Annotated in this window: 58 protein-coding genes and 1 other RNA gene (2 of these 59 only partly in view); 32 read left to right on the forward strand and 27 right to left on the reverse strand. The window is 37.7% G+C overall.

The window, feature by feature from the left end; all coding sequences use genetic code 11:
• The 3 genes from SJY37_RS00525 to SJY37_RS00535 form a co-directional block, all read right to left on the reverse strand.
• On the reverse strand, positions 1 to 181 hold the 5' portion of the coding sequence (locus SJY37_RS00525; RefSeq protein WP_298328322.1) for an ABC transporter ATP-binding protein. The gene continues 758 nt to the left of window position 1, outside the view; the window shows 181 of its 939 coding nt (coding positions 1-181); its start codon is at positions 179 to 181; its stop codon lies off the left edge, out of view.
• A 326-nt stretch (positions 182 to 507) separates the two neighbouring features.
• Complete coding sequence (gene dnaJ, locus SJY37_RS00530) at positions 508 to 1,638, reverse strand: molecular chaperone DnaJ (protein ID WP_298328325.1); 1,131 nt, start codon at positions 1,636 to 1,638, stop codon at positions 508 to 510.
• Positions 1,639 to 1,727: 89 nt separating this feature from the next.
• Positions 1,728 to 2,294 carry a nucleotide exchange factor GrpE gene (locus SJY37_RS00535; RefSeq protein WP_298328328.1) on the reverse strand — a complete coding sequence of 189 codons (567 nt, stop codon included), beginning with the start codon at positions 2,292 to 2,294 and terminating at the stop codon, positions 1,728 to 1,730.
• 426 nt (positions 2,295 to 2,720) lie between these two features.
• On the opposite strand from SJY37_RS00535, the gene SJY37_RS00540 reads away from it, so the two are divergent.
• The gene (locus SJY37_RS00540) at positions 2,721 to 3,386 is read left to right on the forward strand and encodes a YceI family protein (protein ID WP_298328331.1); all 666 of its coding nucleotides are present in this window, start codon (positions 2,721 to 2,723) and stop codon (positions 3,384 to 3,386) included.
• A gap of 60 nt (positions 3,387 to 3,446) precedes the next feature.
• Here the strand turns inward: SJY37_RS00540 and SJY37_RS00545 are convergent, their stop codons facing one another.
• Entirely contained in the window at positions 3,447 to 4,367 is a 921-nt protein-coding gene (locus SJY37_RS00545; RefSeq protein ID WP_298328333.1) for a TIGR01777 family oxidoreductase, read from the reverse strand.
• 84 nt (positions 4,368 to 4,451) lie between these two features.
• Positions 4,452 to 5,657 carry an NAD(P)-dependent oxidoreductase gene (locus SJY37_RS00550; protein ID WP_298328336.1) on the reverse strand — a complete coding sequence of 402 codons (1,206 nt, stop codon included), beginning with the start codon at positions 5,655 to 5,657 and terminating at the stop codon, positions 4,452 to 4,454.
• Between the two features lie 126 nt (positions 5,658 to 5,783).
• Here SJY37_RS00550 and ssrA point away from each other — a divergent pair.
• Positions 5,784 to 6,182: a transfer-messenger RNA gene (gene ssrA, locus SJY37_RS00555) on the forward strand.
• 168 nt (positions 6,183 to 6,350) lie between these two features.
• Here ssrA and SJY37_RS00560 read toward each other — a convergent pair.
• The 3 genes from SJY37_RS00560 to SJY37_RS00570 all read right to left on the reverse strand — a co-directional run bounded on the left by SJY37_RS00560 (position 6,351) and on the right by SJY37_RS00570 (position 8,899).
• Complete coding sequence (locus SJY37_RS00560) at positions 6,351 to 6,569, reverse strand: hypothetical protein (protein ID WP_298328440.1); 219 nt, start codon at positions 6,567 to 6,569, stop codon at positions 6,351 to 6,353.
• A gap of 365 nt (positions 6,570 to 6,934) precedes the next feature.
• Positions 6,935 to 7,594: an HAD family phosphatase gene (locus SJY37_RS00565; RefSeq protein WP_298328442.1), complete on the reverse strand. Its 660-nt coding sequence runs from the start codon at positions 7,592 to 7,594 to the stop codon at positions 6,935 to 6,937.
• A gap of 3 nt (positions 7,595 to 7,597) precedes the next feature.
• Positions 7,598 to 8,899, reverse strand: a complete 1,302-nt coding sequence (locus SJY37_RS00570; RefSeq protein WP_298328445.1) for a D-arabinono-1,4-lactone oxidase — start codon at positions 8,897 to 8,899, stop codon at positions 7,598 to 7,600.
• A 415-nt stretch (positions 8,900 to 9,314) separates the two neighbouring features.
• On the opposite strand from SJY37_RS00570, the gene SJY37_RS00575 reads away from it, so the two are divergent.
• From SJY37_RS00575 to SJY37_RS00585, 3 genes are all read left to right on the forward strand, one after another.
• On the forward strand, positions 9,315 to 10,955 hold the full coding sequence (locus tag SJY37_RS00575) for a hypothetical protein (protein WP_298328447.1): 1,641 nt from the start codon (positions 9,315 to 9,317) through the stop codon (positions 10,953 to 10,955).
• On the forward strand, positions 10,955 to 11,620 hold the full coding sequence (locus tag SJY37_RS00580) for a response regulator (protein ID WP_298328450.1): 666 nt from the start codon (positions 10,955 to 10,957) through the stop codon (positions 11,618 to 11,620). Before SJY37_RS00575 ends, SJY37_RS00580 begins: the two co-directional genes overlap by 1 nt.
• 947 nt (positions 11,621 to 12,567) lie before the next feature.
• Entirely contained in the window at positions 12,568 to 12,930 is a 363-nt protein-coding gene (locus SJY37_RS00585; protein ID WP_013751496.1) for a DUF6567 family protein, read from the forward strand.
• A 925-nt stretch (positions 12,931 to 13,855) separates the two neighbouring features.
• Here SJY37_RS00585 and SJY37_RS00590 read toward each other — a convergent pair.
• The 10 genes from SJY37_RS00590 to SJY37_RS00635 all read right to left on the reverse strand — a co-directional run bounded on the left by SJY37_RS00590 (position 13,856) and on the right by SJY37_RS00635 (position 26,914).
• Positions 13,856 to 14,260 (reverse strand): hypothetical protein, encoded by a 405-nt coding sequence (locus SJY37_RS00590; protein WP_298328455.1) that lies wholly within the window; start codon positions 14,258 to 14,260, stop codon positions 13,856 to 13,858.
• A gap of 54 nt (positions 14,261 to 14,314) precedes the next feature.
• Entirely contained in the window at positions 14,315 to 16,066 is a 1,752-nt protein-coding gene (locus SJY37_RS00595) for a hypothetical protein (RefSeq protein WP_298328458.1), read from the reverse strand.
• Positions 16,056 to 18,275, reverse strand: coding sequence for a DUF4175 family protein (locus SJY37_RS00600; protein ID WP_298328460.1), 2,220 nt, complete (start codon positions 18,273 to 18,275; stop codon positions 16,056 to 16,058). Before SJY37_RS00600 ends, SJY37_RS00595 begins: the two co-directional genes overlap by 11 nt.
• Positions 18,275 to 19,561: a BatA domain-containing protein gene (locus tag SJY37_RS00605; RefSeq protein ID WP_298328463.1), complete on the reverse strand. Its 1,287-nt coding sequence runs from the start codon at positions 19,559 to 19,561 to the stop codon at positions 18,275 to 18,277. The genes SJY37_RS00600 and SJY37_RS00605 overlap by 1 nt, the downstream gene beginning before the upstream one ends.
• Before the next feature lies 1 nt (position 19,562).
• A complete protein-coding gene (locus SJY37_RS00610; protein ID WP_298328466.1) occupies positions 19,563 to 20,459 on the reverse strand; it encodes a DUF58 domain-containing protein in 897 nt (298 codons plus the stop codon).
• A gap of 26 nt (positions 20,460 to 20,485) precedes the next feature.
• A complete protein-coding gene (locus SJY37_RS00615) occupies positions 20,486 to 21,484 on the reverse strand; it encodes a MoxR family ATPase (protein ID WP_298328469.1) in 999 nt (332 codons plus the stop codon).
• 956 nt (positions 21,485 to 22,440) lie between these two features.
• Positions 22,441 to 23,061, reverse strand: coding sequence for a DUF4159 domain-containing protein (locus SJY37_RS00620; RefSeq protein ID WP_298328472.1), 621 nt, complete (start codon positions 23,059 to 23,061; stop codon positions 22,441 to 22,443).
• 39 nt (positions 23,062 to 23,100) lie between these two features.
• Complete coding sequence (locus SJY37_RS00625; RefSeq protein WP_298328473.1) at positions 23,101 to 23,835, reverse strand: DUF7003 family protein; 735 nt, start codon at positions 23,833 to 23,835, stop codon at positions 23,101 to 23,103.
• 101 nt (positions 23,836 to 23,936) lie between these two features.
• Positions 23,937 to 25,253, reverse strand: coding sequence for a TldD/PmbA family protein (locus tag SJY37_RS00630; protein ID WP_298328475.1), 1,317 nt, complete (start codon positions 25,251 to 25,253; stop codon positions 23,937 to 23,939).
• A 26-nt stretch (positions 25,254 to 25,279) separates the two neighbouring features.
• Entirely contained in the window at positions 25,280 to 26,914 is a 1,635-nt protein-coding gene (locus SJY37_RS00635) for a TldD/PmbA family protein (RefSeq protein WP_013751485.1), read from the reverse strand.
• A gap of 749 nt (positions 26,915 to 27,663) precedes the next feature.
• Here SJY37_RS00635 and SJY37_RS00640 point away from each other — a divergent pair.
• The 6 genes from SJY37_RS00640 to SJY37_RS00665 all read left to right on the forward strand — a co-directional run bounded on the left by SJY37_RS00640 (position 27,664) and on the right by SJY37_RS00665 (position 32,745).
• Positions 27,664 to 28,545: an aldose 1-epimerase family protein gene (locus SJY37_RS00640; RefSeq protein ID WP_298328479.1), complete on the forward strand. Its 882-nt coding sequence runs from the start codon at positions 27,664 to 27,666 to the stop codon at positions 28,543 to 28,545.
• 161 nt (positions 28,546 to 28,706) lie between these two features.
• Positions 28,707 to 29,219, forward strand: a complete 513-nt coding sequence (locus tag SJY37_RS00645; RefSeq protein WP_379952679.1) for a hypothetical protein — start codon at positions 28,707 to 28,709, stop codon at positions 29,217 to 29,219.
• Positions 29,220 to 29,223: 4 nt separating this feature from the next.
• Positions 29,224 to 30,489, forward strand: a complete 1,266-nt coding sequence (locus tag SJY37_RS00650; RefSeq protein ID WP_298328484.1) for a sodium:proton antiporter — start codon at positions 29,224 to 29,226, stop codon at positions 30,487 to 30,489.
• A 66-nt stretch (positions 30,490 to 30,555) separates the two neighbouring features.
• On the forward strand, positions 30,556 to 31,257 hold the full coding sequence (locus tag SJY37_RS00655; RefSeq protein WP_298328486.1) for a ZIP family metal transporter: 702 nt from the start codon (positions 30,556 to 30,558) through the stop codon (positions 31,255 to 31,257).
• Positions 31,258 to 31,336: 79 nt separating this feature from the next.
• Complete coding sequence (locus SJY37_RS00660; protein WP_298328488.1) at positions 31,337 to 32,110, forward strand: TrkA C-terminal domain-containing protein; 774 nt, start codon at positions 31,337 to 31,339, stop codon at positions 32,108 to 32,110.
• Positions 32,111 to 32,229: 119 nt separating this feature from the next.
• Positions 32,230 to 32,745 carry a PepSY domain-containing protein gene (locus tag SJY37_RS00665; protein WP_298328491.1) on the forward strand — a complete coding sequence of 172 codons (516 nt, stop codon included), beginning with the start codon at positions 32,230 to 32,232 and terminating at the stop codon, positions 32,743 to 32,745.
• A gap of 12 nt (positions 32,746 to 32,757) precedes the next feature.
• Here SJY37_RS00665 and SJY37_RS00670 read toward each other — a convergent pair whose 3' ends face one another.
• Positions 32,758 to 33,216 (reverse strand): Na(+)-translocating NADH-quinone reductase subunit F, encoded by a 459-nt coding sequence (locus tag SJY37_RS00670; RefSeq protein WP_298328493.1) that lies wholly within the window; start codon positions 33,214 to 33,216, stop codon positions 32,758 to 32,760.
• A 353-nt stretch (positions 33,217 to 33,569) separates the two neighbouring features.
• Here SJY37_RS00670 and SJY37_RS00675 point away from each other — a divergent pair, with 353 nt between their 5' ends.
• Positions 33,570 to 35,141: a hypothetical protein gene (locus SJY37_RS00675; RefSeq protein WP_298328495.1), complete on the forward strand. Its 1,572-nt coding sequence runs from the start codon at positions 33,570 to 33,572 to the stop codon at positions 35,139 to 35,141.
• Between the two features lie 73 nt (positions 35,142 to 35,214).
• Positions 35,215 to 37,044, forward strand: coding sequence for a cytochrome-c peroxidase (locus SJY37_RS00680; RefSeq protein WP_379952680.1), 1,830 nt, complete (start codon positions 35,215 to 35,217; stop codon positions 37,042 to 37,044).
• A gap of 81 nt (positions 37,045 to 37,125) precedes the next feature.
• On the opposite strand, the gene SJY37_RS00685 is transcribed toward SJY37_RS00680, so the two are convergent.
• From SJY37_RS00685 to SJY37_RS00705, 5 genes are all read right to left on the reverse strand, one after another.
• The gene (locus SJY37_RS00685) at positions 37,126 to 37,566 is read right to left on the reverse strand and encodes a rhodanese-like domain-containing protein (protein WP_298328502.1); all 441 of its coding nucleotides are present in this window, start codon (positions 37,564 to 37,566) and stop codon (positions 37,126 to 37,128) included.
• Positions 37,553 to 37,858, reverse strand: coding sequence for a rhodanese-like domain-containing protein (locus SJY37_RS00690; protein WP_013751473.1), 306 nt, complete (start codon positions 37,856 to 37,858; stop codon positions 37,553 to 37,555). Before SJY37_RS00690 ends, SJY37_RS00685 begins: the two co-directional genes overlap by 14 nt.
• Positions 37,859 to 37,930: 72 nt before the next feature.
• Complete coding sequence (locus SJY37_RS00695; RefSeq protein WP_298328510.1) at positions 37,931 to 39,319, reverse strand: rhodanese-like domain-containing protein; 1,389 nt, start codon at positions 39,317 to 39,319, stop codon at positions 37,931 to 37,933.
• A gap of 102 nt (positions 39,320 to 39,421) precedes the next feature.
• Positions 39,422 to 40,045, reverse strand: coding sequence for a thioredoxin family protein (locus tag SJY37_RS00700; protein ID WP_298328513.1), 624 nt, complete (start codon positions 40,043 to 40,045; stop codon positions 39,422 to 39,424).
• A 2-nt stretch (positions 40,046 to 40,047) separates the two neighbouring features.
• Entirely contained in the window at positions 40,048 to 40,551 is a 504-nt protein-coding gene (locus tag SJY37_RS00705; protein ID WP_298328515.1) for a TlpA family protein disulfide reductase, read from the reverse strand.
• A 165-nt stretch (positions 40,552 to 40,716) separates the two neighbouring features.
• Between SJY37_RS00705 and SJY37_RS00710 the strand changes: the two genes are divergently transcribed.
• The 12 genes from SJY37_RS00710 to SJY37_RS00765 all read left to right on the forward strand — a co-directional run bounded on the left by SJY37_RS00710 (position 40,717) and on the right by SJY37_RS00765 (position 49,623).
• Entirely contained in the window at positions 40,717 to 41,178 is a 462-nt protein-coding gene (locus SJY37_RS00710) for a MarR family winged helix-turn-helix transcriptional regulator (RefSeq protein ID WP_298328517.1), read from the forward strand.
• Positions 41,179 to 41,184: 6 nt separating this feature from the next.
• The gene (locus SJY37_RS00715; protein WP_298328518.1) at positions 41,185 to 41,757 is read left to right on the forward strand and encodes a YceI family protein; all 573 of its coding nucleotides are present in this window, start codon (positions 41,185 to 41,187) and stop codon (positions 41,755 to 41,757) included.
• A gap of 247 nt (positions 41,758 to 42,004) precedes the next feature.
• Positions 42,005 to 43,402: an anthranilate synthase component I family protein gene (locus SJY37_RS00720; RefSeq protein WP_298328521.1), complete on the forward strand. Its 1,398-nt coding sequence runs from the start codon at positions 42,005 to 42,007 to the stop codon at positions 43,400 to 43,402.
• Between the two features lie 3 nt (positions 43,403 to 43,405).
• On the forward strand, positions 43,406 to 43,975 hold the full coding sequence (locus tag SJY37_RS00725; RefSeq protein ID WP_298328524.1) for an aminodeoxychorismate/anthranilate synthase component II: 570 nt from the start codon (positions 43,406 to 43,408) through the stop codon (positions 43,973 to 43,975).
• A gap of 10 nt (positions 43,976 to 43,985) precedes the next feature.
• The gene (locus tag SJY37_RS00730; RefSeq protein ID WP_298328527.1) at positions 43,986 to 44,507 is read left to right on the forward strand and encodes a hypothetical protein; all 522 of its coding nucleotides are present in this window, start codon (positions 43,986 to 43,988) and stop codon (positions 44,505 to 44,507) included.
• Positions 44,504 to 45,496: an anthranilate phosphoribosyltransferase gene (gene trpD / locus SJY37_RS00735; RefSeq protein WP_298328529.1), complete on the forward strand. Its 993-nt coding sequence runs from the start codon at positions 44,504 to 44,506 to the stop codon at positions 45,494 to 45,496. Before SJY37_RS00730 ends, trpD begins: the two co-directional genes overlap by 4 nt.
• A gap of 1 nt (position 45,497) precedes the next feature.
• The gene (gene trpC / locus SJY37_RS00740) at positions 45,498 to 46,274 is read left to right on the forward strand and encodes an indole-3-glycerol phosphate synthase TrpC (RefSeq protein WP_379952681.1); all 777 of its coding nucleotides are present in this window, start codon (positions 45,498 to 45,500) and stop codon (positions 46,272 to 46,274) included.
• Positions 46,271 to 46,669 carry a hypothetical protein gene (locus SJY37_RS00745; protein WP_379952682.1) on the forward strand — a complete coding sequence of 133 codons (399 nt, stop codon included), beginning with the start codon at positions 46,271 to 46,273 and terminating at the stop codon, positions 46,667 to 46,669. The genes trpC and SJY37_RS00745 overlap by 4 nt, the downstream gene beginning before the upstream one ends.
• 56 nt (positions 46,670 to 46,725) lie before the next feature.
• The gene (locus SJY37_RS00750; protein WP_379952683.1) at positions 46,726 to 47,352 is read left to right on the forward strand and encodes a phosphoribosylanthranilate isomerase; all 627 of its coding nucleotides are present in this window, start codon (positions 46,726 to 46,728) and stop codon (positions 47,350 to 47,352) included.
• A 10-nt stretch (positions 47,353 to 47,362) separates the two neighbouring features.
• Positions 47,363 to 48,565, forward strand: coding sequence for a tryptophan synthase subunit beta (gene trpB, locus SJY37_RS00755; RefSeq protein WP_379952684.1), 1,203 nt, complete (start codon positions 47,363 to 47,365; stop codon positions 48,563 to 48,565).
• Positions 48,566 to 48,642: 77 nt separating this feature from the next.
• Positions 48,643 to 49,404 carry a tryptophan synthase subunit alpha gene (gene trpA / locus SJY37_RS00760; protein WP_379952685.1) on the forward strand — a complete coding sequence of 254 codons (762 nt, stop codon included), beginning with the start codon at positions 48,643 to 48,645 and terminating at the stop codon, positions 49,402 to 49,404.
• A 78-nt stretch (positions 49,405 to 49,482) separates the two neighbouring features.
• Complete coding sequence (locus SJY37_RS00765; RefSeq protein WP_158307006.1) at positions 49,483 to 49,623, forward strand: hypothetical protein; 141 nt, start codon at positions 49,483 to 49,485, stop codon at positions 49,621 to 49,623.
• 77 nt (positions 49,624 to 49,700) lie between these two features.
• Here SJY37_RS00765 and coaD read toward each other — a convergent pair whose 3' ends face one another.
• Positions 49,701 to 50,192, reverse strand: a complete 492-nt coding sequence (coaD, locus tag SJY37_RS00770; protein ID WP_108876769.1) for a pantetheine-phosphate adenylyltransferase — start codon at positions 50,190 to 50,192, stop codon at positions 49,701 to 49,703.
• Between the two features lie 49 nt (positions 50,193 to 50,241).
• Positions 50,242 to 51,240, reverse strand: coding sequence for a D-alanine--D-alanine ligase (locus SJY37_RS00775; RefSeq protein ID WP_379952686.1), 999 nt, complete (start codon positions 51,238 to 51,240; stop codon positions 50,242 to 50,244).
• A 129-nt stretch (positions 51,241 to 51,369) separates the two neighbouring features.
• On the opposite strand from SJY37_RS00775, the gene SJY37_RS00780 reads away from it, so the two are divergent.
• The 4 genes from SJY37_RS00780 (at position 51,370) to yaaA (ending at position 54,813) form a co-directional block, all read left to right on the forward strand.
• A complete protein-coding gene (locus SJY37_RS00780; protein WP_108876770.1) occupies positions 51,370 to 51,963 on the forward strand; it encodes a PASTA domain-containing protein in 594 nt (197 codons plus the stop codon).
• Between the two features lie 3 nt (positions 51,964 to 51,966).
• On the forward strand, positions 51,967 to 53,010 hold the full coding sequence (locus SJY37_RS00785; protein ID WP_298328553.1) for an RluA family pseudouridine synthase: 1,044 nt from the start codon (positions 51,967 to 51,969) through the stop codon (positions 53,008 to 53,010).
• Between the two features lie 161 nt (positions 53,011 to 53,171).
• On the forward strand, positions 53,172 to 53,813 hold the full coding sequence (locus tag SJY37_RS00790) for a hypothetical protein (RefSeq protein ID WP_379952687.1): 642 nt from the start codon (positions 53,172 to 53,174) through the stop codon (positions 53,811 to 53,813).
• A gap of 235 nt (positions 53,814 to 54,048) precedes the next feature.
• Complete coding sequence (gene yaaA / locus SJY37_RS00795) at positions 54,049 to 54,813, forward strand: peroxide stress protein YaaA (RefSeq protein WP_379952688.1); 765 nt, start codon at positions 54,049 to 54,051, stop codon at positions 54,811 to 54,813.
• An 86-nt stretch (positions 54,814 to 54,899) separates the two neighbouring features.
• On the opposite strand, the gene SJY37_RS00800 is transcribed toward yaaA, so the two are convergent.
• Complete coding sequence (locus tag SJY37_RS00800; protein WP_379952689.1) at positions 54,900 to 55,061, reverse strand: 30S ribosomal protein THX; 162 nt, start codon at positions 55,059 to 55,061, stop codon at positions 54,900 to 54,902.
• A 67-nt stretch (positions 55,062 to 55,128) separates the two neighbouring features.
• On the opposite strand from SJY37_RS00800, the gene SJY37_RS00805 reads away from it, so the two are divergent.
• From SJY37_RS00805 to SJY37_RS00815, 3 genes are all read left to right on the forward strand, one after another.
• Positions 55,129 to 55,857 (forward strand): hypothetical protein, encoded by a 729-nt coding sequence (locus SJY37_RS00805; protein ID WP_379952690.1) that lies wholly within the window; start codon positions 55,129 to 55,131, stop codon positions 55,855 to 55,857.
• A complete protein-coding gene (locus SJY37_RS00810) occupies positions 55,857 to 56,516 on the forward strand; it encodes a uracil-DNA glycosylase family protein (protein WP_379952691.1) in 660 nt (219 codons plus the stop codon). The genes SJY37_RS00805 and SJY37_RS00810 overlap by 1 nt, the downstream gene beginning before the upstream one ends.
• Before the next feature lie 106 nt (positions 56,517 to 56,622).
• Positions 56,623 to 57,671: the 5' portion of a M14 family metallopeptidase gene (locus SJY37_RS00815; RefSeq protein WP_379952692.1), read on the forward strand. The gene runs 700 nt beyond the window's last position; only the first 1,049 of its 1,749 coding nucleotides appear in the window; its start codon is at positions 56,623 to 56,625; its stop codon lies off the right edge, out of view.

The following is a 57,671-nucleotide window of genomic DNA, read 5'->3' on the forward strand; positions in this document are numbered from 1 at the left end:
CACTACCAGTATCTGGCATTGTAATCTGGTTGATAATACGAATGAGTGTTGTCTTGCCAGCGCCATTAGGGCCTAGTAGCCCAAAAATGCTTCCTTCTGGTACAGCAATGGAGACGTTATTAAGTGCGGTAAAGTCACCAAACTTCTTTGAGACTGTATCTGCAACGAGTAATGAATTCATAGATAGTGGTTAATCAAGCTAAGATAGGAATATGACTTGACGGAGGCATAACTGTTAGCTATAATTTAGGAGTTTTATTAAAACGTACTGAGACCTTTATAGTTGTAAATCATTTATCATAACGAGAAAACTAGGCAAACAGTATTATAGTACAAGATTTACAAAACGTCCTAAAAGCAAAACCCACCCTAGACGTAAGTTCAGGATGGGAAAAAAAATTGCTATGAAAAAGAAAAATAACGTCAAACATTGTTTAACGTTATTCAAATATAAGTTTTTTTTATGAACCCTATAATTTTGGTTTCACAAAATTTGAAAGTTTCACATTATGAGAACATATCTTTAACTTTTTCAAAGAATGACTTATCTCCAGTTTCTGGATTAGGCATAAAATTATCATCTGTTGCCATCTTCTCAAAAAACTGCTTTTGCTCTTTATTAAGTGTTTTAGGCGTCCATACATTTACGTGCACCAATAAATCTCCCTTACCGTAACCGTTTATAGATGGAATACCTTTACCACGCAAGCGTAGTATTTTACCGCTTTGCACACCTTCTTCTATCTTGATACGTACTTTACCAGTAACAGTATCAATCTCTTTTGAAGTACCTAGCACTGCTTCACTAATACTAATGTAAAGATCTAAGTGAAGGTTATCACCTTCTCTTTGTAAGAACTCGTGATCTTTTTCTTCTATTGCTACAAGTAAATCTCCTGCGATACCATTTCCTGGCGCTTCGTTACCTTTTCCAGTAACCTTAAGCTGCATTCCATCTACTACTCCTGCAGGAATCTTGATGCTTACTGTCTCCTCGTCTACAATAAGACCTTGCGCATCTGCACCATCTGGACGTTTATCAATCATTTGCCCAGCTCCACCACAAGTAGTACAAGGAGCACTCGTTTGCATGCGGCCTAAAATAGTGTTCTGAATTTTTGTTACTTGTCCAGCACCATTACAGGTAGTACATGTTTTATATGAAACTCCAGCGGCTTGCTTTTTACGTTTAACCTTGATTTTTTTCTCAACGCCGTTTGCAATTTCTTCAATAGTAAGTTTTACACGAATACGTAAGTTACTTCCTTTTACTCGACGCTGACCTCCGCCACCACCAAATCCAGAAAAACCACCTCCGCCGCCACCAAAAGCACCGCCGAAAATATCTCCAAACTGACTGAAGATATCATCCATGTTCATACCTCCACCACCGAAGCCGCCACCGCCACCTCCGCCTTCAAAGGCTTGGTGACCGTACTGATCATAACGAGCACGCTTGTTGTCATCACTAAGCACCTCGTATGCCTCTGCAGCTTTTTTAAAGTTTGCTTCTGCAGTATCATCACCAGGGTTTTTATCTGGGTGATATTGCACCGCTTTCTTTCGGTATGCTTTTTTAATTTCGGCTGCTGTGGCTCCTTTTGAGATACCTAATATGTCGTAAAAATCTTCTTTCATAATCAAAGCTCAGCGTTACTGAGCACTCTTAATCTATTGCAATCGCAGTATAAGTTTAAACAAATACTGCGATGTAAATCATTTTAAAATTATTGTCCCGTAACTACTTTAGGAAACCGGATGATTTTATCTCCCAGCTTGTATCCCTTTTCTATCACGTCTACAATTTTACCTTTCAATTTCTTGTTAGGTGCTGGTATTTGAGTTATTGCCTCATGTTGATCTGCATTAAAATCATCCCCAGCTCTCACACTCATTTCCTCAAGTCCTTTAGACTTAAGCGTCTCTTTGAATTTATTGCTTATAAGCGTCATTCCTTTTACGTGAACGTCGTCTTTATCGCCTTTGAATTCATTAAGAGCACGATCAAAATCATCTGCAACTGGAAGCATAGCTTGTATGACTTCTTGTCCTGCAGTTTTGTATAACTCTATACGCTCCTTAGTAGTACGTCTCTTATAATTCTCAAATTCGGCAAAAAGGCGTAAAAATTTATCCTTCTCCTCTGCAAGTTGATCTTGAACGATTTCTAGCTCGCTTCTTTCATCTTTTACCTCTTCAGTTGCCTCTACCGTTGCATCTTCTGCCTCGTGTACAAACTGCTCTTGAGCAGCTTCGTCTACTGTATTGTCTGGTGTTTTATCTTCTGTTGCCATAATGGTCTTAAATTCAATTTTTATTGAGGTGGCAAAAGTACTGCCAATTGTATCAAAATGTCAAAATGTCACTGGCTTTTTAAAACTTAGGGTATCGTGATTTATCAATACATTTAATCAAACCACTTCACAAAAGTAATCCTTACTTATATGTACAACTTTGACGTGCCTAGCAGTTATTTGTTTCCATCTAAGAAGAGAATACTATGCTAATTGTTACTAGAATCATTTTTTAGATAGTCATCTAAATACATCCACAACCAGAGACCACGCTCAAAGCCATACTCCTTCTTGCGTCATGTAATAAAAAAGCTATTTCTAAGCTTTGTTACGCTTTCGCGAAAGCGTACTACTATTTAAGATAACATTATGATAAGGGCTATGGATAAATGTTAATTTTGCAGTTCACTAAATAATTTTATCAAGATGAAAAAACAAATTTTAAATACACTTGCTGCTGTAGCTCTTGTTGCAGGAGTAGTTTCTTGTAAAGGAGAGAAGAACGAGACAGAAGCAAAAGATGCTCAGGAAGTAGCTGTAGTAGAAGATGCTGCAAAATTTAAGGTAGATGCTTCAAGCTCTACAATTGCATGGGTAGGAAGCAAGCCTACAGGAAAGCACAACGGAACTATCAACATAGAAAACGGTGTTGTAAATGTTGCTGGAGATGCTATTACTGGAACATTTCTTATTGACATGACTTCTATTACTGTAACTGACCTTGAGGCTGGTGACGGAAAAGAAAGTCTTGAAGGACACTTAAAAGGAATGGCAGAAGGAAAAGAAGATCACTTCTTTAACGTTGCAAAATATCCTACTGCTGCATTTGAAGTAACTGGAGTTACAGAAAAAGATGGTAAAAAAATGATGCAAGGTAACCTTACTATAAGAGACCAGAAGAAGAACATTGAGTTCCCAGTTTCTTATGCTGTAGAAGGTGAAAACATGACACTTACAAGTGAGCCATTTACAATTGATCGTACTGATTGGGGAGTAAACTACGGATCACAATCTGTATTTGACGATTTAGGAGATAAATTTATCTCTGACGATATCGAGCTTACTGTAAATCTTAAGGCTACTAAAGCTTAAGACTTCCTTTTTATAGAGCATAAAAAAAGCCACTCTCACGAGTGGCTTTTCTTTTTTTGGTTAGTCCAATAAGCTTTCTATAGCCTTGTCAATTTTTGGATATTTAAATTCATATCCATCTGTCTTAATTTTAAGAGCACTTACTTTCTGGCTTTCTAAAACTATTACTGCCATGTCGCCTAGCATGAGTTTAAGTGCAAACTTAGGGACTCTAGAGATGATAAGTGGCTTGCCCATAGTGTCTGCCACAACTTCTGTCAGCTTTTTATTTGTAACTGGGTGTGGTGCTACCCCATTATATATGCCAGCCAATTTATTTTTTAATATATGGAAGTAAATCCCTGCCATATCATCCACATGAATCCATGATTGCCATTGTTTTCCTGATCCTAGTGGTGCACCTGCTCCATATTTTACAGGTTGCATAATTTTAGGTAACGCTCCACTGTCTTTGTCAAGAATAATCCCCGTTCTCACACGGCTAGTAATGATATCAAGTTTTTGGAATTCTAAAGCAGCTTTTTCCCACTCTTCGACAACTTGTCCTAAAAATCCTTTAGCATATTCTGGATATGACTCATCATACATTTTTGTAAATGAAGATGGATATCCACCTACTGCACTAGCAGATATGTAATGCTTTATAGAAATGGGTTGGTTTTTAGACCGCTTTCGCGAAAGCGCACTATACAACAATCTCGCTGTTGTAGCTCTACTTTCAAAAATTGCTTTTTTATTTTCTGGTGTCCAGCGCTGCGCAATGGATGCTCCAGCAAGGTGGATGATAGTTTCTACTCCTTCAAAACAAGCTTCGTCTAGCTCATCTGTCTTTGTATTCCAGTAAAAACCTTTATAATTAGGTGTATCCTCAATTTTATCTTTTGAGGTAGTTAGATAATGTACACTTATGCCGTCTTTATGACATAAGTCTGTGAGTGCGCGCCCTACTAATCCCGTTGCGCCTGTAATAAGAACTTTCATTATTAATTGATTGATGAACGATAAAGGTACAAAGTAGTGTTATTTATCTTTTAACACTTGTAGGAATTTAGTGTAACTTTAACGTTACTCCTTACCGTCTACATAGTCTTGAAGGTAGCTGTAACGCTCAGTGAGCTTTCCATCTTGCGTCATTCTCGCTCGATTAAGAAGTCCTGTTTTATCTCCATTAAAAAATGCTGGAATCACATGCTTCAAGAACATCTCACCAAAACCTTCACTAGCATCCTTAGGTAATTCGCACGGGAGATTATCTACAGCCATCATAGCAATCACACCATCCTTATTATAATCATCTTCTTGTTCTGTAGCAGGATTGTACCCATAAAATGGATCTGCAATAGTAGAAGGATGAATGGTACTCGCCACTGGACCGTCTATATCGCAAGATACATCTGCAACAAGATTAATCTTAAACTCTGGATGTTTTGCATCTTCTCTAGTAAATAGATAAGGAGCACCATCACCGTAAAAATGTCCAGCAATAAAGTAATCTGTCACCTTTGCATACTTCATAAAGTCGCTCTCATATCCAGAAGGGTCTTTATAAAACTCTGATCGAGAACCTTCTGTACCATCTATACGTTTATTATACTCTAGTACGTCAATAGTACAATATACTGGCTCACTAAATTCTTCATTTAAATAAGCCTGATCTGTCACCTCCTTAATCTTGAGATGGTCTAGAATCTCTTGTGCTCCGCGGGCAACCTTTCCACTACCTGAGAGACAAATTTTAATAGCAGGAAGCTTGATTTTATCTAGTTGGCTTCTTACAGCCTCAAGATCTAATAGCGTTTCTACCTTAGGAAGTTCAAAAAGTCCATCACGTAATCCTAATAATCTAAAACCATTATATGCTCCAACAAGTCCTGCATAACGACCAAAACCAATAAGTCGTGCTCCGTTAGCCTTTGTAATCACTTCGTGATCATACATCTCTATATTCTTATCAAGTATAGCCTTGAGCAACTCTCGGTTGTATGGTTGCTTCTTAATGGTATGGCTAAAAAAGAAATACTTTTTATTAGGTACAAGCGCCTCCATAGGCACCTCCTTCACTCCAATCATCACATCTGCATCAGAGACATCTTCCTCTACATCAAAGCCATTAATGGTGTAAGCCATATCTGGAAACACTCTTATATCAGATGCTTCGACTACAAAGCTTGCATCTTCAAATTGCTCTCTTGCTTCTGCCAGTTTTTCTGGAGAAAAAACAACTCTTCTATCTGGTGGATTTTTACGTTCCTTGATAATTGCAAATTTCATAGTGTGTGAAGTTTTGGCAGTGTCTGTAGTTGGTACAGCTTTTGCATAATATTAATAGCAAATATAAGCTTTAGTAGTATATTTGTAGTTCCGCTTTCGCGAAAGCAAGGTGGAAATTTTAATACTGGGGTCGACTGGTTTTGACAGCGAGACCAATAGTATTGTAAGCGTGTCGAGCGCTGGAAAACAGCTCGTAAATCTCATTTTTCATCTTTTTAAACGGCGAGAACAACTACGCCCTAGCTGCATAATCTGAATTATAGTAAGATTACGCCTCGGTCTACAAGGTAGACAAGCAGGAAGTCACTCGAGAGCCTTGGTTTACGGCAATCGATATAGTGACTTCGTAAAAGTAAACCTATCCCTCGTAGGGCTTTGATGCGAGAGAGACACCTAATTGAAGATAAGGGGTGCGTTGGTAGTTTCTAACCGGCAATCTCACGAAAATTTAAACAGAAACTACACACGTAGAAAGCAGTAATATTGCTTGTTTGGACGAGGGTTCGAATCCCTCCGACTCCACTAATTGAGTATCAAAACTCAATAAAAAATCCCGTAAACATCTAGTTTACGGGATTTTTCACTTCTATAAATGTCTGTTAACATCACCGAAATGAAATCCTACATCATATTGTACAGCGTTGATTAAAAGTTTTTACTGTAGTATTTTGAAATAATTGCAAATCAATTATCTTATTGTTTTGATTTTTGCTTTGCGTCCTTATGAGCATTGTCTTGCACTGCATTTTCTTTATTAGAAAGTGTATTGCCTCCAGCTTTATTAGTCTCTCCAGCGTCCCTTTTAGGTTGGGATGAATCCTTGTTTTGATCTCCGTATTGATTTATGTGCTTATCCTTGTGCACACCGTGCTCTTTATTGTCAAGATCTGCTGCTCTTTTAGTATTGTCCATAGTGCTTATTATATTAGTTTTCTTTTTATTTTCTTCAAATTTGGAACAAACTCTTTTTTAAAAGATCGTTTGTTCTTTATCCAGTCATAGGTATAATAACCTAGTTGAGCGACTGTCACTATTCTGAATATTTTTCCTACTATTTTCATGTGATCCGTTTTAGTTTCACATAAATTTAATCGGACACTAATATAATTTAAGCTAGATTATGACATTTTAACTAGCAACCGTTAAAGACCTCTAAATGATTGGCCTACAGCGCTATCAATTTAAGTTTTATTAAAGAAAAATGATACAGTATTAAAAATGACCTAGCTCAAAGACAATCACAATTTTCAAATTCTCATGATGAGAGCTTCTACTAACTAAGGAGCTATAAGCTTATCAATAGTTCCCATCGCATCAAACAGCGAATTAAATTGATAATTAGTTTGACTAATGATATTTTCGGAAACTACACAATGTGATTGTATGTAAACAGATTTCATACCTGAATTTAAAGCTGCTTGTAAGCCTAGCTCACTATCCTCAAAGATGTAAACATCTTTAAAGTCAGCGGGTTTTATATTTAAACTATTTGCCAACTTTAAATAAGGTTCTGGATTAGGTTTTGGATTTACATAATCTTCATAGCCGTACATCACAGGTACTTCAAACTTCCAGAATTTTATACAGTCTTTTACAAAGTTACTGCTTGCATTACTGGCTATACCATAGGGTATATTGCGCTTTTTCAGATATTCAAAGAGCTTTCCTACACCATTATAATGTTCTACTTCATCAATATGCTCAGTTAGGTAATTGTTTTTAACTGTTAGTAGCTCCTCGGCTTGAGAGTGACTTCCAAATTTTTCACACAATATCTCTGATATGATTATTGGTGATGCGCCAGATTTAATATCACCAGAAGTTATTACCACAGTAGCATCCAGCACCTCCTTTACAGCAAACTTCCAAGAGGCAAAATGTATGTGCTTACTATAAGCTATCACTCCATCAAAATCAAATAATACTCCTTTAACCATCAATTATAATTTTTCTGAGAAAATAGAAGCTAAATACTTGTTTAAAAACTTGTTTGTAGGATCCATAGACTTACGTAAATCTTTAAAAGCATTCCACTTTGGGTAGAGTTTAGTTAGCTCTGGATCTTTAGCGGCAAAGCGCTTTCCCCAATGTGGTCTTCCTCCATATTTAAGAAAAATGTCTTCTACCGTTTTAAATGCTTCATAACTATCTGCACTAGATGCATCTCTTGAAACGCAACCCATGGTAACCGTTTTTCTCTTGTAAGCATTACTCAACCAGCTATCATCACTATCTACAAAACGCACATCCATAGGTATGTGGATGAATGATTTATTTTTAAAACTATTTATTGTTTCAGATAGTTCTTTGAGCAAAGAAGGGAATTTATCAAAATCAACTGTCCACTCCGCAAGTTCAAGCGTTGATCCTCTAGATTTTGTAACAGTAGCCTGATATAAATTCCCTTTGTGTTCTTTTCTACTTTTAAAAAATCGCTGGTAAAGAATTTTATTTGCAAAATATATAGTCCAAGGAGCTGTCTTAGTCAGCTGATATAAAAATTTTGAAGCCTTTCTTCTATTTTTCAAATATGCAGGTCCTAGATCTTCTTCGACATGTTGATCTTTTGGAATCTTCTTCCCCTTTATCACATAACCCATCCCTGTATGAGGAAGCCATAATATTCTTAAGAAATCATGGTTAGATAAATAGTCACCTAGGTTTTTCGTCCATGTAGCATCACTCTCAGGTTCTTCAACCAGATGTAGTGTGTATGATTCCTCACATTGCAGTGTAATTGTAGAGAAAGCACCTAGAACTCCCAGAGATACTCTCACAGCATCCATGAGCATATCATCTTCATTAATCACCTGGATTGTACCATCTGCTTGGATGAGTCTACAACTCGTCATATATGACGAGATAAGTCCTCCATTAGTACCATGTGTTCCAGTTGCTAAGGCTCCACCTAATGTAATAGTGTTGATGTCTGGCAGACAAGGAATACACCAATCTAAACTCTCTATTTTTTCTAGAAGGTCTTTAAGCTCAATTCCAGATTGGACAGTTATTTTTTTAGATGCTTTATCAACATCAATTATCTGATTATAATTCTTGATATTAATAAGTGAGTCAGTCCCAGCAGCAATATCTGATGAGGATTGTTTAGAACCGTAGAACCTGACATTGTCAGAGTTCTTAATGGCATCTGCAAATTCTTCTTCTGTAGTGATATCATAGCTATTTATAAATGAATGTTTTACATTTTCATTCCAGCTAATCCAAGTATTTTCTTTCTTCAATTTTTTTATTGCAAAGTTATATTGAATTTTAACAAATTACTATCGTAATTGAACCTTTAATTAACTCTAACAAATCATTAAAGATAATTTTACATTAAGGTTATGCAACTATGTCTGTGGAGTTACTTTATGTAATATTAATCAAGAACTTTTATGATATTTCTATTTATTTACTGTGCACAGTGTACACTATTGAGTCGTATTTTTCTTGAAAATATAAAACGACACCTCCGCAATGAACTCCATAACTCCTAAAACCTCTTACCAGCCTGAGGCGGAATCTTTACATTAAACTAAACTATCATTGTTAGATAGACTATAGCATACGCTTTCGCGAAAGCGTAACTATCCACATCAATATTTTTTACTTACAAACCCGTTATTTCCCACTTACAAAATATAATATCTTTGAGGGATGCAGAAATCGATTTTCAGATCGCTCATTTTATTGATTGTGCTCACTGTGAGTACCTTTTGGCTAGTTCCATTACAGGCGCAAGAGGCAGTAGACAGTACGCAATATTATTTTAGGATTATTGCATATCCACAAAACACTCAGGATATTGCTGAGGGAATTAATTACTTTAAACGCCAACTTGAAAATCCTAATAACGATAAAGCCCGCAATAACTATTACTCTGAGCTTATATCCTTAGGATATTTTAATAATGGTGACATTTTTGAGAGCGAAAAAGCCACCATTAATCTTTTAAAAAATATTCCTGTAACAGATACACAAACCATCGTTCGTCTCAGAAATAGACTGGGTAGGTTGCACAGAAGTCTTAACAATCTGCCACTAGCTCTAGAAAACTACCAGCAAGCACTGGCGATGGCTACAAAAAAGGAAGATAGTATTACCATTTCAAATAACATCGCCACCATTTATATGGAGCGCGCATCCTATGAGGAAGCTGCTCAAGTCTTAAGTCCCTTTATGAAGGATACAGACCGCATAGAATATAATAACACGCTGGCAACCATATATGACAACTATGGATATAGTGTAACTCAAATAGGTGATTTCAAGGGTGAGATACTAATGCTAGAAGCGCTAACCATTAATGAAAAAGGTAATAATATAACGGGAAGTTTTTCTACAAATAGACATCTAGCACACTATTACCACAAGCAAGGCAAAGAAGCACTAGCCAGAAAACATGCTCTTCTAGCAAAAGATATTGCTTACAGCCTCGATAATCCTAGATATAAATTAGAAGCCCTCGGACTGGCAATTGATATAGGCACAACAGCAAATGCCGTTGTATTTAAAAAACTCTCAGACAGCTTAGACAAAGTAGAAACTCTTCAAGAAAATAAATATGTAGCTCAAAAATATGAATACGCCACTTTCCAGACTCAAGCAAAGGAAAGCGAGCTCATAGCAGAACAGGAGAAAGTTAATAAAACACGCTACCAGTTTTTAGCGCTATTTATTGCAATAGTCACAGTAGGTATTATCATCTTCCTTTCGTTACGTCATAAAAGAAAGCGTCTTGAACAAGTATATATCACAGAAACAAAAATCTCAAAGAGATTACATGACGAAGTTGCAAATGATGTGTATAAACTAATCTCACAAGTGCAAACTAACACGTACAATGAAAGTCATTTACTAGATAATCTAGAGCATATTTATAGTAGAACTCGAGATATTTCTAGAGAAAACAGTTTTATTGAGACAGAAGAATCTTTCCACACGACCTTACGAGATTTGTTATTAAGTTATAAAACTCCTTCTCTCAATATCATCACAAAAGGTATCGACAAGGTAGATTGGAATGAAATTTCAAAAGTCCACAAAACCACTATTTATAGGGTCTTACAAGAACTCATTACAAATACTAATAAACATAGTAAAGCATCTATAGCCTTTGTTGAGATTTCAAAGAAAGGTAAGAAACTGCATATTCTATATAAGGATAATGGTATAGGCGGCGCTATAAATTCTAAAAATGGTTTGCTCAATGCGGAATCCCGTATAGAAGCTTTAAAAGGAACAATTACTTTTGAAAGTAAGTCTAACCAAGGTTTTAAAGCACAGATCAACATATAATGTTTCAAAAAGTAATTATAGCAGACGATTTAGGAAGTATTAATGAAGGTGTACAACACATTCTCACTACCTATCAAGTACCCTACATAAAGCAAGTTCAATATTGTGATGAGGCATATAAACTCATTAAAAAAGCAGCGATGGATGGTAAACCTTATGACCTCATAATTTCTGATCTTTCATTTGTAGCAGACCACCGCAAGCAGCAATTTGCATCTGGAGATGATCTTGCTGCTACTTTAAAGAAAGAACATCCTGAGCTCAATATTATCATTTATTCTGTAGAAGATCGCTTCCAGCGTGTGAGGCAGTTATATAATGATACGCATGTAGATGCCTTTGTATGCAAAGGGCGAGAAGGAATCTCAGATCTTAAAGAGGCAATCACAACTGTTTTTAATGGAGAGCGTTATGTCTCTCCGCGCGTTGCTATGGCAATGTCTGATAATGAAGATTTACAAATAGATGAGTACGACATCACCCTCATGCGATTACTTTCTTATGGCTACTCTCATGATGAAATAAGTAAAGAACTCGTCGCTCTTAACGAGTCTCCATCAAGTCTAAGTGCTATTGAAAAAAAAATGAGCAAACTCAAAATTCAGTTTAGAGCAAATAACGCTGTTCATCTTGTTGCGTTGGTAAAAGATTTAGGTATTATCTAAGTAATAATTCGTAAATACGACCATAATGCGGTTTCCCGTAACATTGTTATATTAAAATCTCGTAATCTTATCACGACTTAAAATCATGGGGGATTTAAGTCAAGGATTGTTTGTAGAGGATGTTCATTTGGACATCCTCTCTTTTTTTTACAAATAACTGACAATCAAATATCCACAAAAATACAAATGTTAAATAGCAAAAAAATAGATTTGAATAAAGGAAATCCGTAAAACACCTATGAAAAAAACACGTATCCTTGTCACAGCTTAGTTGCTAGGGGTTTCTAGGCTAAATTTGTTTGTACAGGGTATCCACTTGGGTACCCTTTTTTTATGATTCTATTTCATGATTTTTATGAATCCGCTTTCGCGAAAATTTAAAAAAACAAAAAAAAACGCTCAAATAAAGGAAATCCGTAAAATACCTATTCAAAAAACACGTATTCTTGCTAAGACTTAGTTGCTAGGGGTTTCTAAGTCAAGATTATTTGCATTTGGCACCCACTTGGGTGCCTTTTTTTTGGAGCTAATTAAACTTAGAAAATTCGCTTTCGTGAAAGTAAAAAACACTAGACGACGATACTTACCGACAATTATTAAGTGTTAAAACCGAGCATCTAAAAAATAAAAAGGAGCAAATGCGGTTTCCCCTACATTATATGTATATAAAGCTCGTGTACTTGTCACGGCTTAGTTGCTAGGGGTTTCTAAGTCGGGATTGTTTGTAGAGGGTTTCCATCTGGAGACCCTTTTTTTTTGTACAGAAATTATCTCAAAACTTAGGAGTGATTACTACACCTCTTAAAATAATTTCCAATAAAATTTTCAGAATACGGTTACCCGTAAAGAAGTGTGCTTTGATAAAATTATGTTTGCCGCTCAACGTCGGAACAAGCCGAAAAAAGACACAAAACAGAAGTAGGTAACATCTAATATCAAGATTATTTATGAAAAAAATGTACCTTTTACTAGCGCTAGTAGCACTGTTGATGACTAGTTGTGCTTCACACTTTGGCTTACCAAAAAATTACAACCAAAACACTACAGAAGTTGTTCTTACCAAGAAAAACTTTAAGGTTGTAAAGATGGTAAAAGGAGAAGCGGAAGCTACTTATATTTTTGGAATAGGCGGACTAGCAAAAAACGGACTTGTTGCTGAAGCAAAAGCAAAAATGCTTTCTGGCGCTGGAATGGATGGAGCTGCAAGAAGCGTAGTAAATGAGGTGGTAGAAGTAAAAACTTCTGGTTTCTTATTTGTGAGTAAATACAAAGTGATTGTATCTGCTCAAATTATTGAGTTTGTAGAGTAGTTTATCGCTGCATCAATGGGTTTGGATTGTGATTTAAATTACAATCCAAATCTTTTTTTAACTTAAGTATCTCGCTTAAATTAATATTTTGAAAAGCAAAAAGATAACGTATGGCCTCACGGTATAAAATCCAATCATGGTAACTGGCGTAGCTATGTCTTATTCATACCTTGATAATTTAATGAATGTGCATAAGAACTTAAGTTATCGTCGTATTAAAAGTATGTTTGCGCCCCCGGTAAATGGCATTATAGATAAGTATGAAATACTCTTAAGCGGTAAGCATTAATCCTTTCTATTTATCTACCCTTATGCAGCAGAAGATAAATTCACAATAGCTGAAATCTTTGAGACATTAAAAAATCAAAAGTAACATTACATTTATACTCTTATTCTACAACAAAGGCATCACCTTAGTTTAATTATCGTGGTTTTCATTCATCATAATTAGTCTAAAACCCATCCCATTTTCGCGAAAGCGAACCTCAACACCTTCTTTTTTCTTTCTATTCTATTCTCATCAAAAATGAGCAAGCTCAAAACTTTAGAGCTACAGCTATTCGTTTTGTGTATTTTATCGATTAATAATGTATTTCATAGAATACACACAGCTCATCATTTTAAAAATGATGGAGAAGATCATGTATAGCTAATTTAGCAGTGCAGAATGACTTACTTACCTAGCATAGCGAGTGTTACTCGAAGATCTAGTACAGAAAAAGAAGTATGATTATCCCTGCAGAGAAGATGTTTTTATAGATTGTTTATTAGATTGAATTCCCCCAAATTTTCAATTTGGTTTTGAGTAATGATTTGTTACCATACTTAATTTAACCTCATTGTTTTGCAAAGGCTATCCACACGGATAGCCTTTTGTGATTTATACAAATTCGTAAAGCAAATAGATACGTTGTAATCTTTGCAATTACTTGATGATAGCTTTATTCAAGCGTATAAATACCCATCCAAAGAAGAGCATAAAAAGAAAGTCATTAAGACCATAAATGCTATAAAACACTCCTGCAAGAGCGTCTCGCTCGTACACCGCAGTAATTGAATGACTGGTAAACCACTGTAGATATACAATCACGTAAGCCAACTTCTCTACAGCAAATACCGCTATGAGCCATGGCACAGCTGCATAGCTTTTTGCAACTGTTATATACGCAAGTCCCCATAAAACGATAGCTATAAGTCCAAAGTAGCCCATGACCTCTGGCTGAGCATCCATCATTACCTGATTTGTAAATCCTTTCGATAATAGTAAAACACCTAGAACATTAGAGAGGCCGGCCATAACAAAAAGCTTAGAAATAGTCTTTGCGTTCATCGATTAGTGTATTAAAATGTATTAGACAATAAGTCAAGATAGGCAATTAGTCCATCACACTCCTTCTAGTCTAGGAGCTACCCATAAATAGCCCATTGCGAGTATAAATATGATAAATAACCATAAACATTCTACAGGTTTCAATACCGTGTAAGTATCTGTGTTTTTTTGTGCTGCTGTAAATGTGCGTTTATTATATGCGATTTGAGTAGATGTTTTTAGCGTTTTCCAATCAGTCTCGAGCGGAATGTAATAGCTTTCAACTGCGGTGCTATCTTGCGCTAGACGTAATTCATTCCAACCTGTGTATGCTGGGTAGACCATTCCCTCCCATTGGTCTTGCAGCGATACATCTTGTCGTAATGGAATTGCAACTTGCTCATTATTTAGAACCTTTAGAGCTGGTATTTCTGTACGTAGCTTAAAGCGAAAAGGTGCATCCTTTACCCCTAACTCTTCTTGAAATTCCCAATGTACAGCAGGTAATTTTTTCTGACTTACCGCGCTCAGTATGGAAGTCCATAAGTAATTATAAGCAGGCTCATTACCATCAAGCACTAACTGATAAGTATCTGTAAGTGTTGTACTTCCCCATCTACCAGCACCCCGTTGAGCATAAGCTGCCCAAACATTTCCATCTTTTGAAATAATAGGTTGTACTAGTGCTCCAGTGTCAAAACTATGTTGCAGAGTAGCCATCTTAACCTTTGGCCAGGCTGAGAGTGAGGCTTCTTTTTTATTGTTTCGCTTAAAGCGAAAACCAAATTGTTTACCATTATCTACTACCGCTACATCTGGCTGTATAAATACACCGAGACCTTCACGCGATACTTGATTATTAAGTGCTCTGCGAGAACCGCTAGACAATCCACTATAAGAACTAGCATCCATAATCACCACATCAAATGCTGAAAGATTTGCGCTCGTAAATCCATAAATAGTCCCTTGCTTCCTATTGAAATTCTCAAATTTGTACCGTTCCTTGGTAAGCTGACTGCGTACTAGCACTTCGTGCCCTTCGTCTGCTAGGTAATTTTTTAAGTACTTAGTTTCAAACGTGGGGAAACCATTTATAATTAAAACACGCAAGCCTTCTTTTTCTTTGATAATTAGAGGTAATGGATCTTCAGTAATAATTGAACCCAGACTGTCTTTTTCAATAAGTTTATACACATACCTTCCACTTACTGAAGTTGTGGCTTGTAACTCAAAATCAAATGCATCACCTCCAGAAACCATTACCGAATCAAGAGCATTTCCTCCAGCATCTTCTAACACCAAGTGATTTCCTTTAATAGGCGATGTATATATCCCGCGAACTGAAAGGGAATCTCCTACGGTTGCCGATTTATTATAAGCGAGTTTTGTAATACCGTTCAATCTTTCACCAGTTAAATAGGTAGTTGCAATATCTTGTAATTGCCAAATATCATAAGTGGCAATACCATTGCCTAGTATATAAGCAGTACTTATAGCCTCAAGTTGTGAGGGATTAAAACTATCACCATCATACTTGATAATTTCTACGTCCTTGTAGAGAACCTGTAAACTATCTACCTGCTGTTTTTTATATGCTTCTGTGAGAATTATACCAACGCCCTTTGTACGTGGTACTGCTGTTACTGGCTGCAATAACATCATTACAAGACTAGCTACTGCAATAAGTGCAACTATTGCCTTTATTATTACATATTTGGTACGTGTAACGCGAAGTTCTTTCCATATAAAAAGACCCCATAATATTACGGCGCCAGCAATTACAGGCAACATCCACTCTTCATGTATAAATGATATATTATCGATCACCCGTCTGTAGTTCTTTAATGAATATATCTTCTAGTTTTCCTCTGTATGGCTTAGGAGTAATTGGCATTACATCAATTACTGGCAATGCTTGTAATAAACCGCGCTGTACTTGTCGCAGTGTAGTTGCTGGTTGTTGCTTTTCTTCTGTGAGCCATTTAAGTTTTTGCAAGGTGTTAAGATGTCTTGCAGGTTCTTGTATTGCAATTATTGCTAGCTCCTCACCAGCCCTAGCAAGTATCGTCTTATCTGAAGCTGTCAAAGCTGTTTGATCAGCAATATGCTTTTCAAGAAGCGCAATACTTTGCTCCATACTTACATAGGGATTAGTGGCCGCTATTTGTTCGGTTTTGTAAAAATTTTCAATCTCCTTGAGATCTCCAGAAAGTCGCTTGTCTTCCTTAATAGGCGGCGGATCAAAACCTATGCGGTGCACATAAATACGCGCACTATTTTTAATGTCTTGTATTAATGTCAATGCCCTGTATTGATAAGGTAGTGACACTCTAGGATCTGCAAGACGAAGGTGTAGCTCTGCATCCCACATTTCGGCCATGGCTTGTTTGAGTTTGCCGCGCAAGGATTCCGTAAAAAGTGTTGATTCTTCAGGGTCATCGTGATTGTGCACATATCCCTCGAGAATAGATTTTTCACCTTTCTCTTCTGTGCCTTCATCATGATCATGCTCTTCTGGAACGAGGTTATGCTCATTCTCACTATCGTGATCATGTCTAAAACCTGCAGTGGGATCATCTGCATCAAAATCTTCGTGAGAAATATCTGGAGTTACAGCGATACCAGAATCTGCCTCATCACCCATAAACTGCCCGTACTTTAATCGTAATGCTTTCTGATCAAAACCTAGATCATTACTTCGAGTTTTAAACTCTTCCTCTGTGAGTTGTGGTCGTTCTTCTATGAGTTTCTCCGTATCGATAATCAACTGTCGCTGGCTCCTAAAGTAATCGGGCATCAAATCTGCTCCTAGAGTTCCTTCTACTCCAAAACCATCGCTCACCGTATCTTTTATTACTGCAAAGAATGTCTCGCTTCGGGTAATATTAGGTCTTGGTATCTTTTGATCACTTACCTCAACATAAAAATACAACTCATCTCCCAGCTCCATTTTCAGCTGATCTAAATTAAGAGTCTTAGATAATCGCATGGATTTCTCACCTACTTGAACCGACTGATTAAAAGCCAACTTTTCCTCTCTAAATTTTACAGACTCTCCTTCGCCTTTACTTACCGTGGCAATAATGTGTGCTGCTGCCACTCCATAATCGTCACTTATTTCGGCAGTAAATGAGAGCTTTTTATTATCCGCATGATCAAATGACGTGAACTGTGGGATGTTTTTAATTTCTACTAATGGCGCTTTGTCTTTCACCACTTCAATCGCATAAATATCTGATGCGTAGCTAGCTCCAAGTGTATCTGTAAATTTAAAATTATAGTAGCCAGATTGGGTGGGTTTGTACGCTTTCGCGAAAGCGGTACCATTACCTCTCATCTCATCATTAACCCCTATCCCTTCTACTATAACCTCACTTACCTTACTGTCAAAATCCAATTGCCAATACAGCTGTGATCCCTCAACTGCCTTTGCATTCATCAAACTAGACGTACGTGAACCAAGTTTTGTGTAAGCTGGATAACGAATGGCAAGCTTCTGATTAATGAGCACAGGCGGCTTATATGCCGGAGCAACAGAATCTGTCACAGAAAATGTCATTATCTCCTGCTCAGGTGTAGTTCCATTAGTACGATTTATGCTCTTTCCAAATGCATAAAAAACTATGACACCGATTAGTATTAATGCGCTTGCTGTAATCGCAGCATATCGCAACCTCGTTTTAGGTTTGACAGTGGTAATTTGCTGTGATAAGAGTGTGGTAATTTTCTGTTGTTGTAATTGTGCAAGCCCAGACATTCCATCTGGCGAAGCCAACAATAAACTACTACTATATTCAGCATTATCGAGATGTTTATCAATGTAAGCACTCACTGTGCTTAGATTGATTCTCCAAGGTTTAATCACGAGCACTGCTATTGCAGTTACCACTATAAAAGCGACAACACCTATTATTGGGTTTCTAGTAATAAATGCGCCACAAAGTCCAGCTCCGATACCATAAAGCACGGCTTCTACACCTCGCAATAACTGCCAGCGCTTCTTGTAATTTTGTATGAGTTGTATCCCTTCTTGCATTATTGTTTACGTATTCTAGATAGTATGCGCTCGCTTATGAGGAGTACTAAAAGCAGTATCCAGAAGGTACTTGACATATCTGCTTTTACCTCTTTTTTCATTGTGGTAGCAGGAATATTAATGGTTTGTAGTTGCTCTAAACTCATCACCCGATTATCAAGGTCTGCTATTTTTGTATTTAATTCTTGGTCAAGATGGAGCCATGTAAGTAATTGTGTTACTAGCGGCTCTTCTGTTATGAGTTTTGGCGTTAGTTTCTTTGTCAGTATCGACGTAGTTGCTGCAGGTCCTGGTACAATAAGCGAATTTGCAATTTCATTCGGTCGATAATATAGCGTAGGCATCTCGCTATCTACCAAAGGATTACCACTCAAGTTAATCAAATAATCAATAGTCGTCGTATCCCTTTGATCACCTTCTAATATTGTAGTAAATGCAATCTCTCTCTGAGTAAACTGACTAATCGCACGTAAGGCAGCCTCTAGATAACTACGTTCGGCATCATGTTTTTTATTATAGATAATTGTAATCTCAATAGGAGAATACTCTTTAATGGCAATGGTTCTAGAAATACCATTCGTTCTGATCTCGACGCTGTCTTTTGCAAGATTTAATGCTGCATCACGTATCGCTACTTTCTCTTTATTTATACCAAGTAGTTGCGCCTCGCTTAAGACATTAATGATTTCTAAACTATCCTTACGAGCAATTGCGACTAGTGACTGCTCATCCTGCTTATTAGTTTCCACAAGAATCCAAGTGATGTTCTTTTTTATAGTAGGCCTTTTGCCTTGTAACGCTTTCGCGAAAGCGTGTGTAAAAACCACAATACTATCTGCAGCTAACTCTTCCATCTCTCTTGCGAGCTGCCAATAATTAGGCACCACCTCTTTATTTGCTATTACATCTCCAGTCTCCCACAGTGGAAAATCTTCTTGTAATAATCGCCTTCCTTCCAGCGGTATTTGTTCAAATCTCGCTAGACCATCTGCTGAGGAAAGTAGCGAAGGCTCAAAGAGATAAGCAACCTCCTCCTTATCGGGAGCTTTTGTAATATGAGGTTCTGCAAGAATCACAACCAGCGTGCTAATAATCAAGCAACGCAATAGTAGCAGCCACCATTCATTAAGCTGGATACTATTACTCTCTTTAGATTTTGTGGGCGCGATAAATTGTATACTGCCCACTTTTATGGTGCGCACCTTCTTGCGACTCCACAAGTGGATGATAATCGGGATTGCGAGTGCGAGTAGTCCCCAGAGATATGATGGCTGTAGTAGTGTCATATCAAAAAATATTGCTACGTTTTTTGAGAAATAAGTGTAGCGCTTCGCCAATATGGTCTTCTAGTGAAAATAACTCATAGTCTATACCACTTGCAAGTAGCGCTTCCTTAATAGTTTTCATAGATTGCTCTAGCGCTTGTAAATAAGTAGATTTTGCATCTTTTGCGTTTACCTTTACTTTAGCTCTAGTTTCAAGATCTTCAAAAATCACTTGTCCTTTGTAATCAAATTCTAGTTCGCTCTTACCTAGCAAATGCAACACTGCGACTTCGTTTCTGGCAGTTTTAAGCTGTTTAATCATTGTTATAATTTCCTCGTCCTTTTCATAAAAATCTGTGATAAAAAATATGAGATCCTTATGACTACGATTATGGAGCTTCTCACTTGCCAACTGTTTAGGCCAAGATCCTTGATTTTTTAATTGCAATAATTGGTATAGAAACCTATTAAAATGTTGCTTCCCAATAGCTGGTTGCAGTGCTTCTAACCTTTGATTATTTACCGTAAGTAAGCCTATCGCATCGCCTTGCGTTTGTGCTAGGTGTGCAAGACTTGCCACTAGTACATTTGCATACTCGATTTTTGAAATATCATCTTCCTTATGAAGCATAGACATACTTGCGTCTACTATAAATCTCACAGAGATATGAGTATCTATCTCTGACTGCTTGATGTAATATCTACCAGAACGAGCAAGCATTTTCCAGTCTAGTAACCTGAGGTCATCACCAGGCTCATACCCTCGATACTGACTAAATTCTAATCCGGCACCTACTCGCCTACTTTTATTGAGTCCAGACAAATACCCGTCTACAATCACCCGTGAGATAATAGACAGTCCAGAAACACTGTTTATTACATCGGGTTTAAGTAGCGATTTGTAATCGTCTTTTGGCATAGTATTCTTTGCTGCTATTATGGTGATTAAGCTAAGTTTATTTCTTTAAGTAAGTGAGTCGTTACTTGGTCTGATGTGATCCCTTCGGCCTCTGCCTTGAAGTTGACAATCACTCTATGACGTAATACTGGCAATGCCACATTTTTAATGTCTTCTAGTGTTACTGCCATTCTCCCTTGTGAGAGCGCTCTAGCTTTTGCTGTAAGGATCATTGCCTGCCCTGCTCTGGGGCCTGCGCCCCAGCCTACCCATTGTTTCACAAAGTCGTTTGTGGTGGTTTCTGGTCTAGTCGCACGTACTATCGTACTTACAAAATCGATAAGATTATCGCTTATAGGCACCTCTCTTACGAGTTGTTGTAATCGTAAAATATCTGCTCCCGTGAGTACAGGATGTACTGTCTGCTTAATACCACTCGTAGTACTTTTTAAAATATGAGTTTCCTCTGCTGCCGTTGGATATCCTATTTTGATGTAAAACAAAAAACGATCCTGCTGTGCTTCCGGTAATGGAAATGTACCCGATTGCTCAATAGGATTTTGGGTGGCAAGAATAAAAAATGGACGCTCAAGACTATAGGTTTTTCCAGAATAGGTCACCTCAAATTCCTGCATTGCTTCTAGTAATGCAGCTTGTGTTTTTGGCGGTGTACGGTTAATCTCATCTGCTAGGATAATATTTGCAAAAATAGGCCCCTTCTTGAATTCGAAAAACTTTTTACCCGTAGCCTGGTCTTCTTCCAGAATTTCTGTTCCAATTATATCTGAAGGCATTAAATCTGGCGTAAACTGAATACGTTTAAAATCCAAGTCTATCGCCTGTGACAAGGTTCGAATCATCAAGGTTTTTGCAAGCCCCGGAACTCCTTCTAACAAGGCGTGACCACCAGCAAGAAACGTAATAAGCAATTGCTCCACCGTTTCCTCCTGACCTATAATCACCTTTGCAATCTCTTTCTTAAGATCCTTAAGCTTTCCAGTGAGTGTGGTTACTTCTTGTTGTAATTCGGTTAGTGTGTTATTCATAGTGTTACCTTATTAAATCTCTGTTCCAAATTTTCTCTCCCCAACCCTGAAGGGTGGAAAATTCTGGGCTTGGTTATTCTTTTCAATATTATTCTCCTCTTAGCTTCTCTTGTAAAATATCATTCTCCTACTCTTAGCTTCCCCTGTAAAACATCATTCTCTTACTCTTAGCTACTCCTGTAAAACATCTCCCCTAACCCCTCTTCGAAGAAGGGAATTTTTATGTTGCTTTTTGCAAAGCAAAAACAACATTTCTTCGCAACAGTGTCCCTCTTTGAAGAGGGAGTCAGGGAGATGTTGGCTGTTTACTTTCTCTTTCTGAATTTTCCTCTCCCCAACCCTGAAGGGTGGAAAATTCTGGACTTGGTTGTTCTTTTCAATATTGTACTCTTTCTCTTAGTTACTCCTGTAAAACATCATTCTCTTACTCTTAGCTACTCCTGCAAAACATCTCCCCTAGCCCCTCTTCGAAGAGGGGAAATTTTATGTTGCTTTTTGCAAAGCAAAAACAAACTCTTCTCGCAACAGTGTCCCTCTTCAAAGAGGGAGTCAGGGAGATGTTGGCGAAACATTATTCTCTTACTCTTAGCCTCTCCTGTAAAAACATCTCCCCTAACCCCTCTTCGAAGAGGGGGACTTTTATGTTGCTTTTTGCAAAGCAAAAACAACTTCTTATCGCAACAGTGTCCCTCTTTGAAGAGGGAGTCAGGGAGATGTTGGCGAATTTTATTTCTTCTACATTCCGAATTTTCTCTCCCCAACCCTGAAGGGTGGGAAAATTCTATGTTTGGTTGTTCTTTTCAATATTGTACTCCTACTCTTAGCTACTCCTGTAAAACATCTCCCCTAACCCCTCTTCGAAGAGGGGAACTTTATGTTGCTTTTTGCAAAGCAAAACAACTTCTTCTCGCAACAGTATCCCTCTTTGAAGAGGGAGTCAGGGAGATGTTAACTGTTTACGACGTCAATGCATATATCACGATATTCACTCCAAATTTTGTATTATCAATTTTATACCAACGTTTATTTCTAAAATCATAGTCCCACTCGCAGCCGTAATCTTTGTTGCTGTACAGTACTCCTATTCTTCCATTAATCTCGATGGCTTTTAGGTATTCATGTACGAGGTCATCTCCCCAGCCGTTTAGTTCTTGACTTGTGGTGGGTGGACCGTCTTCAAACTCAAAGAAAACGTTATAAATCTCGTGATCGTTAGGTATTTTTTTGAGTACATCTTGACCAAAAATCTCTTCCATCTGGCGCTCAAATGATTTGGCAAATAATCCGTCGATGTCGTGGTTACAGTCATCTGCAAAAACAAAACCTCCGTTTTCTATATATTTTTTAAAATTCTCTTTTTCCTTCTTTGTGAACTGTACGAGCTTATGTCCTGAGATGTAACAAAACGGACATTTAAAAATCTCATCACTCGCTAGTGAGATAATATTCTCTGTAGTATTTACAGGTAAGGTGGTGTATTCCACCAATGAGTTGAGCAAATTAGAAGGCATACGCTGATCTACGTCCCAGTCTCCAGATTCGTATTGCAAGCGCGTAAAGAAGAATTTGTTTGGCATTAGTTTTAATAGTGAATTTTAAAATTCATTTAAGTACTGTTATAGAGTTCCTCCTTCTGGCCAATTTTTCCAGTGATTATTAGGATCTTTAGTTGGTTTATAAAATTCTCTATTACCAGTTTCTAAAACTTCAGCTATTTGTCTAAATGTTTCGTTTTCACTTGGAAGTTCGGAATCCGCACAATCAGGATGATTCCATTCTGACAACGCTAACACTAAAGGCAAGTTTTTCGGGATTCTTTCCCGAAGTTCCTGATCTGTGGCTAACAATACCTCATCATACTTTGGCACTAAACCTCTCAAAAATTCCCAAATGTAGATTACACTTTTATCCTCTAATTCAATTCCTTTATTCAAGTAAAATTCCGGACTGTGATTTATCAAAACTTTCTGACCTCGTAAGTCCATTGTTACAGCATTAGGGTTTAAACTCTCCTCAAACTCTTCATCAAACGTCTTAAAATCTTCACTATCATTCGTCATATTAAGGAAGTTTGAATTGTCAGTTCCGGGCTCAGTTACTATACAATTTCCAAAAACGTGTAGACAATTATTAATTCCATCGTGCCCTCCACCTCGATAGTTAAATCCTACTACTTCAATTATTAACGCCCATCTTTCATCATCTCTATAGGCAGTCATTCTTGATGTTACTGGATAAATATATCCATTATCGAGCATTGGAAAAGTAAAGTTTTGTGCACAGCTATCTAATTGCTTTAAAATACTCTTTCTTGAATATTTCTGTTTCTTTCCAAATCCTAAAAACCTCATATGACTCTTGAAATTGATTCTCACGCTTTCGCGAAAGCGAACCTAAAATAAAAACTGGCTACCACTTTTGTGATAACCAGTCTTATATAATTTATACGTTTTTATACAGCATCTGAAAGACTGGTAAAAGTAAAGTCACGTATTTTCATATACGGGATTAAACTACCATCTACGCGCACTTGCTTGCCAAGAGTTTCTAGATTATTAAGCATAATAATAGGACTCTCATTAAAGCGGAAGTTCTTTACAGGATACTTGATTTTTCCGTTCTCAATGTAAAAAGTTCCATCGCGGGTAAGACCTGTGTATAATAGCGTTTGAGGATCTACAGAACGTATGTACCATAGTCTTGTAACGAGGATTCCTTTCTTTGTAGACTTGATGAGATCTTCTAGAGATGCATCACCACCGCCCATGATAAAATTACTGGGAAAAGGGACTGGCTCTACACCTTTTTCTTGTGCCCAGAAACGGTCATACGCAAGGTTTTTTACCACTCCGTTTTCTATCCAGCTTGTCTTTTTAAGCGGTTGCCCTTCTCCGTTCCAAGTACCTGCTGGCACTTCTTCATTAAGAGGGTCTGACCATAGGTTTACACGCTCATCTACAATTTTGACACCCATCTTAGTGCCTCCACCTTCTTGAGACATAAAGCTTCTTCCCTCATCTGCAGATCGTGCACTTATAGAACGCCCCAAGCCTTCTAGTAGTCCTAATCCAGCAGATGGCTCAAGAATCACGGTGTACTTACCTGGTTCGATAGCTTTTGCCTCGCGAGACATTACTGCCTTATCAATGGCAACTTTTGAAGCTTCTGCTGCGTCAAATTTTGACACATCATTAAAATCTCTTGTAACCCATCCAGAACCCGTACCATCGTTAGATCGCATGGTTACTGTAAACTCAACGTTAGTCGACTTATTATAAGCAAACAGTCCGTTAGAATTCATCATCGCGCTAAAGCCTGCACCACCATCTAGAAAACCAGCTGCAGTTACATCATTTGCTTTGGCAGGTTGTATGCTGCTCTCCGCTACTTCTGCTCTATACTCTGGAGTCATGTTTGCCGTTGCCTCTACGTACGTTTTAGACTCGTCATACGTTTGTGGCCCTAATGGCTGCATAAACTCAGGGTTTTCTGGAGCAAGCTTTGCAAGTTCTTCTGCACGTTTTACCACTTTTTCTAGTGACGCATCATCAAACTCGTCTATGGTTGCTGTACCTGATTTTTTACCAAAACTTGCAGTGACCGCAAGACTCTGGTTAGACTGGTGTCCTGAGGTAGAAACAGAGTTACGTGCATAACGTATGTTACCACTCTCGCTACCGCCTAAATTTATAACGCAGGCATCTGCAGTAGAGAAGCTCATTGCTTTCTCCATCACTTTTTTTGCCTCTTCTTTTGAAAATATTCCCATTGTGTTTCTTCTTTAAAAATTGACGATTAAACGTTACGACCTGTGTTGATCACATTAATATCATTAAATCGTGTCGTGGCACTTCCATGTGATACTGCGCTCACTTGTGAAGGCTGCCCTTTCCCGTCGAAGAATGATCCAAAGAGACGGTAGTCACTCTGATCACATATTTTTGCACAAGAATTCCAGAACTCTTGTGTATTAGATTGGTATGCTACATCATTAAGCATCCCAACTATTTTTCCATCCTTAATCTCGTAATACATGGTACCACCAAACTGGAAGTTATATCGCTGCTGATCTATAGAGTAAGATCCACGACCTGCAATGTAGATTCCTTTTTCTACATCCTTAATCATATCATTAATAGAATACGGCTCCTTACCTGGCTCTAGTGAGATGTTAGGCATACGCTGGAACTGTACATCGTTCCAACTTTGCGCATAACAACATCCATGAGATTCGTTCTGATCTATCATTTGTACTTGGTCACGTATTGCTTGGTAATTTACCAGCACACCATTACGTATGATATCCCATTGCTTGGTTTTTACACCTTCATCATCCCAGCCTACAGCTCCTAGTGATCCCACTTGTTGCTTATCTGCTACAATGTTCACAAGGTCACTACCATATTTAAAGTTTTTAGACTTCCACTTATCTATGGTTGCAAAGCTTGTTCCGGCATAGTTTGCCTCATATCCAAGTACACGATCTAGCTCCGTAGGGTGACCTACAGACTCGTGAATGGTAAGACCTAAGTGATTAGGCTCTAATACAAGATCATATTTACCAGCATCTACAGATTTTGCCGTAAGCATTTCTTTAGCCTGCTTTGCCGCCATGGCAGCATCTTCTATAATATCGTAGCTATTTCTATATAACTTCAATCCTTGCGGACCTTCAAGTTTTTCTGACTCAAGACCATCTAAATATTCATAGCCAAGTCCCATAGGAGCACTCATAGCCTGGCGGGTTTTAAACTTACCACCACCTACAGCCGTCACGCCAAATGTAGGCCAGATACGGTGCACATCCTGATCAATATATGACCCTTCGGTAGAGGCAAAATACTTTTGCTCATTTACCATAAAGAGCGCAGAGTTTACAAAGTTTGCACCATTAGACTGCGCAGCAGCATTTGCCGTAAGCAACAGCTCTACCTTCTCAGACACAGGTACTTCTTTAAAGTCTTTTTTAATAGGCGTTTTCCAGCTCACCTCTCCGTAAGAAGCTTCTGGAGCTAGCACTACAGGGTTGGTTTGAAATTTTGAGTTAGCCTTAGCAATTGCTACTGCTTGTTCTGTTGCCTTCTGGATACCATCTGGCGTTACATCATTAGTAGATGCAAAACCCCAAGTACCATTTGCAATCACGCGTATCCCTATCCCAAAAGATTCGGTATTTACAACGCCTTGCACTTTATCTTCACGTGTGCGCACAAACTGGTTTAGGTATCTCCCTATTCTAGCATCTGCATATGAAGCACCTAAACCTTTTGCCGTATTAAGGGCGACATCTGCCATTTGTTTTTTAAGCAGTACGTCCATTCCTGGTTCGAGCAGTGCTTCTGTTGGGATATTGTTTCCCAGCATCATCGATGGCACCATTAAGGCACCTGCTCCCATACCAGCGAGTTGGACAAAATTTCGTCTTTTCATAAGGTCTTGGGTTTTATTGAATTGTTTGTTTTATTGCGTTTTTAACATATAATTATTAAAAGCAGTATAATATCAGAATTTATGTTAAGGTGTCTTGTAGTATAAATGCTAATTATATCTTAAAATTTTACGCTTTCGCGAAAATGTGATTTCCCAAACACCTACTCCATTCATATAAACAGAGGATACAGCCGATTTAAATTGTGCATAAAAGTTGAAAAACTGTAGTTTTATAAAAACACTACCTTGAAATTAAATAAACATACACTCATAAGCCTCTTAGGAATAGGAGCATTTAGTTTACTCTCAATTTTAGAATTCACTCACTTAATCAAATATGTGCTAGAACAATTTCTAATAATTTACAATTCTAATTCGATAAGCTCTTTATGGGTGCCTGAAATAATGGGTACTGTTATTTTTACAATCGCTATAGTAGTATGTGCGAAGTATGTCAAATCATCCATTATCATAAATAGTAAGAAATGGTTATTTAGTTTTATTTCCATCTTTTTTATAATTATCACACTACAGTTTCTATCATCCTTCTTCGGAACTGGATTTTTGATTAGTAATTTTCCAACTGAGTTTGACAACTACTATGAATTAAAAAAAGAAAATTTACAACTTCTTGCAAATCTGGCATTCATACCTATACTTAGATATATAATTGTAGTTGTGGTTTTAATCTGGGAAACAAGAAAACGTGACGATAAGCTTATAAATAGACCAACAAAAAATATATAACCATGCTCCACACCATACAAAACGAAAACCTCATCTGTACCATTACTTCAAAAGGCGCAGAGATACGTTCTTTAATTAATAAGGAGACTGGTGAAGAATATATCTGGCAAATTGATCCTTCAGTTTGGGGAAGTAGTTCGCCAGTGCTGTTTCCTGCTATTGGTAATATCAAGGAGAACAAGATTGTTTTTAATGGAGAAGACTATGCTATGACTAAGCATGGAATTATAAGAAATAATGAGCAACTTGATTTTCAGCAACACGATGCGTCTAGCTGTTCTTTTACGCTCACAAGTTCTGATGAAACATTACGACAGTATCCATATAAGTTCCATTTTCGCGTAAGCTTTACCCTTGTTGAGTATCGATTGTTAATGACCTATACGGTTACAAATAATGATACCGTACCTATGCATTTTGCTTGTGGTGGTCACACTGCTTATGCTTGCCCGCTTGATGAGCATACTGCACTAGCTGATTATGTGATTGAGTTTCCAGAGCCACTTAATCTTGAGTCTCGCACGCTAGGAGATAATGGATTATTATCTCCTGAAAAACGAGCTATCAAAACTAATGACGGACTCTTACCGCTCTCAGACTCGCTCTTTAATGAAGATGCGCTCATCTTTACAAGCATTAATTATGACTGGGTACGACTGCGTAAAAAAGATGAAAAGAAAGGAATCATCGTGCGCTTTAAGGATTATCCAAACCTGGCATTATGGTCAAAACCTGGTGCAGACTATGTGTGTATTGAACCCTGGTTAGGACTTCCAGATAGTGAAGATGAAAGTATCGATATCACTAAAAAAGGTTCTTATAAAACGCTTTCACCAGGTGCAACGTTTAATATCACTATTGAAACCGAAATAGAGCAAAACTGACTGCCGTGAAGCACTGACCAAGTCTTAAACAATCGCTATCACGCATTCTGATTATTAAAAAAACGAGCGATAAAGCAGAAAAGTAGTATCTTCTTTCCATATTATATGCTTCTTGAGCGTACTTGATATTCTAAAAGCACTCATTTAACTATTGCATTATTATGAAAATAACAACTACACTCTTAGTACTATGTATCGCTACCACAGCTTTTTCTCAGCTTGAGAAAACAAAAAAACCTAGAGTTTCATTTAAGATATCTACAGAAGCTGTCCCTCGACCATCTGAGAAGCTCAATAATGTGCTTGATTATTTTGAAGATCAAGATCGATTAACACGAATATTGAATGCTCCATGTAATGATTGCGATACTACCGTAGACCAACTAGAAAAGCAATTTCTTGTCAATAGTTTAAAAGAGACAAAGCAACATTTTGCTTCTAAAATCTCTATAGATGAACATGATTTTTTGAGAATTGAAGGACATCAAGGAAAGGTTTATCAAACAAAAGAAGAGGTGATAAATGCATATCAAGAGCACATAGCTATTGAAATCAAAGAGTTGCAGATTAAAATAAATATGAACGAAAAGGAGATTGAAAAACATAGACTGGCACCTATACCTCCTCCTGCGGTTCTTGAGGAAAGAACTAGAGTAAATAATAAAAACAACTAGCCTTATGGCGTTAATCGTAGAAACCCCTCCTTATTTTGTTGCGCTAGCATGCACAGGTTTTACCATCTCGCTTATGGCGTTCATTCCTGTGTATTCAAAAAAAATAAAAATCACTTATATCATACCGCTACTACTATTAGGTATGATATTATTTTTTGCGGGCGCTCCTTTACCTTGGCCAGATCCGCTATGGGAATTAGAAACAGGTAAGATTGTAAGTGAAGTTATTGTGATTATAAGTCTTATGACAGCTGGGCTCAAAATAGGCACGAGTTATAAGTGGAGTGACTGGAAAAAACCGTTATCGCTCGTAGCGATTACAATGCCTTTATGCATGATTGCCATCTTTGCCATTGCTCACTATTTACTAGGACTCAATGGCCCCGTTTCTTTACTACTAGCAGCAGTGCTTGCTCCTACAGACCCTGTGCTCGCTAGTGAGTTACAACTAGAAGAGCGCCAGGATTTAGAAGAAAGAAATACAGGTTTAAGATACACGCTTACCGCAGAGGCTGGAATCAATGACGGGTTTGCATTTCCATTTGTTTTCTTAGCTATATTATGGAGCGAGGCTAGTAGTTTTCAAGAAATAGACTGGTTACACTTTATAAGTTATTATTTCTTGTTTAAAATTATAGGCGGTCTACTAGTAGGCGTCTTGATAGGATTTATATACAGCTGGGTAGTACACTATCACAGTAAAGAACATCAAAAATATATACTCAATGGTTTTATTGCGGTCGCACTCACATTCTTCTCCTATGGCCTAGGAGAAATACTGAGCACCTACGGCTTTTTGAGTGTGTTTGCTACCGGCGTTTTTATGCAATATCACTGCGGTAAATCTGCAGATGATAATGTAAACACCTCCATGCTGCACTTTGCAGAGGAGACAGAAAAATTACTCGTCGCACTGTGGACTATCTTTTTTGGTGGCGCACTAGTATCAGGTATTTTATCATATACAGATGTAAATGGTATCATAGCGAGTCTAGTTATCGTACTCGTGTTGCGACCTATTTTTGGGTATCTCGCTATGCTTACTACAAATTTTTCAGGAGCAAAAAAATGGGCTATTAGTTTCTTTGGAATACGCGGTATAGGGAGTTTCTTTTATCTTAGTTATGCTTTGATACATGGCGATTTTACAGAGTATGACGAGCTATTCGGGATTGTGAGCTATGTAGTTCTCTTTAGTATTCTTATTCACGGACTCACGAGCCTTCACGTAATCGATTATTTTAAGCGAACTAATAAAACAGCCTCATAATCCCACACTAGCGTACATAGATTTAAACATTTTTAGTTGGCTTAAAGCCAAAATATCTTTTCCATCATGCTTATTACTATCCTTGTTGTATTTGTCGTTTCTATGTCACTCATTGCTGGCGCACTGTGGGGTTTGTATGGCAAACTATCGAAAAATACAGAAGGATTTCTCATTGCACTTGCTGGAGGAGCACTCATCGTATCTGCAGTATTAGAGCTTATAGAACCAGCAATGGAGGATGGTGATGTATTGTTACCACTACTATTTGTTTTTATAGGGGCTTTAGTATTTACAGGTTTAGATTTTTATGTAAAAGAAAAGTGGAGCTCAAAAAGCGGAGGCGCAGGTCTTCTAGCAGCCATAACCCTAGACGGACTTCCTGAAAACTTAGCGCTAGGTGTTGCACTTATAAGCGCAGACCCACTTGCTGTGGCAGCACTCTCAGGATCTATTTTATTATCAAACCTTCCCGAAGCCGCAGGTGGAGCAAAAGAAATGAAAGAAGATGGTAGGTCAAAAAAGACGATTCTCATATTATGGACGGGAACAGCCTTACTACTTTCTGCAGCAGCACTTATAGGTTACTTCTTTCTAGAAAATGTATCTAAAGATATTCTCAATTACATACGATGTTTTGCGGGAGGTGCTGTCGTAGCCTCGCTCGCTATTGAAGTGTTTCCAAAAGCTTTTAAGGAAGATAAATACTGGACTGGTATTGCAACTGCTCTAGGTCTGGTCATTGCCTTTTACCTTAATAGTCTGGCATAAATAGTACTTGCTTGACCTCATGTTTTTGTATGATGATTACAATAAATAACTAGCTTTGTAACTTCTAGAATTACCACATATGATTGCAGCTTTTTCTCTTTTTCTTATCATCACCATCTCTGTGTTGATTACTAAAATCTCTACTATCGCACTAGTACACACTGGTCTCTCAGAAGAAAGTGCCAAGTTTCAATCGCGATCTGCTTATACTGGTGCCGGCATAAGTTCGGAGGAAACAGAAAATATCATGAATCACCCTGTGCGCCGTAAGATTATTTACAACTTAATGCTCATAGGTAATGCAGGTATTGTTACGGCGATGTCATCATTGATCCTCACCTTCGTATTACCAGAATCTAATGCTTCTCGATTTTATGGGTTTTTAATCATTGTGGGCGGTATTCTACTACTATGGTTCGGGATACGTAGTAAATGGGTTAATCGCGGTTTATCTAAAGTGATTAATAGGATGCTTAAAAAGTATACAGATCTAGAGGTTCAAGATTATGCAGCTGTATTACATCTTAAGGACAATTTTAAAATTATAAAAGCTACCGTAGACACAGATGGCTGGATGTGCAATCGCACACTACAAGAATTAGACTTACGAGAAGAAGGTATTACGGTCTTAGGTGTAGAAAGAGAAGGTACAGGCTATTTTGGCTCTCCATCGGGTAATTTTAAAATGTTACCACATGATGAAGTAACACTCTATGGGAAATCTGATGGTATAAAAAGTATCTATAATCGTAAGAAGGATCATTACGCTCACCTTGAACATAAGAAATTTGTAGAAAAAGAAGAAGAACGCAAGGCAAATGATGTTGAAAAAATTAATACTACAACAGATTAAAAATCGTATCGTCTTACATAAGTACATTACACATAGGCAGCAGTATTTTAATCTTTAACAAGTCTTCTGCTTTTACCCATCCTTAGTTTTTTATACCTTTCGCTTCTAAAACAAGATACATGGCTCGTAAAAAATCTACTTCACTTAAAATGCGCATTCTTCACAGGTACCTAGGCTTCTTTCTAGCTGGAATCATGGCAGTTTATGCGATAAGTGGAATTGTTTTAATCTTTAGAGACTCAGATACTTTTAAGAATACGGTTGTTATTGAAAAAACCCTTGACCCTAACCTCTCTGCTCCATCACTAGCTAAAGCTGTAAATAATAAGAGACTTAAGGTAACTAAAGAGGAAGGCGGTGTCCTTTACTTTGCAGAGGGAACGTATAATAGCACCACTGGAGCGGTTGTATATTCTAAAAAAGAATTGCCTTTTATTCTTGATAAGCTTACCCATTTTCATAAAGCTAAATCTGGAGACCCTTTGTATTTTTTAAACATCTTTTTTGGTCTAAGCTTACTATTCTTTGTAGTATCCTCATTCTGGATGTTCATTCCATCAAGCCCTATTTACAGAAAAGGAATGCTCTTTGTAGCAGGAGGAATTGTACTTGCGCTTATATTACTATTTGTCTAGGCGTATACTTAATTAAACATCACTTAAAGCCCTTTTTTCTGCAGTAGCAGAAAGAAACTGCTGTTGGACATCCATTACATCCTCCACACCATCTAGCTCGCACAAGTAATGTATAACGGCACGCATGCCATTAAACATCACCTCATCCCCTTGTGGATCTGTTGGTTTCATACTGCCGCGGCTTATAGGTAACTCATAACCGCAAGCTCGTAAAAAGACACCTTCAATCTGGAGTAATTCACTAGGCAAATACCCATAAAAACGTTTACCGAAAGCCTCATTAACCTTTCCTACATAATTGAGCACAAGCGACCCATGATCATCTGTCATGTGCTTCCACATATCTTTATTGTCACAAATAGTTCCTACTGCACAGGCTGTACAGCAACCTGGATGCAAGCTACCATCAGAAAATGCTGCATATAGTTTTGATAAAGCTTGTTCTAGTCTAAATGGAAATATAGTAGTCATCGCCAGTTTTTTACTATAAAGTTAGCATTTGTCTTTGAGATAATATGTTAATAGTGTGTACAAAAATATTGTACTTATCCTTTTCACAATAACAGCCCCTAAATCCTTTTGGTCTGATTTCCAACACTTTTAGTTTTGCTTTCGCGAAAGCGTGCCTCTCATTTTCCTTTAAAAAATATAAGATTTATTAATAGGTTGCTTTAACTAAATGTAAAATCTCGTTTTATTAAACAGTTAAGGCTTTACATAAAATAAACGCTTTTTTAATAAAAAGGCTACGATTAGGTAACGTTTACTCTTTTACTCTGAGACTACTTTTAAACCATTCTAATAATCAACTAATTACTCAAAAAATGAAACAAGTAAAGTCAATTTTTTTAACAATGCTATTTATAGCAGGAACAGGTGTTCTTTTTACAAGCTGTGACGATGCCGAAGATGGAATGGACGGTATAAACGGTGTAGATGGAATCGATGGACAGGATGGTGCAGATGGACAAGATGGAGCAGACGGTGAAGACGGTGATGATTTTGAAATGGGAACAACAATATTTTCAGATAAATCTGCAACGCCACCACTAGTTGCAATGTCACCGCAATTCAATTACGTAGAAGCATATTCATTAGTATCTACTCCTGATGTTATAGGAGGAGATTTTCAACTTGCAGGATCTGCAGATGGTTCTGGATTTTTAGTAGATGGTGAAGATTACATTTATGTAACTAACTGTGAAGATAGTTATGCAGTGGCTCGTATCCGTTTTGATCAAAATCTAGTTCCTATCTCTGGAGATTACTTACTAGATTCTGGAGTATCTGACTTTGCAAGACAATGTAGTGCTACTATGTGGGAAGCAGACGTACATGGAGGAGATGAAGATATCTTTTTATCTGCTTCAGAAAGTATTAACTATGATGTAAAAGCTATCGACCCAAGGGTAACTACTCCAACGCCACAAGCAGATTTTGGACTAGATGCACTAGGAGAATTTTCATGGGAAAATGCAACTCCGCTACCTAAAGATGCCTACTCTGGCGCTACTGTAATTGTAGGTGGTGATGATGATTCAAGTAACTCTGAAGGACAAGTAGCTATGTACTACTCTACTGCAGGTGATGCAGATTTTACTGGAGGTTCTATCTACGTACTACGTTTTAAGCAAGTATCTGATGGAATGGGAGGTGTGCAAGATGTTATGCCTAACACTTCTTACAATGAGTCTTCTCTAGATTTTCAAGCAGAATATGATGTAGAATTTGTAGAAATCCCTAATGGAGCTGCACTTACTAAAAACGAAATGGAAACTGCGTGTAATGACGTATTTGCTGCACAGTTTATGCGTGTAGAAGATGTAGATTACCAAAAAGGATCTGATGCAAATGGAAGAAATGTATTCTTTGCAGTAACAGGACGCGGACCAGGACAGGGAACTTACAACGACTGGGGAACTGTATATAAACTCGCTCTTGATGACAACAACCCACTAGAAGGAAAGCTTACTCAAATCATAAGTGGAAACACAGATACAAATAACCAAGACGGTAACCTTGCTGCATTACAAAGCCCAGATAACATCTGTGTTACAGAGAACTTTGTATACATACAAGAGGATCCTAACTCGTTCTCAAGAGGTCATGCTGCATACATTTATCAGTCAGACTTAAGCGGTACAAACGTACAGCAGGTGCTTGAGCTTGTAGTACGTCAAGATCTAGCAGATGATAACAGTACTGGTTTAAGTGGAGAATTTGGTGCTCTTATAGACATCTCTGATAAAATAGGAGAGCCTAACACATTCCTATTAAACATACAACCACACTACTGGAGAAGTGAAGATTTTAAAGCGCTTGATGGTCACACTAACAGTGCTTACGAGGATAACCAAGCATCACAAGTTGTATTGCTAAAAGGTTTACCTAGGTAGATACAAGCCCATATTATTTTAACAAAGCGCAATCTCATTTTTGGGATTGCGCTTTTACAATGAATACATTTACATGAAAAATATAGTAATAAAGCAGCTTCTTATACTCATAGTAATTGCAGTCGCACTACTCTATAGCTGCAAAGGTGATACGGAAAAATACACCTCAACACCTGAAGTAAACTGGGAGGCATCAAGGGAAATCTATTTAAACGAACTAAATAAAGCTATAGCTGGAATAGATACTCTAAAACAACTTCCTGTAACAGATCTAAAAGCCAAAGAAGTTTTTAAAACATTGCGTATTGCTTTCAAAAAAGCAGAGCCTTACGCGTCGTACCTCAACCCTCCAGTAGGACACCGAGTAAATGGACCAGCATTACCTATTTACAAAGAGGATAATGAGAAAACGATGAATCCTGTAGGGTTACAAAAAATAGAAGAAAGCATTTATGAGGGAGAAACCTCTCAAGGCCAATATGACAAAGAGCTTACGGTCACTTACGGACTTTTACAAAATCTCAAAAAAAATATTGAAAAAAGAGAGCTCAACGCATCTAGATATTTTACTGCGACTCATCAGCAATTACTAAGAGTGCTGAGCTTCTCAATTGCAGGTTTTGATACACCTGTAAGTCAGCTGGGTATAAATGAAGGTGCTGTGTCCCTTCAAAATCTTCATGACACGTATCACGCAAGTATTCAATCTATCATTCAAGCTAAGGACGAAGCACTAGACAAGCAATTTACCTCGCAAATTAATGAAGCCATTGCCTTTATTAATGAGAATAGTGACTACGATACCTTTGATTGTTATTCTTTTACACGCAACCACCTTACTCCTATCACACGCAGCTGGGTAGCTATCCGCAAAGCTAGCGAACTGTGGGAAGGAAACCAGAGTACTCCGTTTAACTTTGATGCTCCTACGTTTTTTGAGGACGATAGTTTTAATGTAAATTTCTTCACTCCTAGTATCAACAAGAATCCTACAGATGAACAAATCACTTTAGGAAAGAAATTATTTTTTGATGAAAAGCTATCCACCAGCGGTACGATGGCATGTGCAACTTGCCACGATCCAGAAAAAGCATATGCAGATGGTCTTGTTGTAAATAAAAGCAATACTGGTGAAGCACTACAGAGAAATACACCCACGCTACTCAATACTGTGTTCCAGCAAAACTTTTTTGCAGATGGACGTTCCAATTCAATTATTGATCAAGTTTCTGCAGTATTTACAAATGAGAAGGAGTTTAACACTAATGTTCATGAATTTTCTACAAGTATACTAGAAGACCCTAGCTACTTAGAAATGTTTGAAAAAGCCTACGGTGGAGTATCTACTCGCAATACAGATGTTGTCAAGGCAATCTCTTCATACGTAAGCACGCTCAATAGTTTTGATTCAAAATTTGACCGAAACATGCGAGGTGATGAAGATACATTTACAAAAGAAGAACAACGAGGCATGAATTTGTTTATGGGTAAAGCTTTATGTGCAACATGTCACTTTATGCCTCTAACGAATGGAACAGTACCTCCATTTTTTGCAGAGACTGAGCGTGAGGTTATAGGCGTTCCAGAAACAGCAGAAAACAAAGAACTTGATGATGACACAGGTTATTACTGGCGCTTTGAAGCAGAACAACATAAAGGTATGTTTAAGACCCCCACAGTGCGTAATGCAGCACTTACAGCTCCATATATGCACAATGGCGTATACACCACACTAGAGCAAGTAATGGATTTTTACAATCAAGGCGGTGGCGGCGGACTAGGATTTGATCTTCCACATCAAACCTTGCCATTTGATAATCTCAAGCTCACAGATGAGGAGCTTGCTTCTTTAACTGCCTTTGTAAAAACACTCACAGATGATAAGGTAGAGGATAATTACTAGCAGTTGCTAATAGAAAATATCAACCCACAAAAAAGCCCATCGATTAGGATGGGCTTTTTTTATGTAATGTAAAACGAGTAACTACTCTATTGGTTTTCCTGCAGAATTCCAATTATTAATTCCGCCTTCAAGATCATAAATCGTTGTAAATCCTGCTTCCTTAAGTTGTTGCGCGCACTTGGCACTTCTACCTCCTTTAGCACAATACACATAAACAGGCTTACTCTTATCTAGCGTTTCTATTTGAGATTGCCAGTTAGGATTATTCATCTCAAAATGCTTAGCATTTTCAAGGTGACCACCCTCCCACTCATTATCTCTGCGTACGTCTACAAGCTGCGCTCCTGCAACTAACGCTTCCTTTTCAAAGGTATCAACATCAATCACTGTGATTACTTCTTGAGTAGCAACACCGCTTATTTCTTTATGGGTAGTAGCTTCATTACAACTCCACATAGAAAAACAAAGCGACATCACAATGAGCGTATATCTCAAACGCTGGTTATTCTTAATGCGCTGCATCCCAAGCATTATAACCACCTAACAAGTTGTAAGTGTTGTTTAACCCTTTTTGCCCCATAAGAGCACACGCTTGTACACTACGTACTCCTGAGCGACAATACACGTAATAGTTTTTACTCTTATCAAGCTTTTCTACCTCATCAAGGAATCCTTGACCTAGATATATATCAATATGTTTTGCCCCTTCTATCATTCCGTTTTCTACTTCTTCTTCCGTACGTACGTCTAGAATTACAGCATCTTTATCTTGAGCAATTTTCTCTTCCCATTGTGGGATTGTTAAATCTGTCATTGTTTAATATTTGTGCAATAGTACATATCGCTATGAGCCATCGCAATTAGTATTTGTTTAAAATTAGATGAATTATGTCAATTTAATGCTAGAAGTATCTGCCTTTTTTATGGCTCCATATCCACCTAGCACATTCACTACATTATTTATGCCATATGACCTTGCTATAGATGCATAAATAAGAGATCTATAACCACCTGCGCAATGTATGTGATACGTATTACCTGCTTCAAGCGTGTGCGCATTAACGTGCACTTCATCTAGACCCATATGTGGCAGTCCCTCTATATGACTTGTTGCATATTCACCAGCTTTACGTACATCTAGCGGATTCTTAATATCGCCAGTAGCAATGCCATCTACAAACTCTTGCGCAGTTACTTCTGCTGTAGCAATTACATCTCTGCCAGATTGCTCCCAAGCCTCTACTCCTCCTTCTAAGAAACCTAGACTATTATCATAACCTACTCTCGCAAGTCTAGTTACTACTTCCTCTTCAGTACCTTCTTCGGCGATAAAGATTATTTTTTGGTGAATATCTGCGATAAGTGCTCCTATCCATGGTGCAAACTGTCCTTGCAATCCTACAAACCAAGCTTGAGGTAATGACGCTTTCGCGAAAGCGGAAACACTTCTTGTATCGAGCACGAGTACATCCTTTTCATTTGCCAGTGCTTCAAAATTTTCAGGATCTAAAGCTGTAGTTCCTCTCTTGACAATCGTGTCAAAATCTGTATTTGCCTTCTTATTCATTGCCACGTTATGCGGAAAATAAGCCGGCGGAAGTGTCAAACCATCTGTAAGCTCTTTAATAAATCTTTCCTTATTGAGCTTAAATGCGTAATTATTTTGCTTTTGATTACCTAGCGTATCACTGGTCTCACTACTCATGTTTTTACCACAAGCAGATCCTGCTCCATGGGCAGGATAAATAATTATATCGTCAGATAATGGTGCAATCTTATGGTGAAGTGAGTCATATAAATGACCTGCAAGATCTTGCGTTGTTAAGTCCGTTTTGGCTGCGAGATCTGGTCTTCCTACATCCCCTATAAAAAGCGTATCTCCAGTAAAAAGAGCTTCTTCTTTTCCTTGTTTATCTTTAAGAAGGTAACATGTAGACTCCATAGTATGACCTGGCGTGTGAATCGTGGTAATAGATAAATCACCTAACATGAACACCTCTCCATCTCTTGCGCTGTGATAGTCATATCCAGCCTTTGCATTAGGACCTAAGATTACGGTGGCTCCAGTAGCCTTTGCAAGATCTACCTGGCCACTCACAAAATCTGCATGAAAATGAGTAAGAAAAATATACTTAATGGTCGTCTTATTCTCGGCTGCAAGATCAAGATACGGTTGTACCTCGCGCAGAGGATCTATAATAGCTCCTTCTCCATTTGAACTTATAAAATAAGCTCCTTGAGCTAGACATTTAGTATATAATTGCTGTAATATCATTCTGGGATTTTGAGTGCAAATTTACGAAATACTCACAGATGTGATTATACAAAAAAATGAGCCTTTTTAAGGCTCATTTTGATAACTCTATTATTTTTAAAATTACGATTTAATCGCACAACCTATAGCTTTGGTTTCTTTAAGGGTAACCTCTTTACCTGACAAAATCTCATCAAGAGCATTCTCTAAATATTTTTCTGTAACAGCTTTTTCGTCTCGGCTATTATTATCTATAGCACCTATGTACTTAACTATATTTTTTTCTTGAACGCGTTGCAACACATATACATGTGGAGTTTTTGTTGCTCCATATTTAGGAAAAACTTCCTGACCATCATCTAGTAAATAAGGAAATGTAAACCCTTTTTTCTTTGCTCGTTGCTGCATCGCTTTAAAACTGTCTCCAGGCTTAACATGCGGATCGTTTGGATTAATCGCAATTACTGGATAACCTAACTTTTTATATTTGGTATCAATAGCAATTAATCTATCTTCATTTGCTATTGAGAATGGACAAGTATTGCATGTAAATACAACTACAAAACCTTTTGCATCCTCAAAGTCTCTTAAGGACATCATCACATTGTCTACATTACGTAGATAAAAATCTCCTGCTTCGTCACCTATGTCGTATCCGCTCCTGTCTTTCTTAATCACAGCATTTGCAGCAAATGCAGATACTACAACCACTAGGGCGAGAAGCGTTAAGATTTTAAATGTTTTCATTACTAATTAATTAAGGTATTCAATTCTTGCTCTATTTCTTTATAAGTAAAAGAGCGCTCATAAAATTTCTTTCTTTTTGATCCCGTGATAAGTGTTGCTGGTATCGCACCACTCCACGAATCATTTACTTTTGGAATCCACGCATTTGCATCTCCATCATCTAGATATAAAACTTCAGATTGTAAATCTTTCTTCTCAACAAAAGCTTTAAGAGCTTCTAATTGATCTGGAAAGTCAAGACTCACTAATAATATAGTTACATCTTTGTTTTTATATTCTTTTCCTAATTTCTCAAAAGCCGGCAACTCCCTGATACATGGAGCACACCATGTTGCCCAAAAGTTTATCACTAAAGTTTCAGAAGGATGATTTTGTATATAATATTCTAAGCCATCATAATCCAATGCTTTTATATTACTGCCTTCTATTAATGCCTCTTTATAATCCTTTTGCCCTTCTTGGCAGGATGTTAAGATGATTAAAAAGACAATTAGCATTCGCTTCATCCTTCAAAATTATTGTGATTGTGTCTTTTACACTTCTCAATTAACACACTTTATGAGAGGATTGTTAAGGATTTTAGAATGCTTTCAACCTTCACGTGTTAAAAAACTTATAAAGACTTTGGTCAGTTCGATTACAAACGTACATTTGTACATACAAATATTGTAATGACAATAGAAGAGCATATTAAAACAAAAACTTTAGATATAGCACAAAAGCTTACTATAAACCTATCATATACAGCACAATGGTCCAATGATATACTTGCGAGTGCATTGAAGTCTCACGATTTGTCATTACAGCAATTTAACGTGTTACGCATATTAAGAGGACAAAAAGGAAAGCCTGCAAATCTCTCTACACTCAATGAGCGTATGGTTACTAAGGCTAGTAATACGACAAGACTAGTAGATAAGCTTATCAAAAAAGAATTAGTAGCACGAGCTACTTGCCCTTCTAATCGCCGTAAAGTAGAAATCACTATTACAGATAGTGGCCTTTCACTCCTAAAAATACTTGACACGGCGATTAGTAATGCCGAAGAAAAAATTACGTCTCAATTAGACAATAATGAGATAGAGCAGCTCAATAACTTGCTCAATAAATTACGAACAGAAACAAAAAACTAAAAAAAAATGAAAAAGAAAATCACAACAGCTTTACTAGCAATTATCGTTACTACGGTTGCATTTGCTAACACAAACCCAATTCTTAAAAAGGTTATCGTAAAAGAAAGCAGTATCAGCTGGACTGGAAAAAAAGTATTAGGCCAACACAATGGAACTATTGATCTTGTTTCTGGTTCACTAGAAATGGAAGACGATAAACTAGTAGGTGGAAATTTTGTAGTAGACATGACTACAATTACAGTTACAGATCTTAAAGCAGGAGAAGGGAAAGAAAAACTAGAAGGACACTTGAACTCTCCAGATTTCTTTGACACTGCAAATTACAACGAGGCAACTTTCACTATAACAGAGGTTACAGAAAGTGCTACGGGATATAATGTTGTGGGAGACCTAACTATTAAAGGTCATACAGAATCTGTATCAGTAAATATGGTTGTAACTGAAAATACAGCGACCACTACTTTTAATGTAGATCGCACAAAATATGGAGTACGTTATGGATCTGCATCATTTTTTGACAACTTAAAAGACAACGCAATCTCAGATAATTTTGAACTTGCTGTAAACTTGACATTTTAAATAGAATTCCTAGATTCCCCCATAAAGCTCAATATATAATTTTTATAGATTGAGCTTTTATATTAACAAAGTGGTTACTATCTTTGAGGAACAAATGAAAAACAATACAGTACATACTTGGTGGTGGATTACACAACAAACGTTGTCGTAAGCGCCTACCTATGTTTTTACATATACAGCCTGTCTTACGACAGGCTTTTTTTATGCTCTCAAGTCGCCTTAAAGCCGACAATAATTTAAATGAATAATGACATATAAATTAAAAACTTCTTCAAAACGCCTTCTGGCAGACACCATTACTCCAGTATCGGTATACTTAAGGTTGCGTGACCGTTTTCCTAATAGTTTACTGCTCGAGAGTAGTGATTATCATGCAAATGATAATAGTTTCTCATACATCTGTTGCAATCCTATTGCTTCCATAGAAGTGGGTAACGGGATAATAAAACAGCAATTTCCAGATGGTAAAAGCGAGGAAATAACAGTTACAGATGATACTAACGTTGTGGGTGTTTTAGACGCTTTCGCGAAAGCGTTCTCATCTACAAAGACAGCTCATAAATTCATAAATAATGGCTTGTTTGGCTATTTATCGTATGACTCTGTACAGTACTTTGAGGATCTAAAAATCTCCAAAAAAGAGGAAGATCTGAATATACCGGATATCTATTATGCGGTATATCAAAATATCATCGCTATCAATCATTTTAATAATGAAGCGCACATCTTCTGTCACAATACTTCTGGAGAAAGTAATATTGAAGAGATAGAGCAAATGCTCAAGTCAAAAAACTTTGCCGAATATAAGTTTGCTCGTAATAATGAGCTTACCAGCAATATTACAGACGAAGATTACAAAGCACTTGTAGACACATGCAAGAAGCACTGCCAGCGTGGTGATGTATTCCAGATTGTACCTAGCAAGCGATTCTCTCAGCAGTTTACTGGTGATGAGTTTAATGTATACAGAGCACTACGTAGTGTAAACCCATCTCCTTATTTATTCTATTTTGACTACGGAGATTATAAGATTTTTGGATCTTCACCCGAGGCTCAAATTATTGTTCAAGATAGAAAAGCAGAGATTCACCCTATTGCCGGGACCTTTAAAAGAACAGGTAATGATGAGCAAGACGCAATCCTTGCCAAAGAACTAGCAAAAGACGAGAAAGAAAACTCAGAGCACGTAATGCTGGTTGATCTTGCTCGCAACGACCTATCAAGAAATGGCCACGACGTTACGGTAGAGACCTATCGTGAGGTGCAGTTTTTCTCTCACGTAATTCACCTTGTGAGTAAAGTAACTGGGCAAATGCATGAGGACAGTAATACTCTACAAGTAGTGGCAGATACCTTCCCTGCAGGAACCTTAAGCGGAGCACCAAAGCACATGGCTATGCAGCTTCTCGAAAAATATGAAAACCGTAACAGAACCTTCTATGGAGGAGCGATAGGTTTTATGGATTTTTACGGTAATTTTAATCACGCGATTATCATACGCTCTTTCTTGAGTAAAAATCATACACTACACTGGCAAGCAGGCGCTGGTGTTGTATCTGGTAGTGACCCAGCAAAGGAATTACAAGAAGTTTATAACAAATTAGGAGCGCTTAATAAAGCACTTGACATCGCAGAAGATATATAGATCATGAAAAAGATATTAGTAATAGATAACTACGATTCCTTTGTGTACAATCTTGTGCACTACCTAGAAGAATTAGATTGCATCGTGACCGTAAAGCGCAACGACCAGTTTGCACTTGAAGAGTGTGAACACTACGATAAGATCCTTTTATCTCCTGGCCCTGGAATTCCAGAAGAAGCTGGTTTATTAAAAGCGGTTATAAAGAAATATGCAGGTAGCATTCCTATTCTTGGAGTTTGTCTTGGGCAGCAAGCTATAGGTGAAGTTTTTGGAGGATCGCTCATTAACCTTGATACTGTTTTTCATGGTGTAGCTACTCAAATCAATATTACCCAACCTGACACTGTGCTTTTTAAAGATCTTAACGATGAGATTGAAGTAGGTCGCTACCACTCTTGGGTGGTTGCTACAGAAGATTTTCCACCAGCTTTAGAAATCACAGCAGTAGATAAAAATGGTCAGATTATGGCTTTACGTCATAGAGAGCTAGACGTGCGTGGTGTACAGTTTCATCCAGAATCTGTACTTACTCCAGATGGAAAAACAATGATTAAAAACTGGGTTCTTAGTTAAACGTTTAGTTATGAAGATTACACTACTACTTATATTGAGTTGCTTCTTGTTAATGGGAGGATGCGATAGCACGCAGAAATCTGCTCAACCTGCTACTCAAACGGAGCCGGTGGTGGTAATCGAAGTATCTCCTGAGCCACTAAAAGAGGTGCTACCAGAGGAGAACACAGATGCTCATAAAAAACTGATTTTCAACACAAAATTAAGTGTAAGTCCAGAAAGACCTAATTGGGTTCTGTTTTCAAACGGAACCTACGTTATATTCCCAAAAGGAACTAGTAAAGATGATATGCGCAAAAGCGCGATAGGTCTTTTACAACGCTACAATAATGAACCTTTTAAAGTAAGAAAATCACCTATCGTAAAAGGATGGGTAGCAAGCTCTCCAAAAGGCATTTATAATTATGTAGCGCTAGCACAAGCAAGCTCACGCCTAGCAACTAATAAAGAACTAGCAAGCATAGGAAAACAAAATGTGATGAAGGATAAAGAAAATCCTGTTATCGTTCATATCAACACACCAAAACAATGAAACACATACTCAACAGACTTATAAACCACGACCAACTCACAAAGACAGAAAGTCGTGAGGTACTCGTAAATATTTCTGAAGGAAAATATAATCACAGTCAGATCGCTTCTTTTCTTACCGTTTACATGATGCGTAGCATTACCGTAGAGGAGCTAGAAGGTTTTAGAGATGCCTTGCTAGACTTATGTCTCGCGGTAGACTTCTCTGCTTATAATGCTATAGACCTTTGTGGTACAGGTGGTGATGGAAAAGACACCTTCAACATCTCGACACTTTCTAGCTTTATCACTGCTGGTGCTGGAGTAAACGTTACAAAACACGGTAATTATGGAGTAAGCTCTGTGAGTGGTAGTAGTAATGTGATGGAGCACCTCGGTATTAAATTTAGTAATGACAAGGACTTTTTAAAGCGCTCTATGGATGAAGTGGGGATGTGTGTTTTACACGCACCACTCTTCCACCCTGCTATGAAAAATGTAGCGCCCATACGTAGAGAACTAGGTGTAAAAACCTTTTTCAATATGCTAGGTCCTATGGTAAATCCTGCATTCCCAAGCAACCAGCTCGTGGGCGTTTTCAACCTTGAGCTCGCTAGAATGTATGGATATTTATATCAAAAAGGTGATAAGAACTTCACCATACTACACGCCTTAGATGGTTATGATGAGATCTCACTTACGGGAGCCACAAAAGCAATTACTAATCATACAGAGATGATGCTCGAGCCAGCAGATTTTGGCGTAAGCCCACATCTACAAAAAGATATTTATGGAGGAGATTCTGTTGAGTCTTCGGCAAAGATATTTATGGATGTAATTTCTGGTAAAGGAACAGACGCTCAGAATAATGTGGTGTGTGCAAATGCAGGAATGGCGATTGCAACCGTAGAGGGACTAACACCTATTCAAGGATTTGAAAAAGCAAAAGAAAGTCTCTTTTCTGGTAAAGCAGCCCAGAAACTGAGCAAACTACAAGCCTTAAGTAACTAAGATGACGATACTAGATAAAATTACAGCAGATAAAATCAAGGAAGTAGCTTTAAGAAAAAGTCTTATTCCTGTGAGTCAGTTAGAGCAATCTGTGCTTTTTGAACGAGATATTATTTCGCTTGCTACCGCAGTGCGCAATGGCTCGGGTATTATTGCAGAGCACAAAAGAAGATCACCAAGTAAGTCTGTTATAAATAACAGCTTAAACGTGCAAGATGTAGCTCGTGGTTATGAGCAGGCAGGTGTAAGCGGGATGTCTGTACTTACAGATATGAAATACTTTGGTGGTGCACTAGATGATTTAATTATTGCTAGAGCAGCGACTAGTTTTCCGCTATTACGTAAGGAGTTTATAGTAGATGAATACCAGATTCTTGAAGCCAAAGCCTACGGTGCAGATGCGATATTACTGATTGCAGCTACGCTTTCGCGAAAGCAAATAGAGCAGTTTTCAACCTTTGCAAAAAGTCTTGGTCTCGATATACTTTGTGAATCTCACAATGAAGAAGAGTTGCATAATTCTATCATGCCATCTGTAGACATGCTAGGTATTAACAACCGAAATCTTAAGACCTTTGAAGTAAGTCTAGAAACGAGCAAGGAACTCATCAAACAGATTCCAGACGATTTTATAAAAATCTCAGAAAGCGGCATTAGCTCGGTTGAAGCGATTAAAGAACTCAAGCCACACGGTTTTCAAGGGTTTTTAATTGGTGAAAACTTTATGAAAACAGATAACCCAGGAGAGAGCGCAGCAACTTTTATAAAGCAATTATGAAATTAAGATATAAAAAGAAAAAGCTTATTATTTATGCAGTGATTGCCATTGTATGGAGTGTACTTGGTATTATATCCTTTATTGAAAATGAAAACAATTTCATGAAGTACTCGTACCTCGTGCTTGGTGTCATGCACATTATAATATTTATAATGTATCAATATCAAGGGTATGCAAATATTACCGATGATGTGTTAATCGTTGGAGAATTGAAGAAAAAAAGAATCTCCATTGACCAACTTATAAAGATTAACCACGCGGCTGGAGATTTTGTACTTGTTTCGGAAACAAATAAAGTAAGTCTTAGTAAGGATCAAGTGCGCGAGGAAGACTGGAAAGAGTTTATAGCAATCCCAAAGATTAAAGCCTTAGACCCACACCAACAAGATTCTTAAAAGATTAAATAATTATAAATAATCGCAATCCTATCATGAAAATCAAAATATGCGGTATGAAGCATAATACACAAGAGGTTGCTGCATTGCAGCCAGACTATCTTGGGTTTATATTTTATGAGAAGAGCAAACGAGATTTTGGTAACCTAGAGATTCCAGAATTGCCTGAGGGAATTGATCGCGTAGGAGTTTTTGTAGATGCTGATATTGCTTTCGCGAAAGCGAAAATAATACAGCACAACCTCAACGTAATCCAGTTGCACGGGAGTGAATCGCCAGCATATATAAATGAGCTTCAAGGTTGTCTGGTCGAGCGCAGTCGAGATCTTAAGATTTGGAAAGTTTTTGGAATAAAAAACAACTTTTATTTTGAAAAACTTAAGCCGTATGAAGGAATTGTAGATGGCTTTCTTTTTGACACCAAGGGAAAAGAAAAAGGAGGAAATGGATACACCTTTGACTGGAGTGTATTAAAAGATTACACGTCTCAAACGCCTATTATTTTAAGCGGTGGCATAGGACTAGAAGAAGTAGAAAAAATAACAAAAATACTGGCGACAGATTTGCCTATTATCGCACTTGATGTAAATAGCAAGTTTGAAGATAAGCCAGGAATGAAGAATATAGAAAAATTGAAAAAGTTTAAAGCAGCGATCGCAGCGTTTACGCCGTCTCGCTCATAATACAATTGCTATGAATACACTAGAAAAAGAAAAAAGTTACCAAGCAGACGAGAGAGGCTATTATGGAGATTTTGGAGGTGCATTTATTCCAGAAATGCTCTATCCTAATGTAGAAGAATTGCGCTCACAGTATGTACAAATCATGCAAGAGCCAGCCTTTCAAGAAGAGTTCAAACAACTCTTAAAAGATTACGTAGGTCGCCCTACGCCGCTTTATTATGCCAAAAGATTTAGTGAGAAGTATGGCACAAAAGTCTACTTAAAAAGAGAAGATCTTTGTCATACAGGAGCACATAAAGTAAACAACACGATAGGTCAGATTTTAATGGCGCAGCGTCTAGGTAAAACCAGAATCATTGCAGAGACTGGTGCGGGACAGCATGGTGTTGCTACAGCGACCGTTTGTGCACTTATGGGACTAGAATGTATCGTATACATGGGTGCTGTAGATATAGAGCGCCAGGCGCCTAACGTGGCACGTATGAAAATGCTAGGAGCAACCGTTCGCCCAGCAATGTCTGGAAGTAGAACGCTTAAAGATGCGACTAACGAGGCTATACGTGACTGGATTAATAACCCAGTAGACACTCACTACATTATAGGTTCTGTAGTAGGGCCACACCCTTATCCAGATATGGTAGCTCGTTTCCAGTCGGTGATTTCTGAGGAGACTAAGAAACAATTATTAGAAAAAGAAGGAAAAGAAAATCCTGACTACGTAGTGGCCTGTGTAGGTGGCGGTAGTAATGCTGCTGGATTATATTATCACTATCTAGATCAACCAGATGTAGGCATTATTGCTGTAGAAGCTGCTGGAAAAGGTGTAGATACTGGTGAGAGTGCTGCAACATCTGCACTAGGACGCGAGGGAATTATACACGGAAGTAAGACCTTATTAATGCAAACAGACGACGGGCAGATTACAGAGCCTTACTCTATCTCTGCTGGTCTGGATTACCCTGGCGTAGGACCTATGCACGCAAACCTGTTCCGCTCTGGACGTGGGGAGTTTATCTCTGTTACAGATGCAGATGCGATGACGGCTGGACTAGAACTTAGCAAACTAGAAGGAATTATTCCTGCGATAGAAACAAGTCATGCGCTCGCTATTTTTGAAACCAGAAAATTCAAAAAAGATGATATTGTAGTGATCAATCTTTCGGGACGTGGAGATAAGGATTTGAATACCTATATCGATTATTTCAAATTATAGAAGCACGCTTTCGCGAAAGCAAAAAAACATCAATAATAAATTTCCGCCTACGCGGGAATGACAAAATATTTATTCAGATGAATAGAATAAAACAAAAATTACAAGAAGATAAAAAGCTCCTAAGCTTATACTTCACTGCTGGATATCCAGCGATAGATGATACTGTTTCTATCTTAACGCAGCTTCAAGAAAGCGGTGTTGATATGGTGGAGATAGGGCTACCTTTTTCAGATCCGCTAGCAGATGGGCCTACTATTCAAGAATCAAGTACTGCCGCGCTTCATAACGGAATGACTACCGAAAAACTGTTTAGCCAATTAGACGGTATTCGTGAAACCATTCACATTCCGCTTATTGTGATGGGTTACTTTAACCCGATGTTGCAATATGGCGTTGAAAAATTCTGTAAGCGTTGTCAAGAAATAGGGATCGATGGTATTATCATGCCAGATTTACCACTAGCCGAATACGAAGCGGAGTATAAAGCAATCTTTGAAAAATACGGACTTATCAATGTGTTTCTCATTACTCCTCAAACGAGTGATGCGCGCATCCAGCAACTAGATGCAGCAAGTGATGGCTTTATCTATATGGTGAGTAGCGCGAGTACTACGGGTGGTACTAGCGGCTTTAGCAATTCGACTTCAGATTACTTTGAGCGCATCGCAGCAATGAATCTTAAGAGCCAGCAAATTGTAGGATTTGGTATTAGTAATGAAGAGACTTTTAAAGCAGCAACTACACACCAAAAAGGAGCCATTATAGGAAGCGCTTTTATAAAGCATATTACTAAGAATGGAGCAAACAGTGTTGCTAGTTTTGTAGAAACTATTAGGTAATCAACACTTTAACCTAAGACTAACAAGCCTTTAAGACGAATTAACAACCGTGATTTTTATCTTTATATCAACTTAAAAATGAAAAAGATTATGGAACGTAAATTTGAAAGAAAAGTAGAGCAAACAAACCCGACCAATCCAACGGGAAATGTAAACCAGACTACAAATGACTTTGATATCGATAAAAAGACTATCAAAGAACAACAGAATAAAAAGTAAGTTGAGATTACCCTATATATAAATGGTAAAGCCGCCCAATGGGCGGCTTTTTTATGAAATAATCCGAGTAAATTATACTACTCTTTCTCTTGTATTTCTTTCCAAATCTCATTTGCACAAGGTTCTACCACATCTGGCACTAGACCAGAACAGTCACCACCGTTACGTATTACATCGCGCACAATAGATGAGGATATATAACTCTTACCAGAGCTGGTAAGTAAGAATACCGTCTCAATACCAGATAATTTTCTGTTGGTATGAGCTATTGCTTTTTCAAACTCAAAATCGCCAGGATTACGCAGTCCTCTTAGTATGAATTCGCTTTCTTGCTCCTTACAGAAATCTATTGTAAGACCTTTATAAGTCATCACCTTAATACGCGGCTCGTCTTTAAACGTGTCAATAAGAAACTGCTTACGTTGTTCTAATGAGAACATATATTTCTTATCTGCATTAACACCTATAGCAAGTATCACCTCATCAAATAAGGTCAAGCCTCTTTCTATAATATCATAATGCCCAAGAGTAATAGGGTCAAAACTTCCAGGAAATACTGCTTTTCTTATCATAATCTATAGCTTAATATGGTATTCTTTTAATTACTAGTAACGCTTTCTATGCTTGCGCTCGTTCTATACAATATTCAATGGCTTCACCAAAAACTTCTGCAAGTGATAATCCTGCTGCTTTAAATTCTCTTGGAATGATACTTTCCTTTGATAATCCAGGATTAGTATTTACCTCAACAAAATGCGGTTTACCCTCGTGAAAGATAAAATCTATGCGACAGATTCCTTTTAAACTCAAGAGATCATAAATCCCTTTTGTAAGTCCTTGCACTTCATTTGTCTCTTTTTCTGAGAGTCGTGCGGGCACAATTTCTTGTGATTTTCCAGAATACTTTGCCTCTAGACTAAAAAAGTCTCCATCTGGCACAATCTCACAAGCCGGTAATACTTGTGTCTCTCCTCCAAAGTTATACACTCCTACAGACACCTCTGTACCGCTTAAAAAAGATTCTATCAGCACTTGGCTATCTTCTGAGAACGCATGCTCTAGAGCCTGCTCTAGATCTCCTTCCTTATATACTTTACTCACGCCATAACTAGAACCTGCGCGGTTAGGCTTCACAAAGCATGGATACCCCACTTTTAATGCTAGCGAATTTTTAAAAGGCATATCAATAATATCTCCTTTATTCACATACACAGATTGCGCCATTGGCACGCCGTATGAACTTAGCACGCTTAGTGTGTCGCGCTTATTAAACGTCATTGCACTTTCATAAAAGTCACAACTCGTCTGTGGGATTCCTAGTAATTCTAGGTAGGCTTGTAGTTTTCCGTCCTCGCCTGGTGTTCCGTGTATGGTATTGTAACAAGCTTGGAATGTTACCTTTTTCGCGAAAGCGTCAATAAAGCTAAAATCGCCTTTATCTATTGCAAATCGCTCGCCATCTATCACACAAAACCATCCCTCCTTAAGGATATGCACGGCATACACTTGGTATTTTTCTTTATCTAAAGAAGCAACTACGGTGGCACCACTGTTAAGCGATATTTGGTACTCGCTACTGTAGCCACCCATTAAAACGGCGATATTTTTTTTCTGCACTTTCGTGAAAATTTGAAAAGACAAAACTAAATCTGTCTCGTTAACGTTAATGTAAAAATAGGTATAATCATACCTACACCAAATAGGCTATCTATTTTATATATTTGCACCCTTAACCATAACCCATCTATGAGTCTTTTAAAATTTCTAGTCAGCAAAGCATTTGTAAAACAAATTGTACTTGCTATCATCATCATCATCGCATTAGTATTTGTTACTAGATGGTGGTTAGGAAGCACCACAAATCACGATGAGCGCATTGCAGTGCCTAATGTGAAAGGGATGACGCTTGATCTAGTCTCTCAAGAACTAGAAAATGCAGATCTGCGTTACTTTATTATAGACAGTGCAAATTTTAATCCTGACTATCCTAAGTATTCTGTGATTGATCAAGAGCCTAATGCTGGAAAATTTGTAAAAGAAAATAGACAGATATACCTTGTATTGAATCCATCTGGGTTTCAAAAAATGACCATCCCTCCTATTGTAGGTAAAACACGCCGCCAGGCAGAACCTTCATTAAAGGCGTTAGGATTTGAGATAGGAAAAGTAACCTATGTAGACTGGATAGGAAAAGACGAAGTAAGAGATATAAGACACAAAGGAAAGAGAGTGAAAGCTGGAGATAGACTAGAAAAAACTTCTGTTATCGACCTAGTATTAGGTAATGGTAAAGGTGACTACCGCGACGCTATTTCTGATGACTCATCAGACGAAAACTAAACAATGAACGAAGAACAATTTATAGGTCCAGAACCTCAAGACGACGAACTTTACGAGCACTACAGTTTTACTGCTAGTAAAGGTCAAGAACCATTACGCGTAGATAAATTCTTAATGAATTTTGTAGAAAATGCTACCCGTAATAAAATCCAGAAAGCTGCCAAAAACGGCAGCATTCAAGTAAATAATATTGTTGTAAAACAAAATTATAAAGTAAAAGCAGGAGATGTTGTGCGTGCCATGTTTGAGCACCCACCACACGAGTTTTTACTCACTCCAGAAGATATTGATATCGATGTGGTTTATGAAGACGACCAACTTATGGTAGTCAACAAACCTGCAGGAATGGTAGTGCACCCAGGTCACGGTAATTACTCAGGAACGCTTATTAACGCGCTTATTCACCACGTAGATAACCTACCTAACAATTCTAGTGATAGACCAGGACTTGTACACCGCATCGATAAAGACACTAGTGGTTTACTTGTGGTTGCCAAAACAGAGCAAGCAATGACGCATCTCTCTAAACAGTTTTTCAATAAAACGACAGAGCGAGAATATGTTGCTATCGTATGGGGTAATGTTACAGAAGACGAAGGAACAATCGAAGGAAATATAGGTCGTCACCCTAAAAACAGATTGCAAAACACTGTTTTTTACGGAGACGAAGAAGACCAAGGAAAACCAGCTGTTACTCATTACAAAGTAATAGAGCGTCTAGGCTATGTAACCCTTGTGAGCTGCAAGCTTGAGACAGGACGTACGCACCAGATACGTGTGCACATGAAGCACATAGGACACACCTTATTTAACGATGAGCGTTATGGTGGTAATGCTATCTTAAAAGGAACGACGTTTACTAAGTATAAACAGTTTGTAGATAACTGCTTTAAGATTTTACCACGCCAGGCACTGCATGCAAAGACATTAGGTTTTGTACACCCTACTACCGGAGAATACAAACGTTTTGAAACCCCAGTACCAGAAGACATGACGGGCTGTATAGATAAGTGGCGATCTTATGCTACGCACAGTAAGGAGCAATAGTTGGACTACGCTTTCGCGAAAGCTGATACTACAAGCTCATAATTACATCAAAAGCGAGTCATTGTTTAAAAACAGTGACTCGCTTTTTTTATGCTCTCTGTTGACAAATCTGTTATTTAAAAATATGGTTTAAAGAGTTTTGTGAGGTGAAAGCTTGTATATTGAATTCCATATTAAGAAAGTCAAAGAGCGCAATGCCTAATCATCATACTGGAATAATTTATAAAAGTCAATTATCTACATTCAATATAGCTTTTATGGGGTTTGGGAGCCTAGCCATGATTGGATTTGGCGTAAAATTTTTAATAGGCACCCAAGAATCTGGAATAAATTGGTTCATAATTTTTCCTTTAATAATTATTTTCATTGGAGGTCTTAGTCTATCTAACACATTAGCTCTTTGCTCTGTAGCTATTACTAAAGAATTTCTAATTCTTAATTATCCGTTTTTAAGAAGAACGATACGTATTCCATGGAAATCAATTACAGATGCAGGAATGACGTTTGTTACAACCAAAAGTAGTGGCTCTGATCATGCGTTTAGAATCGGGAGAGAAATTCGACTATTTGCTGACGGTAAACATTATAGATTTACAACTTTTACAATACAAGATCCTGAAAGACTTCTTCTTGAATTAAAAAAAAGACTAGATAGTAGTCTCAAAAAAAAGATGAAGGACGAGTACCAAAAAAGCAAGTCTGACTTTTGGAAGAGCGAAAATGATTCCCGAAGATGGATGAAGAAAATTGTTCTTCCCATTTGTTTAATTATTTTGATATTGTTGTGGGTTTTAAATAAATAAGGAAACACTATTAAACACCTACCTCAACATCCCACCCCAACCTTTCCTTCAAAGGGAAGAAACTAGAAGTCTCCCTTTGAAGGGAGATTTAGAGGGATGTTATGTAAAACAGATAATTTCAATTTCCCATCTCACTAACCATTACCCTTATTCAATCCCGCCATAGTCAAAAACAATAGCAACTGCTGTGTGTAAAGCACATAATTGCTAACTTTGATATCAAAGAAAATTACTTATGAAAATCGTTGTTTCTCCAGCAAAGTCACTCAATTTTGAATCAAAACTCCCAACCACTAGAGCTACGCAACCGCAGTTTCTTGAAGAGGCAGAAAAGCTTAATAGTAAACTCTCAAATACTACAAAGAAAGAGATTCAAGACTTAATGCACATTAGTGAGAAACTAGCAGATTTAAACTACCAGCGTTATCAAGATTTTACAACACCTTTTACAAAAAGTAATGCGCGACCGGCGGTTTATACTTTTGATGGTGATGTATACACAGGTCTTGATGCCTACACCATACCTACAGAAAAATTAGACAAACTTCAAGACTCATTAAGAATTTTAAGTGGTATGTATGGAATTTTACGTCCACTAGATTTAATGCAAGCTTACCGCCTTGAGATGGGAACCAAGCTAGAATACTATAGCACTAAGAACTTGTATGAATTTTGGGGAGACACTCTTACTAATCGTCTTAATGAGGAACTAGAAGATGATGAACTTTTTGTAAATCTTGCGAGCCAAGAATACTTCAAAGCAGTACAACCTAAAAAACTTAAGGTTCCAGTAATCACACCTATTTTTAAAGACTTTAAAAATGGCAAGCTAAAGATTATTGCTTTTTACGCAAAGAAAGCACGAGGCTCGATGGTGCGTTATATTATTGATAAAGATGTAAACAGCATAGAAGATCTTAAAGGATTTGATTATGACGGCTACGCATACAGCGCAGAGGAGTCTAATGAAGATAAAAACGAATTTGTATTTACAAGGTAATTGTCTACAATAACTAAAAACCCATCATAGAGAAATCTATGATGGGTTTTTTACGCTCTGGAAAACATCTTATAATACTAGAACAATTACTTAACCTTCTGCATTTTCGCAGCATCCTTAGCTTTCTTTCTTCCTTTTTTTCTTCTTTTTGCGCCAAAAGTTCCGCGGCTTATTTTTCCTCTTCTTGATTTTTTATCTCCTCTTCCCATATCCATATTTTTAGTTATTCTCAAGGTAGCATTTTTCAAAAAGAACCTATTTTAAAATTCTGTTAATCATCTGCCTATACTATCTTTATAAATAAAAAGTATCACTATGACGTATTACATTCTTATTGCGCTACAACTGGCATGTGCTTACCACGTTTACAAGAATAAAAATAGTTTTTACTGGTACTTTGCTATCCTCCTATTGCCTGCCATAGGCTGCCTAGTATATGTAATCGCTCAGATTTTCAATAAAAAGGATGTTGCTGTCGTTCAAAAGGAATTTACAGCGGTTATTAACCCTACCAAAAAGATAAGCCAACTAGAAAAGAAAGTAGAATTTTCTGATACGTATTCTAATCGTGTGGAGCTAGGCGATGCGTTACTTGCGATAGGTAACTTTAAAGAGGCAGCGATTCAATACGATAGTGTTTTAAAAGGAAGTCAGAAAAACGATTACTACGCAAATACTCAATTACTACTTGCTCTTTTTGAGCAAGAAAAGTATGATGAAGTAATTGCCATAGGTGAGAAAATGAGCGCCGTCTCAGATTTTGAAAAGTCGCAAGCACAGTTTAAATATGGTCTTGCCTTATCAAAAACTGGTAAGGACGAAGAAGCAGAGGCTATCCTTAAAAAAATAGATCAGCGATATTCTAATTATCCTGAGCGCGTGCAACTCTCAAAATTTTATATTGAAAGTAAGATGCAATCTAAAGCTCTAGAAGTGCTACACGAGATGCAAGAAGAGTTTTTAAACCTCACTACACCCAATAGAAAACTACACAAAAACACTTTTATAGAAGTAGAAAGACTTGTTGCGACGACACAATCATAATGTCTGTTTTTAAACACACACATCCCTATCCTCCGTTTAATATTGAGAACGCCACAAAACTCATTGTAGGCACACTTCCTCCTCCTAGATTTACAGAAGGCACTCTTAAAACGGGAGATGTAAACTTTTGCTACGGCAGTATCGATGGGCAACTATGGCCTATTTTAAATAAGATTTTTAATCTCAATCTTACTTTTGAAACTACAGAGCAAGCCATTCAAGAGCGTAAAGATTTTCTCATATCTCGTAATATCGGTATTTGTGATATTGTTGCTTCCTCAGAACGCATCAAAATAGACGCTTCAGATATCGGAATGACTAACGTGACGCTCAGAGATATTTTCGGTTACTTGAGTAAATCTCCAAAAGTGGAAACACTATTATTCACAGGAGGAAATAGTAAAAACGGCCCTGAGTATTTCTTTAGGAAAGCTTGCAAAGAAAAGGATGTAAAGTTAAAAGTGGTAAGCAGCGAAGTACCCCGAGTACATCAGTTTCAATGGCAAGGACGCACTATTAAAACGGTGTCTCTCACTGCACCTTCTGGAGCGGCAAACAGAGCCGTGGGCAGTCTTGCCCTATACAAACAACTCAAAAAGGAAAATCCACAATTCAATACGATAGACTTCAGAGTCTTGCAATACGCTCCTTTCTTTTAATTTTTTTACGCTTTCGCGAAAGCGTAACTCAAACACTATACATCCAAAAATAACTTACTTTTTATTTTTGAGCCAATTTGTATCTTCACACTTCAAGTACAACCAAATGAAAAGACTTTTTTTACTCCCACTACTCGCCATTATCATAAGTTGTGGTGACACAAAAGATAATCCAGAAAATAAAGACTTTACTACGCGCTTTGAAAAAAGCGGAGGTACAGAAACGCCAACCTACCAAGAAGTCATCGCTTTTTATAAGGATCTTGATACTGCGTATCGCTCTATTAAAACCTATGAAGTAGGCACGACAGATGCTGGCGAACCGCTCACGCTAGTTACTTTTAATCCTAATCGAAGTTTTGACAGTGAGTTTTCTGACGATAAAGATGTGCGTCGTATTCTCATAAATAATGGTATTCACCCTGGAGAGTCAGACGGTATCGATGCTACTATGATGCTCATGCGAGATCTTGCACAAGGAAAAATAGAAGCTCCAGAAAATACATGGGTAAGTGCGATTGCAATTTATAATGTAGGTGGCGCTCTTAACCGTAATAGCGGGACGAGAACCAATCAGAATGGACCAAAAGAATATGGTTTCCGCGGAAATGCTCAAAACTATGATCTCAATCGTGACTTTATAAAGCGTGACACAAAAAACGCTGCCGCTTTTGCAGAAATTTATCACATGATTGAGCCAGATGTTTTTATAGATAATCACGTAAGCAATGGCGCAGATTATCAATACACGCTCACACATCTCTTTACACAACACAACAAACTAGGAGGAGCATTAGGTGACTACGTGCATGATGAGTTCCAGCCTATGCTAGAGGAAGACCTTAAGACAAAAGACTGGGAGATTACTCCTTATGTGAACGTCTTTAATAGCACTCCAGAAAAAGGCTTTAGCCAGTTTATGGATTACCCACGTTACTCAACTGGTTTCACTTCGCTATGGAACACTATAGGCCTCATGGTAGAAACCCATATGCTCAAACCCTACAAACCTAGAGTGGAAGGAACGTACGAATTAATGAAAAGCATCTTAAAAATCACTGCCGAAAACGGCACGAAGATTAAAGAAATGCGTGAAGGTGCTTTTAACGCTTTCGCGAAAGCGGAAACCTATCCCGTACAATTTGCTCTAGACAC

It is taken from the genome of Dokdonia sp. R78006 (assembly GCF_042466145.1).
GTDB lineage: Bacteria > Bacteroidota > Bacteroidia > Flavobacteriales > Flavobacteriaceae > Dokdonia.

Bases quoted from the DNA above. Each gene is read 5' to 3' on its own strand.
- dnaJ (WP_298328325.1), bottom strand. From the start codon at position 1,638: ATGAAAGAAGATTTTTACGACATATTAGGTATCTCAAAAGGAGCCACA.
- SJY37_RS00535 (WP_298328328.1), bottom strand. From the start codon at position 2,294: ATGGCAACAGAAGATAAAACACCAGACAATACAGTAGACGAAGCTGCT.
- SJY37_RS00540 (WP_298328331.1), top strand. From the start codon at position 2,721: ATGAAAAAACAAATTTTAAATACACTTGCTGCTGTAGCTCTTGTTGCA.
- SJY37_RS00545 (WP_298328333.1), bottom strand. From the start codon at position 4,367: ATGAAAGTTCTTATTACAGGCGCAACGGGATTAGTAGGGCGCGCACTC.
- SJY37_RS00550 (WP_298328336.1), bottom strand. From the start codon at position 5,657: ATGAAATTTGCAATTATCAAGGAACGTAAAAATCCACCAGATAGAAGA.
- SJY37_RS00560 (WP_298328440.1), bottom strand. From the start codon at position 6,569: ATGGACAATACTAAAAGAGCAGCAGATCTTGACAATAAAGAGCACGGT.
- SJY37_RS00565 (WP_298328442.1), bottom strand. From the start codon at position 7,594: ATGGTTAAAGGAGTATTATTTGATTTTGATGGAGTGATAGCTTATAGT.
- SJY37_RS00575 (WP_298328447.1), top strand. From the start codon at position 9,315: ATGCAGAAATCGATTTTCAGATCGCTCATTTTATTGATTGTGCTCACT.
- SJY37_RS00580 (WP_298328450.1), top strand. From the start codon at position 10,955: ATGTTTCAAAAAGTAATTATAGCAGACGATTTAGGAAGTATTAATGAA.
- SJY37_RS00585 (WP_013751496.1), top strand. From the start codon at position 12,568: ATGAAAAAAATGTACCTTTTACTAGCGCTAGTAGCACTGTTGATGACT.
- SJY37_RS00590 (WP_298328455.1), bottom strand. From the start codon at position 14,260: ATGAACGCAAAGACTATTTCTAAGCTTTTTGTTATGGCCGGCCTCTCT.
- SJY37_RS00600 (WP_298328460.1), bottom strand. From the start codon at position 18,275: ATGCAAGAAGGGATACAACTCATACAAAATTACAAGAAGCGCTGGCAG.
- SJY37_RS00605 (WP_298328463.1), bottom strand. From the start codon at position 19,561: ATGACACTACTACAGCCATCATATCTCTGGGGACTACTCGCACTCGCA.
- SJY37_RS00610 (WP_298328466.1), bottom strand. From the start codon at position 20,459: ATGCCAAAAGACGATTACAAATCGCTACTTAAACCCGATGTAATAAAC.
- SJY37_RS00615 (WP_298328469.1), bottom strand. From the start codon at position 21,484: ATGAATAACACACTAACCGAATTACAACAAGAAGTAACCACACTCACT.
- SJY37_RS00620 (WP_298328472.1), bottom strand. From the start codon at position 23,061: ATGCCAAACAAATTCTTCTTTACGCGCTTGCAATACGAATCTGGAGAC.
- SJY37_RS00625 (WP_298328473.1), bottom strand. From the start codon at position 23,835: ATGAGGTTTTTAGGATTTGGAAAGAAACAGAAATATTCAAGAAAGAGT.
- SJY37_RS00630 (WP_298328475.1), bottom strand. From the start codon at position 25,253: ATGGGAATATTTTCAAAAGAAGAGGCAAAAAAAGTGATGGAGAAAGCA.
- SJY37_RS00635 (WP_013751485.1), bottom strand. From the start codon at position 26,914: ATGAAAAGACGAAATTTTGTCCAACTCGCTGGTATGGGAGCAGGTGCC.
- SJY37_RS00640 (WP_298328479.1), top strand. From the start codon at position 27,664: ATGCTCCACACCATACAAAACGAAAACCTCATCTGTACCATTACTTCA.
- SJY37_RS00645 (WP_379952679.1), top strand. From the start codon at position 28,707: ATGAAAATAACAACTACACTCTTAGTACTATGTATCGCTACCACAGCT.
- SJY37_RS00650 (WP_298328484.1), top strand. From the start codon at position 29,224: ATGGCGTTAATCGTAGAAACCCCTCCTTATTTTGTTGCGCTAGCATGC.
- SJY37_RS00655 (WP_298328486.1), top strand. From the start codon at position 30,556: ATGCTTATTACTATCCTTGTTGTATTTGTCGTTTCTATGTCACTCATT.
- SJY37_RS00660 (WP_298328488.1), top strand. From the start codon at position 31,337: ATGATTGCAGCTTTTTCTCTTTTTCTTATCATCACCATCTCTGTGTTG.
- SJY37_RS00665 (WP_298328491.1), top strand. From the start codon at position 32,230: ATGGCTCGTAAAAAATCTACTTCACTTAAAATGCGCATTCTTCACAGG.
- SJY37_RS00670 (WP_298328493.1), bottom strand. From the start codon at position 33,216: ATGACTACTATATTTCCATTTAGACTAGAACAAGCTTTATCAAAACTA.
- SJY37_RS00675 (WP_298328495.1), top strand. From the start codon at position 33,570: ATGAAACAAGTAAAGTCAATTTTTTTAACAATGCTATTTATAGCAGGA.
- SJY37_RS00680 (WP_379952680.1), top strand. From the start codon at position 35,215: ATGAAAAATATAGTAATAAAGCAGCTTCTTATACTCATAGTAATTGCA.
- SJY37_RS00685 (WP_298328502.1), bottom strand. From the start codon at position 37,566: ATGCAGCGCATTAAGAATAACCAGCGTTTGAGATATACGCTCATTGTG.
- SJY37_RS00690 (WP_013751473.1), bottom strand. From the start codon at position 37,858: ATGACAGATTTAACAATCCCACAATGGGAAGAGAAAATTGCTCAAGAT.
- SJY37_RS00695 (WP_298328510.1), bottom strand. From the start codon at position 39,319: ATGATATTACAGCAATTATATACTAAATGTCTAGCTCAAGGAGCTTAT.
- SJY37_RS00700 (WP_298328513.1), bottom strand. From the start codon at position 40,045: ATGAAAACATTTAAAATCTTAACGCTTCTCGCCCTAGTGGTTGTAGTA.
- SJY37_RS00705 (WP_298328515.1), bottom strand. From the start codon at position 40,551: ATGAAGCGAATGCTAATTGTCTTTTTAATCATCTTAACATCCTGCCAA.
- SJY37_RS00710 (WP_298328517.1), top strand. From the start codon at position 40,717: ATGACAATAGAAGAGCATATTAAAACAAAAACTTTAGATATAGCACAA.
- SJY37_RS00715 (WP_298328518.1), top strand. From the start codon at position 41,185: ATGAAAAAGAAAATCACAACAGCTTTACTAGCAATTATCGTTACTACG.
- SJY37_RS00720 (WP_298328521.1), top strand. From the start codon at position 42,005: ATGACATATAAATTAAAAACTTCTTCAAAACGCCTTCTGGCAGACACC.
- SJY37_RS00725 (WP_298328524.1), top strand. From the start codon at position 43,406: ATGAAAAAGATATTAGTAATAGATAACTACGATTCCTTTGTGTACAAT.
- SJY37_RS00730 (WP_298328527.1), top strand. From the start codon at position 43,986: ATGAAGATTACACTACTACTTATATTGAGTTGCTTCTTGTTAATGGGA.
- trpD (WP_298328529.1), top strand. From the start codon at position 44,504: ATGAAACACATACTCAACAGACTTATAAACCACGACCAACTCACAAAG.
- trpC (WP_379952681.1), top strand. From the start codon at position 45,498: ATGACGATACTAGATAAAATTACAGCAGATAAAATCAAGGAAGTAGCT.
- SJY37_RS00745 (WP_379952682.1), top strand. From the start codon at position 46,271: ATGAAATTAAGATATAAAAAGAAAAAGCTTATTATTTATGCAGTGATT.
- SJY37_RS00750 (WP_379952683.1), top strand. From the start codon at position 46,726: ATGAAGCATAATACACAAGAGGTTGCTGCATTGCAGCCAGACTATCTT.
- trpB (WP_379952684.1), top strand. From the start codon at position 47,363: ATGAATACACTAGAAAAAGAAAAAAGTTACCAAGCAGACGAGAGAGGC.
- trpA (WP_379952685.1), top strand. From the start codon at position 48,643: ATGAATAGAATAAAACAAAAATTACAAGAAGATAAAAAGCTCCTAAGC.
- SJY37_RS00765 (WP_158307006.1), top strand. From the start codon at position 49,483: ATGAAAAAGATTATGGAACGTAAATTTGAAAGAAAAGTAGAGCAAACA.
- SJY37_RS00780 (WP_108876770.1), top strand. From the start codon at position 51,370: ATGAGTCTTTTAAAATTTCTAGTCAGCAAAGCATTTGTAAAACAAATT.
- SJY37_RS00785 (WP_298328553.1), top strand. From the start codon at position 51,967: ATGAACGAAGAACAATTTATAGGTCCAGAACCTCAAGACGACGAACTT.
- yaaA (WP_379952688.1), top strand. From the start codon at position 54,049: ATGAAAATCGTTGTTTCTCCAGCAAAGTCACTCAATTTTGAATCAAAA.
- SJY37_RS00805 (WP_379952690.1), top strand. From the start codon at position 55,129: ATGACGTATTACATTCTTATTGCGCTACAACTGGCATGTGCTTACCAC.
- SJY37_RS00810 (WP_379952691.1), top strand. From the start codon at position 55,857: ATGTCTGTTTTTAAACACACACATCCCTATCCTCCGTTTAATATTGAG.